General features: G+C 70.8%; 53 protein-coding genes, 1 pseudogene and 1 riboswitch (2 of these 55 cut by a window edge). Of the genes and pseudogenes, 23 read left to right on the forward strand and 31 right to left on the reverse strand.

Annotated elements, in window-relative coordinates:
* Window positions 1-80 carry the end of a carboxymuconolactone decarboxylase family protein gene (locus tag ACTMVF_RS20855; protein WP_441272585.1) on the forward strand. 409 nt of this gene lie to the left of the window's left edge, so the window shows 80 of its 489 coding nt (coding positions 410-489); its start codon lies off the left edge, out of view; the stop codon is at window positions 78-80.
* 87 nt (window positions 81-167) lie between these two features.
* Here the strand turns inward: ACTMVF_RS20855 and ACTMVF_RS20860 are convergent, their stop codons facing one another.
* Genes ACTMVF_RS20860 through ACTMVF_RS20885 form a run of 6 tightly spaced genes read right to left on the reverse strand, consistent with a single transcriptional unit; the run spans window position 168 to window position 8,277 of the window.
* Entirely contained in the window at window positions 168-962 is a 795-nt protein-coding gene (locus ACTMVF_RS20860) for an aminotransferase class IV (protein WP_441272586.1), read from the reverse strand.
* Window positions 963-975: 13 nt separating this feature from the next.
* Window positions 976-2,154 carry an FAD-dependent monooxygenase gene (locus tag ACTMVF_RS20865; RefSeq protein WP_441272587.1) on the reverse strand — a complete coding sequence of 393 codons (1,179 nt, stop codon included), beginning with the start codon at window positions 2,152-2,154 and terminating at the stop codon, window positions 976-978.
* Window positions 2,151-3,740, reverse strand: a complete 1,590-nt coding sequence (locus ACTMVF_RS20870; protein ID WP_441272588.1) for a class I adenylate-forming enzyme family protein — start codon at window positions 3,738-3,740, stop codon at window positions 2,151-2,153. Before ACTMVF_RS20870 ends, ACTMVF_RS20865 begins: the two co-directional genes overlap by 4 nt.
* A 32-nt stretch (window positions 3,741-3,772) precedes the next feature.
* Complete coding sequence (locus ACTMVF_RS20875; protein ID WP_441272589.1) at window positions 3,773-5,374, reverse strand: benzoate-CoA ligase family protein; 1,602 nt, start codon at window positions 5,372-5,374, stop codon at window positions 3,773-3,775.
* A complete protein-coding gene (gene pabB, locus ACTMVF_RS20880; protein WP_441272590.1) occupies window positions 5,371-7,668 on the reverse strand; it encodes an aminodeoxychorismate synthase component I in 2,298 nt (765 codons plus the stop codon). Before pabB ends, ACTMVF_RS20875 begins: the two co-directional genes overlap by 4 nt.
* Before the next feature lie 30 nt (window positions 7,669-7,698).
* Window positions 7,699-8,277 carry a hypothetical protein gene (locus ACTMVF_RS20885; RefSeq protein ID WP_441272591.1) on the reverse strand — a complete coding sequence of 193 codons (579 nt, stop codon included), beginning with the start codon at window positions 8,275-8,277 and terminating at the stop codon, window positions 7,699-7,701.
* 374 nt (window positions 8,278-8,651) lie between these two features.
* Between ACTMVF_RS20885 and ACTMVF_RS20890 the strand changes: the two genes are divergently transcribed.
* The 3 genes from ACTMVF_RS20890 (at window position 8,652) to ACTMVF_RS20900 (ending at window position 11,228) form a co-directional block, all read left to right on the forward strand.
* The gene (locus tag ACTMVF_RS20890) at window positions 8,652-9,005 is read left to right on the forward strand and encodes a hypothetical protein (protein WP_441272592.1); all 354 of its coding nucleotides are present in this window, start codon (window positions 8,652-8,654) and stop codon (window positions 9,003-9,005) included.
* Between the two features lie 15 nt (window positions 9,006-9,020).
* Window positions 9,021-10,205 carry a glutathionylspermidine synthase family protein gene (locus ACTMVF_RS20895; protein WP_441272593.1) on the forward strand — a complete coding sequence of 395 codons (1,185 nt, stop codon included), beginning with the start codon at window positions 9,021-9,023 and terminating at the stop codon, window positions 10,203-10,205.
* A 150-nt stretch (window positions 10,206-10,355) separates the two neighbouring features.
* Window positions 10,356-11,228 (forward strand): alpha/beta fold hydrolase, encoded by an 873-nt coding sequence (locus ACTMVF_RS20900; protein ID WP_441272594.1) that lies wholly within the window; start codon window positions 10,356-10,358, stop codon window positions 11,226-11,228.
* 25 nt (window positions 11,229-11,253) lie between these two features.
* On the opposite strand, the gene rocD is transcribed toward ACTMVF_RS20900, so the two are convergent.
* Window positions 11,254-12,468 carry an ornithine--oxo-acid transaminase gene (gene rocD / locus ACTMVF_RS20905; RefSeq protein ID WP_441272595.1) on the reverse strand — a complete coding sequence of 405 codons (1,215 nt, stop codon included), beginning with the start codon at window positions 12,466-12,468 and terminating at the stop codon, window positions 11,254-11,256.
* Window positions 12,469-12,630: 162 nt separating this feature from the next.
* A riboswitch (ZMP/ZTP riboswitch) is annotated at window positions 12,631-12,727 on the forward strand.
* A 31-nt stretch (window positions 12,728-12,758) separates the two neighbouring features.
* Between rocD and ACTMVF_RS20910 the strand changes: the two genes are divergently transcribed.
* Window positions 12,759-14,207: a glycine hydroxymethyltransferase gene (locus tag ACTMVF_RS20910; protein ID WP_441272596.1), complete on the forward strand. Its 1,449-nt coding sequence runs from the start codon at window positions 12,759-12,761 to the stop codon at window positions 14,205-14,207.
* Window positions 14,208-14,231: 24 nt separating this feature from the next.
* On the opposite strand, the gene ACTMVF_RS20915 is transcribed toward ACTMVF_RS20910, so the two are convergent.
* The 4 genes from ACTMVF_RS20915 to ACTMVF_RS20930 form a co-directional block, all read right to left on the reverse strand.
* The gene (locus tag ACTMVF_RS20915) at window positions 14,232-14,918 is read right to left on the reverse strand and encodes a hypothetical protein (RefSeq protein WP_441272597.1); all 687 of its coding nucleotides are present in this window, start codon (window positions 14,916-14,918) and stop codon (window positions 14,232-14,234) included.
* Between the two features lie 174 nt (window positions 14,919-15,092).
* Window positions 15,093-15,728: a hypothetical protein gene (locus ACTMVF_RS20920; protein ID WP_441272598.1), complete on the reverse strand. Its 636-nt coding sequence runs from the start codon at window positions 15,726-15,728 to the stop codon at window positions 15,093-15,095.
* 490 nt (window positions 15,729-16,218) lie between these two features.
* Window positions 16,219-17,226 carry a hypothetical protein gene (locus tag ACTMVF_RS20925; protein ID WP_441272599.1) on the reverse strand — a complete coding sequence of 336 codons (1,008 nt, stop codon included), beginning with the start codon at window positions 17,224-17,226 and terminating at the stop codon, window positions 16,219-16,221.
* On the reverse strand, window positions 17,219-17,779 hold the full coding sequence (locus ACTMVF_RS20930) for an RNA polymerase sigma factor (RefSeq protein WP_441272600.1): 561 nt from the start codon (window positions 17,777-17,779) through the stop codon (window positions 17,219-17,221). The genes ACTMVF_RS20925 and ACTMVF_RS20930 overlap by 8 nt, the downstream gene beginning before the upstream one ends.
* A gap of 142 nt (window positions 17,780-17,921) precedes the next feature.
* Between ACTMVF_RS20930 and trpS the strand changes: the two genes are divergently transcribed.
* Together trpS and ACTMVF_RS20940 are read left to right on the forward strand one after the other, a co-directional pair.
* Entirely contained in the window at window positions 17,922-18,935 is a 1,014-nt protein-coding gene (trpS, locus tag ACTMVF_RS20935; protein ID WP_441272601.1) for a tryptophan--tRNA ligase, read from the forward strand.
* Between the two features lie 125 nt (window positions 18,936-19,060).
* A complete protein-coding gene (locus ACTMVF_RS20940) occupies window positions 19,061-19,633 on the forward strand; it encodes a 2'-5' RNA ligase family protein (RefSeq protein ID WP_441272602.1) in 573 nt (190 codons plus the stop codon).
* Window positions 19,634-19,744: 111 nt separating this feature from the next.
* Here ACTMVF_RS20940 and ACTMVF_RS20945 read toward each other — a convergent pair whose 3' ends face one another.
* On the reverse strand, window positions 19,745-20,500 hold the full coding sequence (locus tag ACTMVF_RS20945; protein ID WP_441272603.1) for a decaprenylphospho-beta-D-erythro-pentofuranosid-2-ulose 2-reductase: 756 nt from the start codon (window positions 20,498-20,500) through the stop codon (window positions 19,745-19,747).
* A 59-nt stretch (window positions 20,501-20,559) separates the two neighbouring features.
* The gene (locus ACTMVF_RS20950; RefSeq protein ID WP_441272604.1) at window positions 20,560-21,915 is read right to left on the reverse strand and encodes an FAD-binding protein; all 1,356 of its coding nucleotides are present in this window, start codon (window positions 21,913-21,915) and stop codon (window positions 20,560-20,562) included.
* Window positions 21,916-22,048: 133 nt separating this feature from the next.
* Between ACTMVF_RS20950 and ACTMVF_RS20955 the strand changes: the two genes are divergently transcribed.
* Genes ACTMVF_RS20955 through ACTMVF_RS20970 form a run of 4 tightly spaced genes read left to right on the forward strand, consistent with a single transcriptional unit; the run spans window position 22,049 to window position 25,101 of the window.
* Window positions 22,049-22,636, forward strand: coding sequence for a phosphatase PAP2 family protein (locus ACTMVF_RS20955; RefSeq protein WP_441272605.1), 588 nt, complete (start codon window positions 22,049-22,051; stop codon window positions 22,634-22,636).
* The gene (locus tag ACTMVF_RS20960) at window positions 22,629-23,621 is read left to right on the forward strand and encodes a decaprenyl-phosphate phosphoribosyltransferase (RefSeq protein ID WP_441272606.1); all 993 of its coding nucleotides are present in this window, start codon (window positions 22,629-22,631) and stop codon (window positions 23,619-23,621) included. The genes ACTMVF_RS20955 and ACTMVF_RS20960 overlap by 8 nt, the downstream gene beginning before the upstream one ends.
* Window positions 23,615-24,055 carry a GtrA family protein gene (locus tag ACTMVF_RS20965; RefSeq protein ID WP_441272607.1) on the forward strand — a complete coding sequence of 147 codons (441 nt, stop codon included), beginning with the start codon at window positions 23,615-23,617 and terminating at the stop codon, window positions 24,053-24,055. The genes ACTMVF_RS20960 and ACTMVF_RS20965 overlap by 7 nt, the downstream gene beginning before the upstream one ends.
* A complete protein-coding gene (locus ACTMVF_RS20970) occupies window positions 24,043-25,101 on the forward strand; it encodes a YihY/virulence factor BrkB family protein (RefSeq protein ID WP_441272608.1) in 1,059 nt (352 codons plus the stop codon). Before ACTMVF_RS20965 ends, ACTMVF_RS20970 begins: the two co-directional genes overlap by 13 nt.
* Here the strand turns inward: ACTMVF_RS20970 and ACTMVF_RS20975 are convergent.
* Complete coding sequence (locus ACTMVF_RS20975; RefSeq protein WP_441272609.1) at window positions 25,049-26,335, reverse strand: D-alanyl-D-alanine carboxypeptidase family protein; 1,287 nt, start codon at window positions 26,333-26,335, stop codon at window positions 25,049-25,051. The genes ACTMVF_RS20970 and ACTMVF_RS20975 overlap by 53 nt on opposite strands.
* A gap of 91 nt (window positions 26,336-26,426) precedes the next feature.
* Between ACTMVF_RS20975 and ACTMVF_RS20980 the strand changes: the two genes are divergently transcribed.
* The 3 genes from ACTMVF_RS20980 to ACTMVF_RS20990 all read left to right on the forward strand — a co-directional run bounded on the left by ACTMVF_RS20980 (window position 26,427) and on the right by ACTMVF_RS20990 (window position 29,946).
* Window positions 26,427-26,666 carry an SCO4848 family membrane protein gene (locus tag ACTMVF_RS20980; protein WP_403336185.1) on the forward strand — a complete coding sequence of 80 codons (240 nt, stop codon included), beginning with the start codon at window positions 26,427-26,429 and terminating at the stop codon, window positions 26,664-26,666.
* A gap of 57 nt (window positions 26,667-26,723) precedes the next feature.
* The gene (locus ACTMVF_RS20985; RefSeq protein ID WP_441272610.1) at window positions 26,724-28,178 is read left to right on the forward strand and encodes a metallophosphoesterase; all 1,455 of its coding nucleotides are present in this window, start codon (window positions 26,724-26,726) and stop codon (window positions 28,176-28,178) included.
* Between the two features lie 214 nt (window positions 28,179-28,392).
* On the forward strand, window positions 28,393-29,946 hold the full coding sequence (locus tag ACTMVF_RS20990) for an ABC transporter substrate-binding protein (RefSeq protein WP_441272611.1): 1,554 nt from the start codon (window positions 28,393-28,395) through the stop codon (window positions 29,944-29,946).
* 22 nt (window positions 29,947-29,968) lie between these two features.
* Here the strand turns inward: ACTMVF_RS20990 and ACTMVF_RS20995 are convergent, their stop codons facing one another.
* Entirely contained in the window at window positions 29,969-31,459 is a 1,491-nt protein-coding gene (locus ACTMVF_RS20995) for an ATP-binding protein (RefSeq protein ID WP_441272612.1), read from the reverse strand.
* Window positions 31,456-32,145, reverse strand: coding sequence for a response regulator transcription factor (locus ACTMVF_RS21000; RefSeq protein ID WP_441272613.1), 690 nt, complete (start codon window positions 32,143-32,145; stop codon window positions 31,456-31,458). The genes ACTMVF_RS20995 and ACTMVF_RS21000 overlap by 4 nt, the downstream gene beginning before the upstream one ends.
* Before the next feature lie 164 nt (window positions 32,146-32,309).
* On the opposite strand from ACTMVF_RS21000, the gene ACTMVF_RS21005 reads away from it, so the two are divergent.
* Complete coding sequence (locus tag ACTMVF_RS21005) at window positions 32,310-34,721, forward strand: MMPL family transporter (protein WP_441272805.1); 2,412 nt, start codon at window positions 32,310-32,312, stop codon at window positions 34,719-34,721.
* 18 nt (window positions 34,722-34,739) lie between these two features.
* Here the strand turns inward: ACTMVF_RS21005 and ACTMVF_RS21010 are convergent, their stop codons facing one another.
* The 12 genes from ACTMVF_RS21010 to ACTMVF_RS21065 all read right to left on the reverse strand — a co-directional run bounded on the left by ACTMVF_RS21010 (window position 34,740) and on the right by ACTMVF_RS21065 (window position 44,200).
* The gene (locus tag ACTMVF_RS21010; protein ID WP_441272614.1) at window positions 34,740-35,504 is read right to left on the reverse strand and encodes a TetR/AcrR family transcriptional regulator; all 765 of its coding nucleotides are present in this window, start codon (window positions 35,502-35,504) and stop codon (window positions 34,740-34,742) included.
* Window positions 35,505-35,541: 37 nt separating this feature from the next.
* Entirely contained in the window at window positions 35,542-36,567 is a 1,026-nt protein-coding gene (locus tag ACTMVF_RS21015; RefSeq protein ID WP_441272615.1) for a trypsin-like serine peptidase, read from the reverse strand.
* Between the two features lie 190 nt (window positions 36,568-36,757).
* On the reverse strand, window positions 36,758-37,297 hold the full coding sequence (locus ACTMVF_RS21020) for a thiol-disulfide oxidoreductase DCC family protein (protein WP_441272806.1): 540 nt from the start codon (window positions 37,295-37,297) through the stop codon (window positions 36,758-36,760).
* A 23-nt stretch (window positions 37,298-37,320) separates the two neighbouring features.
* Window positions 37,321-37,728 (reverse strand): hypothetical protein, encoded by a 408-nt coding sequence (locus ACTMVF_RS21025; RefSeq protein WP_301997416.1) that lies wholly within the window; start codon window positions 37,726-37,728, stop codon window positions 37,321-37,323.
* A gap of 148 nt (window positions 37,729-37,876) precedes the next feature.
* Window positions 37,877-38,287, reverse strand: coding sequence for a VOC family protein (locus tag ACTMVF_RS21030; RefSeq protein WP_441272616.1), 411 nt, complete (start codon window positions 38,285-38,287; stop codon window positions 37,877-37,879).
* An 82-nt stretch (window positions 38,288-38,369) separates the two neighbouring features.
* Complete coding sequence (locus tag ACTMVF_RS21035) at window positions 38,370-39,143, reverse strand: hypothetical protein (protein WP_441272617.1); 774 nt, start codon at window positions 39,141-39,143, stop codon at window positions 38,370-38,372.
* A 93-nt stretch (window positions 39,144-39,236) separates the two neighbouring features.
* Window positions 39,237-39,845: a Uma2 family endonuclease gene (locus ACTMVF_RS21040; protein WP_441272618.1), complete on the reverse strand. Its 609-nt coding sequence runs from the start codon at window positions 39,843-39,845 to the stop codon at window positions 39,237-39,239.
* A 166-nt stretch (window positions 39,846-40,011) separates the two neighbouring features.
* The gene (locus ACTMVF_RS21045) at window positions 40,012-40,773 is read right to left on the reverse strand and encodes a succinate dehydrogenase iron-sulfur subunit (protein WP_128433296.1); all 762 of its coding nucleotides are present in this window, start codon (window positions 40,771-40,773) and stop codon (window positions 40,012-40,014) included.
* Window positions 40,773-42,527, reverse strand: a complete 1,755-nt coding sequence (gene sdhA, locus ACTMVF_RS21050) for a succinate dehydrogenase flavoprotein subunit (protein WP_441272619.1) — start codon at window positions 42,525-42,527, stop codon at window positions 40,773-40,775. Before sdhA ends, ACTMVF_RS21045 begins: the two co-directional genes overlap by 1 nt.
* 24 nt (window positions 42,528-42,551) lie before the next feature.
* Window positions 42,552-43,046 carry a succinate dehydrogenase hydrophobic membrane anchor subunit gene (locus ACTMVF_RS21055; RefSeq protein ID WP_301997406.1) on the reverse strand — a complete coding sequence of 165 codons (495 nt, stop codon included), beginning with the start codon at window positions 43,044-43,046 and terminating at the stop codon, window positions 42,552-42,554.
* Between the two features lie 9 nt (window positions 43,047-43,055).
* Window positions 43,056-43,436, reverse strand: coding sequence for a succinate dehydrogenase, cytochrome b556 subunit (gene sdhC / locus ACTMVF_RS21060; RefSeq protein ID WP_301997404.1), 381 nt, complete (start codon window positions 43,434-43,436; stop codon window positions 43,056-43,058).
* A gap of 188 nt (window positions 43,437-43,624) precedes the next feature.
* On the reverse strand, window positions 43,625-44,200 hold the full coding sequence (locus tag ACTMVF_RS21065; RefSeq protein WP_441272620.1) for a 2-oxo-4-hydroxy-4-carboxy-5-ureidoimidazoline decarboxylase: 576 nt from the start codon (window positions 44,198-44,200) through the stop codon (window positions 43,625-43,627).
* 215 nt (window positions 44,201-44,415) lie between these two features.
* Between ACTMVF_RS21065 and ACTMVF_RS21070 the strand changes: the two genes are divergently transcribed.
* The 3 genes from ACTMVF_RS21070 to ACTMVF_RS21080 all read left to right on the forward strand — a co-directional run bounded on the left by ACTMVF_RS21070 (window position 44,416) and on the right by ACTMVF_RS21080 (window position 47,356).
* On the forward strand, window positions 44,416-46,029 hold the full coding sequence (locus ACTMVF_RS21070) for a beta-N-acetylhexosaminidase (RefSeq protein ID WP_441272807.1): 1,614 nt from the start codon (window positions 44,416-44,418) through the stop codon (window positions 46,027-46,029).
* Between the two features lie 94 nt (window positions 46,030-46,123).
* Window positions 46,124-46,627 (forward strand): hypothetical protein, encoded by a 504-nt coding sequence (locus tag ACTMVF_RS21075; RefSeq protein WP_441272621.1) that lies wholly within the window; start codon window positions 46,124-46,126, stop codon window positions 46,625-46,627.
* 117 nt (window positions 46,628-46,744) lie between these two features.
* Window positions 46,745-47,356: a hypothetical protein gene (locus ACTMVF_RS21080; protein ID WP_441272622.1), complete on the forward strand. Its 612-nt coding sequence runs from the start codon at window positions 46,745-46,747 to the stop codon at window positions 47,354-47,356.
* 16 nt (window positions 47,357-47,372) lie between these two features.
* On the opposite strand, the gene ACTMVF_RS21085 is transcribed toward ACTMVF_RS21080, so the two are convergent.
* Entirely contained in the window at window positions 47,373-47,861 is a 489-nt protein-coding gene (locus tag ACTMVF_RS21085; RefSeq protein ID WP_441272623.1) for a DUF1877 family protein, read from the reverse strand.
* Window positions 47,862-48,052: 191 nt separating this feature from the next.
* On the opposite strand from ACTMVF_RS21085, the gene ACTMVF_RS21090 reads away from it, so the two are divergent.
* Complete coding sequence (locus ACTMVF_RS21090; protein ID WP_441272624.1) at window positions 48,053-48,448, forward strand: hypothetical protein; 396 nt, start codon at window positions 48,053-48,055, stop codon at window positions 48,446-48,448.
* Between the two features lie 92 nt (window positions 48,449-48,540).
* Here the strand turns inward: ACTMVF_RS21090 and ACTMVF_RS21095 are convergent, their stop codons facing one another.
* Together ACTMVF_RS21095 and ACTMVF_RS21100 are read right to left on the reverse strand one after the other, a co-directional pair.
* Window positions 48,541-51,189, reverse strand: coding sequence for an FG-GAP-like repeat-containing protein (locus ACTMVF_RS21095; RefSeq protein ID WP_441272625.1), 2,649 nt, complete (start codon window positions 51,187-51,189; stop codon window positions 48,541-48,543).
* Between the two features lie 290 nt (window positions 51,190-51,479).
* The gene (locus tag ACTMVF_RS21100) at window positions 51,480-52,367 is read right to left on the reverse strand and encodes a septum formation family protein (protein ID WP_441272626.1); all 888 of its coding nucleotides are present in this window, start codon (window positions 52,365-52,367) and stop codon (window positions 51,480-51,482) included.
* Between the two features lie 261 nt (window positions 52,368-52,628).
* On the opposite strand from ACTMVF_RS21100, the gene ACTMVF_RS21105 reads away from it, so the two are divergent.
* The 4 genes and pseudogenes from ACTMVF_RS21105 to ACTMVF_RS21120 form a co-directional block, all read left to right on the forward strand.
* The gene (locus ACTMVF_RS21105) at window positions 52,629-53,246 is read left to right on the forward strand and encodes an RNA polymerase sigma factor (RefSeq protein WP_441272627.1); all 618 of its coding nucleotides are present in this window, start codon (window positions 52,629-52,631) and stop codon (window positions 53,244-53,246) included.
* 305 nt (window positions 53,247-53,551) lie between these two features.
* Complete coding sequence (locus ACTMVF_RS21110) at window positions 53,552-54,394, forward strand: hypothetical protein (RefSeq protein ID WP_441272628.1); 843 nt, start codon at window positions 53,552-53,554, stop codon at window positions 54,392-54,394.
* Between the two features lie 49 nt (window positions 54,395-54,443).
* Window positions 54,444-54,751: pseudogene (locus ACTMVF_RS21115) on the forward strand (transposase family protein); the annotation flags it as partial.
* A gap of 501 nt (window positions 54,752-55,252) precedes the next feature.
* Window positions 55,253-56,157: the 5' portion of an argininosuccinate synthase gene (locus ACTMVF_RS21120; protein ID WP_441272629.1), read on the forward strand. The gene runs 319 nt beyond the window's last position; only the first 905 of its 1,224 coding nucleotides appear in the window; its start codon is at window positions 55,253-55,255; the stop codon falls past the right edge of the window.

Raw genomic sequence — 56,157 nt, forward strand, 5'->3', positions numbered from 1 at the left:
CCGTCATCAACGCGTACAACCGGATCGCGATCGCGACACGGATGGTGCCGGGCGCCTATCAGCCGGCACCGAGGAATTAGCCGGGTAAAGGCAGCGATAGTACCGCCGGTCCACTCAAGAAATGCGGACCGGCGGTACTGTGTTGCTCTCCTGCTGTTCCGTTGAATTCACTCCGCCGGCAGCGGCTCCATGATGTCGTCGAGCCATTTCCGCCAGTCCGGTGCGCGCACTGCTGTTCCCGCACGCATCGGCAGTCCCGTCCAGGCCGTCACGGGCCGAATTCCGTGCAGGGCGTTGACGAGCCAGACCTCCCGGCCCTCCAGTTCCGGCACGGTCCGCTCGCGAGAGGCGACGGCGATCCCCAGCCGCCGGGCGCGCTCCCGGATGAGACCGACGGTCACTCCGGGCAGCACCGGCAGCCCGGGCGGGGGCAGGCACAGGGTGTCGTCCTCCCACCACAGGACACTGGCCGTGGCCGACTCCAGCGCCACCCCGGAGGGCGCGACCAGCACCGCCTCCTGAGCGCCCTCGCCGAACGCCCGCCGGCGGACCCCGGCCAGCTTCTCCAGGTCCGGTCCCTTCCGGCGCGGGACGGCACGCGGGTCGGGCTGCCCCGTCGCCCAGACCCGCACCTCGGCCGCGAGCGGCGGAGCGTGCCGCAGCAGCAGCCGCAACTCCAGGGAACCGGCGGCGAGTTCCACGCGGGGGAACCACTCACCCGTGCGCGGCAGCGCGGCGGCCACGTCCCGCCAGAACTCCACGAGCCGGTGCAGCGGCGGCCCGCCGCACTCCTCGCAGGCCCGTACGAACCGCTCCCGGTGCCGGTCGAAGCCGCGCACCCGGCCGTCGCGCACCAGCCAGGAGTCCGCGACGAGCAACGGCCCGCCGGCCTCCGCGCCGGTGGTCAGGCCACGGCCGGACGACCACGCCAACACTTCTTCCGCACCCGCCGGTCGTGTCACCAACAGCTCCTCCTCAGTACTTGCGGCCCGCGAGGGCGGGCGCTCCGTGCCGGGGTCCGTACGGCGCGTGCTCCAGCCACGACCCGCACCACGGCAGCACGGGCGCCAGGGCCGCGGCCGCCCGCTGTCCGAACCGGACGACCCGGCGCCGCGGCCGCAGGTGATCGAGCGCCGCCCCGGCGGCGGCGCTGTTGAACAGGGCCGCCGTGCGCCGCACTTCGGCGAACTCTCCGACCGCCTCCGCCGTCCCCGCGGCGATCGCCTCCGCCGCAGCCGCCGCATCCGCGACACCGCTGTTCATGCCGCGCGCCCCGAACGGCGGGAACAGATGCGCCGCCTCACCGACCAGCAGCACACGGCCGTGCGGATCGGTGAACGACGCCGCGACCTTGCGCAGGAAACGGTACGTCGACACCCACAGGATCCGCTCGGCGTACCCGTCGCCCACGACCGCGGGCAGCCAGCGCCGTACGGTCTCCTCGGTCCCGTACGCCTCCTCCCGGTCGTCGTCCCGGCACTGCAGGTCGACCTGGAAGCCCCCGGTGAACGGCACCCGCATCACGCTGCGCCCACCGACCCCGGGGTGCTCGTAGTGGAAGACCCGCTCCAGCGGCAGCTCGGCGCCCGGGATGTCGGCCACGTCGACGACGACGTGGAAGCCCTCACCGCGACCGCCCTCGAGCGGGATGCCCAGTTCTCGCCGGACCGAGGAACGGGCGCCGTCGGCGGCGATCGCGTACGCGCCGGTCCACACCCGGCCGTCCTCACCCGTCAGCCGGACCCCGGTCCCGGTGCTGCGCACGGCCGCGACACGGGCGTTCCAGACGAACTCCACCCCGGCCCGCTCGCAGGCCGCGCGCAGGAAGCGCTCGGTGTCCACCTGGCGCAGGCTGGTGAAGGGCGGCCTGCCGGACGGCGGCGGGAAGGTCCGGGAGTACACCTCGCGGCCCCGGTAGAGAGTGCGTCTGGTGTGCCAGGTACGGCCGTACGACGTGATCTCCTCGGCCAGCCCCGGCCGCATCCCGTCGAGCAGGGCGAGGGTCTCCCGGTGCACGAACAGGGCGCGGCTGCCGGGCCGTTCGCGGTCCTTCGGGTCCGCTTCCAGCAGGACGACGGGCAGGCCGTGCGCGCGCAGTCCGAGCGCCGCCGACAGGCCCACGGGGCCGGCGCCGACGACGAGGACCGGGGTCACGCGGGGGCGCCTTCGGGCTCGGTCTCGGCCAGCATGCGGGTGATCTCCACCCGCTTCACCTTCCACGTGGCGGTCATGGGCAGGTCCTCGAACCGCCACTGCCGCGGCTCGGCCATCGCGGGCAGGTCGGCGGTGGCCTCCCGCCAGCGCTCCGGGTCCAGTGGCTGCTCGCCCCGGACACACACCACCGGCACCGGCTCGCGGTCCGCGCCGGGCACGATGACGACCTCGCGCAGTTCCTCCAGGCGGGACATCAGCATGTCCTCGACCTCCAGATTGCTGTGCACCGAGTCGATCCGGTCGATCTCCCGGTCGATCAGGTACAGGGCGCCCAGGCGGCTCCGGTAGCCCATGTCGCCCATCTCCCACCAGCCGTCGGTGAGCTGGCGGTCGTAGCGGTCCCGCATGCCGAGATAGGTGAGGATGCGGCCCCGGGTGCGGGCCTCGATCCGGCCCGGCGTGCCGGGCGCCACGCGCCTGCCGTCAGGGCCGGTGACGCGGACGCGGGTGAAGCCGGGGATGCCGATCCCGACCCGCCGGCCGTCCGCGCGGGCGGCACTGCGCCGCGTGAACCACTGGAACGCCACGGGGCCCGTCTCGCTCTGCCCGTACAACTGGATCAGCCACGGAGTACGGCGCCGCGACGCGTCCAGCAGCCGCCGTACGGTGCGCGGATGGATCGCGTCGAATGTGGAGCCGTACGACCGGACCCGGGACAGGGGCGCGCCGGGTGCGTCGGCCAACTCCTCCCACAGGACGAACGTGTTGGGGTGGGTCTCGACGATGCCGGGGCGATGGCGGACCAGCAGCGGGGCCACCGCGGCCGGTTCCGGGTCGGTGATCAGCACGAGCGGGCTGCCGAAGTGCAGCAGGACGCCGAGCAGGTGGTAGAAGCGCGAGTGCACGAAGGACATGTGCAGCGCCGCGGTCTCCCCGCGGGTGGGCCGGCCCATCGCCTTCTGCGGTACGAGGCGGTTCCACATGGTGTTGGCGCAATGCACCGCGAGCTTGGGGACGCCGGTGGTGCCCGAGCTGTGGGTGATCAGGGACGGCTCGCGGGGGTGCAGCCGTACGGGCGCGGCGGGCTCGGCGCCGGCGTACTTCTCCAAGGGCTCGGCTCCGGGCGCGTCGTCCACGCCGTCCACGCAGAGCGTCCGCCGGACGAGCCCGGACACCCCGGCGTCCTTCAACGGGCCGTCCAGCTTGGCTCTGTCGGTGATCAGCCAGGGCCGCCGGAGCCGGCCGAGGAGCTGCGCGACCACCGGACCGGCCAGGGCGGGCGACAACAGCACGGGGACGGCGCCGATACGGGAGACGGCACAGGTCAGCAGGACGATGTCGACGTTGTCCGTCTTGTGGACGGCCACCTGCTCCGAGGGCCGTACCCCGGCCTCCCAGAGGCGGCCGGCCAGTTCCTCGACGACATCGGCCAGTACCGGATAGCCGAGGTCGACCCCGAGGCCGGGGCGGATGTCCAGGGGCCGGTCCAGGGTGACGCGGACGGCTCCGTGCCGGTCGGCCGCCCGCCGGAACACCGGTCCCAGATAGAAGCCGCGGTCGGCGAGCAGGGGGTGCTGCTGTGGCATGGGGCGTTCCTTTCCGTGCCTTTCCATGGGGTTCACCAGGCGCCCTGGCGGACCAGGTGGCGGCGGAGCTTTCCGGTCGCGGTGTGGGGCAGGGAAGCCACGAAGCTGACGCTTCGGGGGACCTTGAAGGCCGCGAGCTGCTCATGCGCCAGGCCGAGGAGTTCGTCCTCCAGCCCGGCCCGCACCGGCGGTACGGGCACGACGAAGGCGCGCAGCCGGCTCACCCCGCGCGCGTCGGTGAGGGCGGCGACCGCGACTTCCTTCACCGCCGGATGCCGCCGCAGCACGGCCTCCACCTCCAGCGGGGAGACGGTGATGCCGCCGACCATCTCCATGTCGTCGGCGCGGCCCAGGTGCCGGTAGGTGCCGTCCGGTTCGCGGCGCGCCCGGTCGCGGGTGGCCAGCCAGCCGCCCACCAGGGTGCGGGCCGTCTCCTCGGGACGGTTCAGATAGCCGGGCGTCACCGTCGGCCCGCGCACCCACATCTCGCCCTCCGTGCCGTCCGGCACCGGGTGCCCGGCACGGTCACGCAGTTCCACCTCGAAGCCGGGGACGGGACGGCCGACCGTGCCCGGGTGGTTGTGCTGGAAGCTGTTGGCGCAGAAGGCGTGACCGGCCTCGGTGGAGCCGATCTGCTCCAGCACCGGCGCGCCGAGCAGCTCGGTGACCTGCCGCGCCAGCCCCTCCGGCATGCCCTCCCCGGAGGTCACCGCGGCCCGCACCGAGGCGAAGCAGGCCTCGTGCCCGCTGCCCCGGTCGGCCACCAGGGCGGCGTACGCCGACGGCACGGAGTACAGCACGGTCACCCGGTGCCGGGCGACGAGCTCGTCGACGGCGGCCGGGGTCGGACGCCGGCCCACCAGCACGGCGGACGAACCGGAGAACAGCGGGAAGACGAAGGCGTTGCCGAAGCCGTAGGCGAAGTACAGCTTCGACACCGACAGGGTCACGTCGTCCTGGGTGATCCGCAGCACGCGCCGGCCGATGAGGTCGTGGTACGTCTTCGGGTCGCCGTGGCGGTGCACGACGCCCTTGGGGCGGCCCGTGGTGCCGGAGGTGTACTGGACGTACAGGGGGCTGTGCGCGTGGACCGGTCGTGCGGCGGCGGGCTCGGCGGCGGGGATGCGTGCCATGAGCTGGTCGGCGCCGAGGCGGGCCCGGCCACCGAACCGGTCCCGGTCCCCGTCCCGGTCCTCCGGTCCCGGTCCCGTCACGCACAGCACCGCCCCGGTGTCCTCGGCCATGAACGCGTGGTCGGCGGCGGGGAGTTCCGGGTTGACCAGCACGGCGACGGCCCCGAGGCGGGCGGTGGCGAGGAACGCCGTCACCCAGGCGACGGAGTCGGGCAGCGCGAGCAGCACCCGGTCGCCGGGGCGTACGCCGTGGCCGGCGAGCACGGTCGCCGCGCGGGCCGCGAGGTCGTGCACCTCGCCATGGGTCCAGGTCCGGTGGCCCTGGTGGAGGGCGGCCCGGTCGGTCCACCCGCGCCGCTCGGCGAGCGCGGCGAGATGGGCGGCGAGATTCCCGGAGGCGCGGGCTTCGGCCGGGGGCAGGGGGGACTGCGGGGTCGTGGATCGCGGGGCGGCGGACGGCGGTGTGGTGGAGCGCGGGGTGGTGGACTGTGAGGTCGTCATCGGGCGGGCTCCTCGGCGGAGGGCCGCTGCGGACGCGTGCCCACCGGGAGCGCGGTGGCCGTCCGCACCGCGGCTCGCTCCCGCTGTTCCCGTACCCGGTCAGCGGTGTACTGGTGCAGGGCCCGCATCGGGGCCGCCGTCTTCAGCAGCATCTCGTCGTACTCGGCAACCGGATCGGAGTCGAGGACGATGGCGCCGCCCGCGCCCAACTGCATCAGACCGTCGGCGAGCACGGCCGTACGGATGACGATGCTGAGGTCCGCGCCGCCGCTGCAGCCCAGGTAGCCGAGGGCGCCGGAGTACACGCCGCGGGCCTCGGTCTCCAGGGAGTCGATGATCTCCATGGTGCGCAGCTTCGGCGCGCCGGTCATCGAACCGCCGGGGAAGCAGGCGCGGACGCAGTCCACCGCGTCCGTGCCGGTGCGCAGCCGGCCCTCGACGGTGGAGACGAGCTGGTGCACGGTGGCGTACGTCTCCGTGGCCATGAGCCGGGACACACGCACCGTCCCGGTCCGGCACACCCGGCCCAGGTCGTTGCGGAGCAGGTCGACGATCATCAGGTTCTCGGCACGCGTCTTGGCGTCCGCCGCCAGCGCGTCCCTGAGCCGGGCGTCCTCCTCCGGCCCGGAGCCGCGGGGCGCGGTGCCCTTGATGGGCCGGGCCTCGGCGACACCGTCCCGGCCGACCCGCAGGAAACGCTCGGGGGAGGAGCCGGCCACGTCGAGGTCCCCGAACCTCAGGAACGCCGCGTACGGCGCCGGGTTGACGCGGCGCAGCGTCCGGTAGAAGTCATAGGCGTCGGGCGGGGCGGGTAACCGGGCGGCGTTGGTCAGACAGATCTCGTAACTGGTGCCCGCCCGCAGCTCCCGTCGGCAGGCGTCGATGTCCGCGAGATACGTCGCCCGGTCGCGCACCAGCCAGGGCTCGGCGGCGCCGGGATCGGCCTCGCCCGGCACGGGCAGGGGTGGCTGCCCCGAGGCCACGCAGGTGAGCTGCGCCAACGCGCTCTCCAGCCACTCGGCGGCCTCCCGGGCGGCCTGCGGGGTGTCCTCCGCCAGGCAGACGGCGTAGGTGAAGCCCGCCTCGTGGTCCACCGCGATCAGCCGGTCGGCGAACAGCCAGCAGGCGTCCGGGATTTCGGACCGGTGACGGTTCGGCGAGCCGCAGTCGGCCTTCATCTCGTAGCCGAAGTAGCCGACATATCCGCCGGTGAAGTCGAAGGGCAGCCCGGTGGCGTCGACATGGCGGTTCGTCAGCTGACGCTTGAGATAGTCGAAGACGCTCGCCCTGACCTTGCGCGGGGGCCGCCCCGCCCGCTCGATCTCGCATCGGCCGCTGTCCACGTCGTAGCGCACGAACTCGGCGAGCGGACCGCTGTCGTCACCGAAGAACGAGAAGCGGGACCGGCCCTCCTCGACCAGCGAACTGTCCAGCCAGAACGCGCGCGGAGAGCCGGCGTACATCCGCGTGAAGGCGGCCTCCGTGTCGACCGCGGTGGTGATGCGGCGGGTGTGCAGACGGTAGGCGGGACGGCCGGGGCGGCGGGGGCGGGGGATGGTCCCGGTGGCCGGGGCGGCCTTGGCGGAGGGGGCGGCCGTGTCGGCCGGGGTGTCGGCCCGGCGGGGGGCGCCGGCGTGGGGTGCGGTGGCTGCGGGGCGGGGGACGGCCGCGTCCGGTGCGGGGATCGCGGTGTTCTTCGTACGGAGCTTGCGGGCCCGCTCGGCCGTGAGGTTGCGGAAGTTCACCAGCATGCGGTGGCCGTAGTCGGTGAGGACGGACTCGGGGTGGAACTGCACCCCCCACAGGGGCCGGCTGCGGTGCCGCAGCCCCATCAGGACGCCGTCCTCGGCCCAGGCGGTGGCCTCCAGGGTCTCGGGCAGCGGCTCGCGCACGGCCAGCGAGTGATATCGGACCGCGGTGAAGTTCTGCGGCAGCCCCTGGAACAGGTCCCGTTCGTCATGCCGGATCACGGAGAGATGCCCGTGCCGGGGCTCCGGGGCGGGCGACACGTGGCCCCGCTCCCCGAGAGCGATGCCCTGGTGGCCCAGGCAGACGCCGAGCACGGGAACCGGGGACGCGGCGAGCACCCTGGCGCTGATGCCGAAGTCCCGCACCGCACCCGGATGTCCGGGGCCCGGTGACACCATCACGTTGTCGAACGCGCCAAGATCCGGGACCTCGTCCGCGGGGGCGTCGTTGAGGACCACCACCGGCTCCTCGCCATTGACCTCGGCGATCAGCTGGAACAGGTTGTACGTGTAAGAGTCGTAATTGTCGATGAGCAGGGTTTTCACCCACCCACCCCCCTCTGATGGTTCTCGGGCCTATGCGGTCCGCCGTTTGTGCCGACCGCGCAGCGCCTGGAGCGGTGGATACAGCCATTTACGGAAGAAGCGCTGAAGACGCGGCATCAGAATCCAGGTGACAAGTGCCGTCACGCACAGACACAAGAGCAGCGTCCGGAAAAGCGCATTGAGGCCGCCGAGATATGGCAGTACGATCAGATTGAACAGGAGTACGGGCGGGAAAACCGCACTCATATTCACGAACCACAACTTCCATTTCGACGGCGGCGCCGGCGGTGCGGGCGTCAGGGTCTGGGCATCGAACCACGCCTTGGAGCCCGGTACCCTCCTGCGCCCCGCCTCCCGGCCGAGCGACTCCCCCCGGGCGTCCCACTGCGCCCGTGCGCTCGAGTTCTCCCAGGTCAGGGCCGCGCCCTCGCTGGCGAAGCGATAAACCACATGCCACTCCGCCTCCTTGTCGACGAGTACGCCACCCCCCAGGAACCCCGACTGCTGTGCGCTCGCGCCCAGCAGGGCCCACCCCCAGGAGTGGAACTCGGCCTCACGGCCCGGCACCACGTGATAGGCCACGGTGACGGTGACGGGATTACTGGTCATCGCTCTGGAATACGGAGAACGCGTGGCGGGCGTTCAAAGATTCAACGAAGATTTTCCCGCTGTCCGGAACATAGTTCTTTGGGTGTTTTCGGCGGCCGTGCGAGGTTCCGGAAATTCATTGCCGGACGGCCGGAAAATGTGCGCGATCGATATTTGGCGCGCAACGGCGGTATTCGGTCCGCCCCCGTCCGGGAGTGAGGGCCGTTCCGGCCGAAGCGGGGACGGGCAGGATCGCCGCACCGGCGCACAGAACACCCCGAACCACCCAAAGCGACAGTGGAGAAGCGGGAGAAGGGCGGCCCTCCGGCAGCCGCACTCTCACCGATCTCTAAGCTGTCCGCCGGACAGCAACCGGTTCAACGGGGGAGACACGCATGGCGGAAACACGACGCAGGCTGCGCTCTAGCACGGTCGTGCTCGGCGGCATGGGAGTCGTAGCGGCGGCCCTGACCTCCTGCGGCTCGGAACCCGACCGCCGCTGCGTCGACCGCGACAGCTACACCTACGACGGCTACAAGATCATCGCGGACAAGAACTGCACGTCCGGCACCGGTTCGGGCTCGTCGTACGCCAGGAGCGGCAAGAAGAAGACCACCGGCTCCGACGCCGCCTGGTACTACGACGCCGACACCGACGACGGCCGCGCCGACTTCGGCACCTTCAGCCGCAGCGAGGCCGTCGACCGCGGCGGCTTCGGCTGCTCGGGCTCGGGCAGCAGCGGCGGCTGAGCAGGAGCCGTACAGATGGAGCGCCGCACGATCGAGCCCCGCCCCGGCTGGCAGCAGACCGTCGAGGAACAGGGGCTCATCTACCCCCTCACCCGCTACCCCGACAACTCCCTGCGCCCGTACTGGGACGAGAGCGCCCACTACGTCTTCTCCCTGGAGGAGGTCGAGGCGCTGGAGGAGGTCGTCGAGGAACTCCACCGCATGTGCCTGACGGCGGCCGAACACATCGTCGCCGCCCGCCGCTTCGCCGACCTCGGCATCACCGACCCACGCGTCGCGGACGCCGTCGCCGAGGCCTGGCGCCGGCGCGCCGAACTCCCCTCCGTCTACGGCCGCTTCGACCTCCACTACGACGGCACCGGCCCGGCGAAACTCCTGGAGTACAACGCCGACACCCCCACCTCGCTGGTCGAGGCCGCCTCGCCCCAGTGGTTCTGGATGGAGGAGCGCTTCCCCGGCGCCGACCAGTGGAACTCCCTCCACGAACGCCTCGTCGCCGCCTGGAAGAAGCAGTCCGCCCTGCTCCCGCCCGGCAGTCCCCTCTACTTCGCCTACTCCTCGGCCGACGAACTCGGCGAGGACATGATGACGGTCGCCTATCTGAAGGAGACAGCGGAACAGGCGGGCCTGGACACCAGCTGGATCTCCATGGAGGAGATCGGCTGGGACCGTCTCTCCGGCCGCTTCGTCGACAACCAACTCCGCTTCATCCGCAGCTGCTTCAAGCTCTACCCCTGGGAGTGGCTCACCACCGACCGCTTCGCCGACCACGTCCTCGACACCCTCGACAACGGCGGCGGCACCGGTACGACGCTGTGGATCGAGCCCGCCTGGAAGATGCTCCTCAGCAACAAGGCCCTCCTCGCCATCCTCTGGGAGCTCTACCCGGACCACCCGAACCTCCTCCCCGCCCACCTCGACGGACCGAGGGAGCTGGCGAGCACGACGGGCTACGTCGCCAAGCCCCTGCTGGGCCGGGAGGGCGCGGGCGTGACGATCCACGAACCCGGCACCGAGGCCGTCGTCCGCGACGAACCCTGCTGCTACCAGCAGCTGGCCCCGCTCCCCGCCTTCGACGGCAACCACGTCGTCCTCGGCGCCTGGGTCGTCGAGGACGAGTCGGCCGGCCTCGGCATCCGCGAGTCGTCCGGCCTGATCACCGACGAGTACGCCCGCTTCCTGCCGCACGTGATCCTGTAACGCCCGTACGCCGAAAACTGCGTGGCGCATGCGGCATCGATGCAATACGATACGTCTCGTCTCTCCCGTCTTCCTTCTCCCTTCTCTTCTCCTCTCCTCTCCTCGCATCGACGGAAGCCCGGCACCCCATCGCAGACCAGAGGGAGCTCCATGGAACACTCCATCAACGCGGCACCCGGCATCCGCCTCTGGGCGGAAGACCACGGCGCCCCCGACGCGCCCCCGCTCCTCCTGATCATGGGCGCGCAGGCCTCCGGCCTCGGCTGGCCGGACGAACTGGTCGGCCTCCTCGCCGCCCAGCACCGCGTGATCCGCTACGACCACCGCGACACCGGCCGCTCCACCTGGGCCTACGACGAGCGGCCCTACCCCCTCACCACCCTCGCCGACGACGCCCTCGCGGTCCTGGACGGCCTCGGCGTCGCACGTGCCCATGTCGTCGGCATGTCGCTGGGCGGCATGCTCACGCAGCTCCTGATCGCCGACCATCCGGACCGCCTGCTGAGCGCGACCCTGATCGGCACGGGCGCCCTCAGCGACACCCCGTACCGCCACCCGGACGGCACCCGCACCCCGGCGGAGGAACTCCCCGGCGTGGACCCCCGCATCATGGAACTGTGGTCCCAGCCGTGGACCGACGAGGGCCTGGAGGCGGAACTGGACCGGCGGGTCGCCCACTGGCGGCTCCTGTCCGGCGGCCAAATCCCCTTCGACGCCGACTACTTCCGCACCCTCGACCACAAGGTCATCGCCCACACCGGCCATCACCGGCCCGGCGACGCCCATGGCCGCGCCGACTACTCGGGCATGCTCCGTACCGAACAACTCGCCCGGACCACGGTTCCCACCCTCGTCGTCTCAGCCCCCGCCGAACCGGTCTTCCCCCTCCCGCACGCCCACCACCTCGCCCAGACGATCAACGGCGCCCACGTCGTCGAGATCCCCGGCATGGGCCACGCACTCCCGCCCGAGACCCACAAGCCCCTCGCCACCGCGATCCTCGACCACACCGCACACCGCTGAAGCCGGGCGGCGGACGACGCCCGACTCACACCCCCAGCACTCCCCGCAACTGGGCGAGCCCCCAGTCCAGATCCTCCTTCCCGATCACCAGGGGCGGCGCGATACGGACCGTCGCCCCCTGGGTGTCCTTCACCAGCACACCCCGGTCCATCAGCTTCTCCGACACCTCCCGCCCGGTCCCGAACGCCCGGGCGATGTCGACCCCCGCCCACAGCCCACGCCCCCGCACCGCCGTCACCCGACCCGTCCCGGCCAACAGCCCCAGCTCCCGGTGCAGATGCTCGCCGAGCTCCGCCGCCCGCGCCTGGAACTCGCCCGTCCGCAGCATCGCGATCACCTCCAGTGCCACCGCACAGGCCAGCGGATTCCCGCCGAACGTCGACCCGTGCTCCCCGGGCCGGAACACCCCGAGCACCTCGGCCGACGACACCACCGCCGACACCGGCACGACCCCGCCCCCGAGCGCCTTGCCGAGCACATACACATCCGGCACCACCCCCTCGTGCTCGCACGCGAAGGTGCGCCCCGTGCGCCCCAGCCCCGACTGGATCTCGTCCGCCACGAACAGCACGTTCCGCTCCCGCGTCAGCTCCCGCACCGCCGGCAGATAGCCGGCCGGCGGCACGACAACCCCCGCCTCGCCCTGGATCGGCTCCAGCAGCACGGCCACCGTGTTCTCCGTCAGCGCCTCCCGCATCGCCGTCAGATCCCCGTACGGCACGATCTCGAAGCCCGGCGTGTACGGCCCGAAGTCCGCCCGCGCCTCCGGGTCGGTGGAGAAGCTGATGATCGTCGTCGTACGGCCGTGGAAGTTGTTGCCCGCCACAACGATCTTCGCCATCTCCCCCGGCACGCCCTTGACCCGGTACCCCCACTTCCGGGCGGTCTTCACCGCCGTCTCCACCGCCTCCGCCCCCGTGTTCATCGGCAGCACCATCTCCATCCCGCACAGCTCGGCCAACTGCTCGCAGAACGCCGCGAACCGGTCGTGGTGAAACGCCCGCGATGTCAGCGTCACCCGCTCCAGCTGAGCCTTCGCCGCGTCCAGGATCCGCCGGTTGCCGTGCCCGAAGTTGAGCGCCGAATACCCGGCCAGCAGATCCAGATACCGCCGCCCCTCCACATCCGTCATCCAGGCCCCGTCCGCCGTCGCCACCACGACCGGCAACGGGTGATAGGTGTGCGCGCTGTGCGCCTCGACCGCGGCGATCAGGGATTCGGTGGTGCTCGACGTACCCACGGGGCTCTCCGTTTCCGCCACCACGAGGGCTCGTGCTCCGCCCGTCACGAGGCTCGTGGCCACTGTCCATTTCCGGCCGTACGAGTGCTTTGCGGCCCCTTCCTATCGTTGCTCGCATGGTGGACGCGGGACCATGCGCCGTCGGCGCGCCCGGTAGGCTGATCGACGGGCCGTGACTGGCGCGCTGGGATGGACCAACCATCGGGGAGCGGCCCCTGGACCGAGTCCAGACCGAGTGCCGTGCGCCTGGGCCGTACCGTGATCGCTGCACACGACGTCCGGAGGTCCCCATGTCAGCCGAGCCCCTCTCCACCGAGTCCACCGCCTTCCGTGCCGCCCTCGACGTGATCCGCGCCGTCGAGCCGCGCGTGGCCGATGCCATCGGCCAGGAGGTCGCCGACCAGCGCGAGATGCTCAAGCTGATCGCCTCCGAGAACTACGCCTCCCCGGCCACCCTCCTGGCGATGGGCAACTGGTTCAGCGACAAGTACGCCGAGGGCACCGTCGGCCGCCGCTTCTACGCCGGCTGTCGCAACGTCGACACCGTCGAGTCCCTCGCCGCCGAGCACGCCCGCGAGCTCTTCGGTGCCCGCCACGCCTACGTCCAGCCCCACTCCGGCATCGACGCCAACCTCGTCGCCTTCTGGGCCGTCCTCGCCGCCCGCGTCGAGGCCCCCGCCCTGGAGAAGGCCGGCGTCCGCCAGGTCAACGACCTCGCCGAGGCCGACTGGGCCGAGCTCCGCCACGCCTTCGGCAACCAGCGCATGCTCGGCATGTCCCTGGACGCCGGCGGCCACCTCACCCACGGCTTCCGCCCCAACATCTCCGGCAAGATGTTCGACCAGCGCTCCTACGGCACCGACCCCGCCACGGGCCTGATCGACTACGAGGCGCTGCGCGTATCGGCCCGTGAGTTCAAGCCGCTGATCATCGTCGCCGGCTACTCCGCCTACCCCCGTCTCGTGAACTTCCGGATCATGCGCGAGATCGCCGACGAGGTCGGCGCCACACTCATGGTCGACATGGCCCACTTCGCCGGTCTCGTCGCCGGCAAGGTCCTCACCGGCGACTTCGACCCGGTCCCGCACGCCCAGATCGTCACCACCACCACCCACAAGTCGCTGCGCGGCCCGCGCGGCGGCATGGTCCTGTGCGACGACTCCCTCAAGGACCAGGTCGACCGCGGCTGCCCGATGGTCCTCGGTGGCCCGCTCCCGCACGTCATGGCCGCCAAGGCCGTCGCCCTCGCCGAGGCCCGCCAGGAGTCCTTCCGCGACTACGCCCAGCGCATCGTCGACAACTCCCGGGCGCTGGCGGAAGGCCTGATGCGCCGGGGCGCGACCCTCGTGACCGGCGGCACGGACAACCACCTGAACCTGATCGACGTCGCCTCCTCCTACGGCCTCACCGGCCGCCAGGCCGAGGCCGCGCTCCTCGAGTCCGGCATCGTCACCAACCGCAACGCCATCCCGGCCGACCCCAACGGCGCCTGGTACACCTCCGGTATCCGCATCGGCACCCCCGCCCTGACCACCCGTGGCCTGGGCACCGCCGAGATGGACGAGGTCGCCGCCCTCATCGACCGCGTCCTCACCACCACCGAGCCCGGCACGACCAAGTCGGGCGGCCCGTCCAAGGCCGCTCACGTCCTCGACCCGAAGGTCGCCGACGAGATCTCCCACCGCGCCACCGACCTCGTGGCCGGCTTCCCGCTGTACCCGGAGATCGACCTCGGCTGACGGCCGCACGACGCGCCAAGGGCCTCACAGGTCCAGGTCGATCAACTCCTGTCGTGGTTCCTCCCGCGGCGGTCCGGCTCCCGGCCGGGCCGCCGCGCGGCGTATCAGCAGCGTGCCGCCGACGCCGGTCGCGAACCCGACGGCCAGCCCTGCCACCGCCCACCCGGGATCACCTCTCGCCGGGCCGGGCCGGTCCCCCGCGGCAGCGGCCTCGGCCAGGCCGTCCTCCGTCTCACCGAGCACTGCCGCCAGGTCCAGCCGCTCGAAGACGGAGCGCGGCGCCCGATGCCAGCGGATGTCGTCGTCCTCCACTTCCGGCGCGAGATCCGAGCGCACCCAGGGAGTGCCGTCCGCAGTCACGAACAGCTGGTCCTGCCGCCGGACGGCCACGTCCCCTCCTGGAGGCCGGTTCGTCTGCGGCCAGCCGCCGACCCCTGTCAGCCCCCAGAACACGGTGATCCGCATCGGCGGATGACGTCCCTCGGCCCACTCCTCCGACACCCGCTCCGTCCCGACGTACGTCGGCTGCAACAGCTGCCACAGGCGGGCGAAGGCGGGCTCGCCGGAGCGCAACGCCGTCGTCCGTCCCGTGCCGCCCGCGACGACCATCGCCACATCGGGGACATCCCGGCCCTGCGTCGGCGCGGCTGCCGCGGTCGTCACCGTGCCGCCGCACAGGGCCAGCGCGGCCGAGACCGGGCCGAGCAGCATGAGCCGTACCTTCCTCCCTCCGGTCCACCCGCCGGTCCGCCCACGGGCCAACCCTCCGGCCCACTCTCCGCCTCGTGCTCCCATCGGTCCCCCTCCACGTCTCATCAGCCCCATCGATCCCCACGCCGGCCCTCACCCGTCCCTGTCGGCAGGGGCCGCCCTCCTGGTCCGCCCTCATACGTCGCGCAGCTCCTGCCTCGGTCCCGGCTCACCCCGCAGGCGGTCCAGTGGCAGTCGGGCGGCGAAGGGGCGCAGTACCAGGGCAAGCACCGCACCGGCCGCCGCGCCCGGCAGGGCCCACCACCAGTCGGTGCCGTCCCCTGCCCCCGTCCCCGATCCCGCCCCAGGCGCTTGGGCCGGGGACGCCTCGGTCGCCTTGTCCGCGGCGTCGGCCGAGGCCTTCGCGCCCTCGTCCGTCCCGTACACCTCCCACGCCGGCGGGAAGATCGCTGAGCTTCCCCCGGCTGAGGTCTTTCCCATCAGGCCCAGCTTCTTGAGCAGGGCGCGCAGCTGGGTCGGGTGATCGGCGCGGTGCCAGGTGCCGTTCATCGTCCGGTCCAGGTTCGCCGCCGTGTGAATCCAGACGTCCTGCCCGTCGTGGACCGGGAAGACCCGGTCGAGGCGCCAGGGCGACACGTCGTGGAGCATCCAGGTGACGTTGATCTGGCGGGCCGCCGTCAGACCGGCCTCGGGCGGCTTGTCACGTGTGCCCGTGCCAGGTGCGCCGAGCAACCGCTCCAGCTCTCCGTACTCCTCGTCGGAGTAGTACAGCGAGGCCGTCGCCACGCTCTCCGGCGAGACCAGGAGCACGCTCGTCGGTCCTCCGGCCGACGCGGGCGCCGCACCCCACACCAGGAGGGCCAGAGCCGCCGCCAACGCCCCTGTCAGCGCCGCCAGTTCACGGCACCCACCCCTCCAACCGGCCCAGTGCCCGCGCGACCGGCCTCCCGAGCAGTCGGCCCCCTGCCCCCGCAATCGGTCTCCCCAGCGGCCGACCCCATGTCCGCACATCCGAACCCCCCAAGCCGAGCAATCCCCGTGCGGCCCGTCTCCGAGCCGCAATGTCACTTCTGGTACACCGCCCGACCCGCCTGGGTTCCCACCCCGGCCCGACTATTTCCGGACCGGCTCTCGTCCGGACCGCCCCCCAGCCGGACGGGCGCGTATTCGGACCGCCGCCCATCCGGACCGCCCCCCCCATCCGGACGGGCGCCTATCCGGACCAGCCCGACCGGACCAGCCTGACCGGACCGGCCCCGACCCGGCCCGGCCCCGCACGGGCCCGCCACCTCAGGACCAACTACTTCGAGAACTCCTCGGACGCCCTCTCCACCGACCGCGCGATCTCCAGCGCCCGCTTCTTCGACGCCACCCCTTCCAGCCGCAGCGTCACCGTCTCGCCCTCGGCCCTGTGGGCCCACAGCAGCGTCGCCCCTGCCGTCCGCTCCTCGCGGGTGTAGCGCTCGCCGTCGGTGTCCACCAGCCAGAAGGTCAGCAGGTGCGGTCGGGCGAACCACAGGGCAGGGTCGGGGGTGCCGCTGTCCGAGGGATCGGTGTTCAGCGCGAGCCATTCCGGCGGTTCGCGCACGGTCTTGGCGAAGCCGATGTCCAGGCTCGCCCGCCGCTCGTCCAGCCGTATCGTGCGCCCGTCCTCACGCCAGCACAGGCTCACCACGAACCGTCCTCGCGGCTCACCCGTCACCGCGACCGCGTCCGGCACGCCGAGCTCCGCAGGCACCAGCGGCTCGAACCCGGCCCGGTGCTCGGCCTGCGCGAGCGACACCGAGCGGCCGCAGCCGGGCACCTCGGCGCCGGGGGAGGGCACCGCCGACGGGTCGTACCGCACCTCGACACCGGCGAAGTCGAACCAGTCGAGGACCGCCGCCCGTACCGGGGGCGTGAGCACCAGCACCGTCAGCAGGCCGCACAGCGCCGCCGTCAGCGAGCGCCACCGCAGCCGCGTCCACCGCCGCACCGCCCGCAGCCGCTCGGCGGCGCCCGGCGGCTCGGCCACCGGAACCGGCACGTGCTCGGCGAGCAGCTGCCCCAGCACCCGCTCGACCATCGTCTCGGCGCCGTCCGCCGCACCCGGCGCGTCCAGGGAGCGCCCGAGCGCCCGCAGCTCCTCCGGCAGCCGGGCCGCGTCCGCCCGCCGACCGCGGTCACCGGCGCCACCGCTGCCGGCGCGCCCACCGGTGCGATCGGCGCCTCCGCCTGCCCCGGTGCCATCACGCCCATGCGCACGCCGTCCTTCACCCTCGTACGCTCCCGGCTCTTCACCGTCGTACGACTTCCGTCCGTCACTCATGCTCATCACCCCCTTCCCGAGGTTGAAAATCCGGCAGGAGGCGCCCCAGCTTCCGCAGCGCGCGGTTCAGCCGGGATTTCACCGTGCCTCTGGGCCAGCCCAGCGCCTGGGCGGTCTCGGACTCGTCCATCTCCAGGAGATAGCGGTAGGTGACGACCAGGCGGTGCTCCTCGCTCAGCATTTCCAGGGCGGCCCGCAGCGCGGCACGGCGCTCTATCTCCAGCGCGGCCAGCGCCGGGTCCGCCGATTCCGGTATCAGCGGTTCCGCCTCCACCAAGGCCGCCTCACGCCCGGCGAGCGTGCGCTGGCGGGCTGCCGTGCGCACTGTGTTCCTCGTCTCATTGGCCACGATGGACAGCAGCCATGGCTTGAACGCCGCGCCGTCCTTGAACCGGCCCAGCGAGCAGTACGCCTTGACGAAGGCCTGCTGCACCACGTCCTCCGCGTCCGCACCCGCCCCGAGCGCGGCGGCCGCCCTGAGCGCGATGCCCGTATGGGCCCGCACCAGCTGCGCGTACGCCTCCGGCTCCCCGGCGCGTACGCGTGCGATCACCGCGGCCTCATCGTCGATGCGGCCCCCCTCCCGCGTTTTCACACTCTTGGTACACCGCTCGGACCGGATCGGTTCCCAGCTGTGTCACATCTGTTTCCGAGCGGTTCCGGATCGGCCCCCGACACCTGAGAGAATGGTGAGCATGGCCTCTGATCGACCCCGCGTGCTCTCCGGAATCCAGCCCACCGCAGGCTCGTTCCACCTCGGCAACTACCTCGGCGCCGTCCGCCAGTGGGTGGCGCTGCAGGAGACCCACGACGCGTTCTACATGGTCGTCGACCTGCACGCGATCACGGTCCCGCAGGACCCGAAGGAACTGCGCGCCAACACCCGCCTGGCCGCCGCACAGCTCCTCGCGGCCGGACTCGACCCCGAGCGCTGCACGCTCTTCGTCCAGAGCCACGTCCCCGAGCACGCCCAGCTCGCCTGGGTCATGAACTGCTTCACCGGCTTCGGCGAGGCGTCCCGCATGACCCAGTTCAAGGACAAGTCCGCCAAGCAGGGTGCCGAGCGGGCCTCCGTCGGCCTGTTCACGTACCCGATCCTGCAGGTCGCGGACATCCTGCTGTACCAGGCCAACGAGGTCCCGGTCGGCGAGGACCAGCGCCAGCACATCGAGCTCACGCGCGACCTCGCCGAGCGCTTCAACGGCCGCTTCGGCCCGACCTTCACCGTCCCGAAGCCGTACATCCTCAAGGAGACGGCGAAGATCTACGACCTTCAGGACCCGTCGATCAAGATGAGCAAGTCGGCGTCGACGCCGAAGGGCCTCATCAACCTCCTCGACGAGCCCAAGACCACCGCCAAGAAGGTCAAGAGCGCGGTCACCGACACCGAGACCGTCATCCGCTACGACGTCGAGAACAAGCCGGGCGTCAGCAACCTGCTCACCATCTACTCGACCCTCACGGGGGCGGGAATCGCGGAACTGGAGCAGAAGTACGACGGCAAGGGCTACGGTGCGCTCAAGACGGACCTCGCCGAGGTCATGGTCGAGTTCGTGACGCCCTTCCGGGAGCGCACCCAGCAGTATCTGGACGATCCGGAGACGCTGGACTCGATCCTGGCCAAGGGCGCGGAGAAGGCGCGCGCCGTCGCCGCGGAGACGCTCTCCCAGGCGTACGACAGGGTGGGCTTCCTGCCCGCGAAGCACTGAGCCCTTACCGCGCTGCATATCACTACGGTTGCGCCTGCCCGCAGCCCGGCCGTAGCCGTACAGTCGATAGCCGAGTGGCTGCCACGGCGGCCACTCACGCTCACCAACAGACGACAGGAGACGACGTGGGGACCGTAACGATCGGCGTGTCGATCGCGGTCCCGGAGCCTCACGGCAGCCTGCTCCAGGAGCGGCGCGCGGGCTTCGGCGACGCCGCGGCTCACGGCATCCCCACGCATGTCACCCTGCTGCCGCCGACAGAGGTCGACGCCTCGCTGCTGCCCGCGATCGAGGCCCATCTCGAGGAGGTCGCGGCCGCCGGCCGTGCCTTCCCGATGCGGCTGTCCGGCACCGGTACCTTCCGGCCTCTCTCGCCGGTCGTCTTCGTGCAGGTCGTCGACGGCGCCGAGGCCTGCACCTGGCTGCAGAAGCAGGTCCGCGACGCCTCCGGGCCCGTGGCACGCGAACTGCAGTTCCCCTACCACCCGCACGTCACGGTCGCGCACGGAATCGACGACGCGTCGATGGACCGTGCCTTCGAGGAACTCGCCGACTACCGGGCCGAGTGGCCCTGCACCGGCTTCGCCCTCTACGAACAGGGCGCCGACGGCGTGTGGCGCAGACTGAGGGACTTCACCTTCGGGGGCACGGTGGTGCCGCCGCAGGCGGGGCATGTGGAGCGCGAGACGCTCCGCTAGAGGTGCCGGGAGGGGGGGCGCCGCGATGTGTTGTCGTTCGTCCACGGGCGCGGCGTGGCTGGTCGCGCCGCGCGGCGGAGCCGCATATCGATACAGCCCCGCGTCCCTGCGCTAGACCGGCAACCTTCGGAACAGCGCCCGCGGCGCATGCCGGAGTGCCGACATCACCACCCTGAGTGCGCCCGGGACCCACACCGTCTCCGAGCGTCGGCGCAGGCCCAGTTCGATGGCCGTGGCGACCGCTTCCGGGGTGGTCGCGAGGGGGGCTTCGTCCAGGCCGGCGGTCATTTTCGAGCGTACGAATCCGGGGCGTACGACCATGACGTGCACGCCGGTGCCGTGCAGTGCGTCGCCCAGGCCCTGGGTGAAGGCGTCGAGGCCGGCCTTGCTGGAGCCGTAGATGAAGTTGGCGCGGCGGGCCCGTTCACCGGCGACGGAGGAGAGGACGACGAGCGAGCCGTGTCCCTGGGACTGGAGGGCGCCGGCGCTGACCAGGCTCGCCGACACGGCGCCCGTGTAGTTGGTCTGGGCCACGCGTACCGCGTTCAGTGGCTCACGTTCGTCGCGCGCCTGGTCGCCGAGGACTCCGAAGGCGAGGAGCACCATGTCGACGTCGCCCTCCGCGAACACCTTGCCGAGCACCGCCTCGTGGGACTCGGGGTCGAGCGCGTCGAAGGCCACGGTGTGCACGTCGGCCCCCAGGCCGCGCAGATCGGCCGCGGACTGCTCGAGGGTGGGCGACGGGCGGCCCGCCAGCCAGACCGTGCGGGTGCGGCGCGCGATCAGGCGGCGTGCGGTGGCCAGCGCGATCTCGGACGTACCGCCGAGGACGAGCAGGGACTGGGGGATGCCGAAGGCGTCCTTCACGACAGCTCCTAGAGAGATCTGAGAGTCCGAGAGATTCGATGCGGGGTTCTGGTCGGGTGCTAAAGGCCGAGGCGGCGGGCCAGGTCCGACACGAACACCCCGCGCGGGTCGAGCTCCGCGCGCAGCGCGCGGAAGTCGTCCAGGCGGGGGTACATCGCGGCGAGCAGTTCGGGCCGCAGCCGGGAGTCCTTGGCGAGGTAGACGCGCCCGCCCGCCGCGGCCACCTCCTCGTCCAACTCGTCGAGGAGGGCGGCGAGGCCGGGCAGGCCGGCCGGGATGTCCAGGGCCAGCGTCCAGCCGGGGACGGGGAAGGAGAGCCAGCCGGGGTCGGCGTCCCCGAAGCGCTTGAGGACGGCCAGGAAGGACGGGCAGCGGTGCTCGGAGATGCGCCGCACGATCCGGCGCAGGGTGTCCTCCTGGCCGTGCCCGACGACGAACTGGTACTGCACGAAGCCGCTCGGGCCGTAGATCCGGTTCCAGTGGGGGACGCCGTCCAGGGGGTGGAAGAACGTGGAGAGCTTCTGCAGTTCGCCGGTACGCGCGCGTGGAGCCTTGCGGTACCAGAGCTCGTTGAACCAGCCGACCGTACGGCGGCTCAGCAGCCCCTCCGGGAGGAAGGCGGGCGCGGCGGGCAGGCGGGAGGGGCGGAAGGCGAGCGGCTCTCTACGCGCGCGCGTGCCTTCGCGCAGTGCCTCCAGGGGCGCGTGGTCGCCGCGCGTGAGCACCGCGCGGCCCGTTGCCGCGCCGCGCGCCAGCAGGTCGATCCACGCGACCGAGTAGCGGTAATGGTCGTCGGTGGCGACCAGGCGGGCCATCAGGTCGTCGAGGTCCCGTGCGCGCTCCGTGTCGACCGTCATCAATGAGGTCTGCACCGGCTGGAGTTGGACCGTCGCGGTCAGGATCACGCCGGTCAGGCCCATGCCGCCGGTGGTGGCGTCGAACAGCGGCGTGCCGCGGCGGACGGTGTGGATCTCGCCGTCGGCGGTGAGGAGTTCCAAGGACAGGACGTGGCGGGAGAAGGACCCCGAGACGTGGTGGTTCTTGCCGTGGATGTCGGCGCCGATCGCGCCGCCGACCGTCACATAGCGGGTGCCCGGCGTCACCGGCACGAACCAGCCGAGCGGCAGCAGCACTTCCATCAGCCGGTGCAGGGAGACCCCCGCGTCGCACAGCACGGTGCCGCCGTCGGCGTCGATCGCGTGGACGCGGTCCAGGCCCGTCATGTCGAGCACCGTGCCCCCGGCGTTCTGCGCCGCGTCCCCGTACGCCCGCCCCAGGCCCCTCGGGATGCCTCCGCGGGCCCCACAGCCCCGAACGGCTGCCGCGGCCTCCTCGTACGTCCGTGGGCGGATCAGACGGGCGGTGGTGGGGGCGGTGCGGCCCCATCCCGTGACGGAGACGGTGTCGGCAGGCATGTCGGCGACCGTAGCGCCCCTATATGGGCGAGTAGTTCTGAAACATTCCACCCCTCCCCGAAATGGGTGATTAATGGGATGTCGCCCAATATTTTCGTAGTTCTGACGATGTGGACGTGAACAGTGAGTCCACATGGACCGCCTCGACGACGACATGGACCACCGAAGCCTCGGTGGCACGGACCGACGAAGCCCGCGGGGAGTGGAGCGCCGAAGCCTGTCGGGCACGGAGCGCCGAATCCTTTCGGCGTTCCACGCCCGCGGCCGCGACCCACGCGTCGCCACCGCCGCGCGCGCCCTGTCCTGGGCCGGCGAACACGGCGCGCTGTGGCTGGCGGCGGGCCTCGCGGGGGCCGCCGTGGACGGAGGGCGACGCGGCGCCTGGTTGCGCGGCACGGCGCTCACCGCGGGCGCGCACCTCGTCAGCATGGGGGTGAAAAGGGTGGTGCGCCGCCCGCGTCCGGCGCATGTCACGCCCCTCGTGCGCACCGCCGGCCGGCACTCCTTCCCCAGCTCCCACGCGACCTCCGCCGCGGCCGCCGCCGTCGCCTACGGCACGCTCGGCGCGTATGTGATCCCGCCGCTCGCCGCCGCGGTGTGCGTGTCCCGGCTGGTCGTCGGCGTGCACTACCCCTCGGACGTGGCGGCGGGCGCGGCCCTGGGGGCGCTCACGGCGTGCGTCGGGGCGGGCTGGATGAGGAGGGGGAGCGCCCATGACTGAGGCAGCGCCCCTCACGAGTGCCGCGAGCGACCGGGAAGCGCTGCTCCACGAGCAGCGCACGCTCCCGCGACCATCCGCACCACTACCCCGCGAAGGCGGCCTCCGCGCGCTCCCCCAGGGCCTCCTCAGGACCGCGCGCCCCAAGCAGTGGGTCAAGAACATCCTGGTCATCGCCGCTCCGGCCGCCGCCGGCGAGCTCTTCTCGGCCGGCGCGCTGACCCAACTCGCGCTCGTCTTCGCCCTCTTCACCGCCTGTGCTTCAGCCGTCTATCTGGTCAACGACGCCCGCGACGCCGAAGCGGACCGCGCGCACCCCACCAAACGCCACCGCCCGGTCGCCGCCGGACAGGTCCCCGTGCCCGTCGCGTACGCCGTGGGAGGCGCCCTCGCCGTCCTCGCGCCCGCCACCGCGGCCTGGCTGACCTCGCCCGCCGTCGCGGCCCTGCTCGCGGCGTACCTCGGCATGCAACTGGCGTACTGCGTCAGCCTCAAGCACGTCCTGGTCGTCGACCTCGTGGTCGTCACGACCGGGTTCCTGATGCGGGCGATGGTCGGCGGGCTCGCGCTCGGCATCCCGCTGTCGCGCTGGTTCCTCATCACGACCGGGTTCGGGGCGCTGTTCATGGTGTCGGCCAAGCGCTACTCCGAAGCCGTGCAGATGGCCGGGAAAGCGGGCGCCACGCGCGCGTTGCTCACCGAGTACACCACCGGCTATCTGCGCTTCGTGTGGCAGTTGGCGGCCGGAGTCGCCGTCCTCGGCTACTGCCTGTGGGCCCTGGAGGAAGGCGGCGTCCCGCACACCAGCGTGCTGCCCTGGCGCCAGTTGTCCATGGTCGCCTTCATCCTCGCGATCCTGCGCTACGCCGTCTTCGCCGACCGCGGCACGGCGGGCGAACCGGAGGACGTCGTCCTGCACGACCGCGCGCTCGCCGTCATCGGCCTGGCGTGGCTGGCGATGTACGGGCTGGCGGTGGCCAATTGGTAGGCACGCGTGCGTGGGGCGACAGACGCGAACTCCTCGGCTTCGCCGCCGTCGGCCTCCTCGCCTACGCCGTCGACCTCGCCCTCTTCACCTGCCTGCGCGGCCCCGCCGCCCTGGACCCCCTCACCGCCAAAGCCCTCTCCTTCGTCGCCGGTTGCACGGTCGCCTACGCAGGGAACGCGCTCGGCACCTACCGCCACACCCACCCGAAAGGCCTGCGGCCTTACGCCGTGTTCTTCGCGGTGAACATCGCCGGAGCGCTCGTACAGCTCCTGTGTCTCGCCATCAGTCACTACGGCCTCGGCCTCACCTCACAGCGCGCGGACACCGTCTCCGGGGCAGGAATCGGGATGGTCCTGGCTACAGTCCTGCGGTTCTGGGGCACTCGGACATTGGTCTTCCGTGCGGAGGGCAGAGTCGGATCATGGACTGGCTGAAGAAACTCCCCGGCGTCGGGCCGATGGTGGCCCGGCTCATGACCACGCACGCGTGGCGGTCGTACGAGCGCATGGACCGGGTGAAGTGGACACGGCTGGCCGCCGCGATGACGTTCACCAGTTTCGTCGCGCTGTTTCCGTTGCTCACCGTGGCCGCCGCCATCGCCGCCGCGACGCTCAGCACGAAGCAGCAGGACCGGCTGGAGGACAAGATCACCGACCAGGTCCCCGGCATCTCCGACCAGCTCAACATCGACGCCCTGGTCCAGAACGCCGGCACCGTCGGCCTCATCGCCGGCGCCGTCCTGCTGTTCACCGGCATCGGCTGGGTCGGCTCCATGCGTGAGTGTCTGCGCGCGGTGTGGGAGGTGCCCGAGGACGAGGGAAACCCCGTCCTGCGCAAGGCCAAGGACGCGGGCGTCCTGGTCGGCCTCGGGGGCGCCGTACTGGTGACGCTCGCGGCCTCCGCCGTCGCCTCCGCCATGGTCGGCTGGATCACCCGGCAGCTCGGCATCGACGAGGGCGGCTGGGGCGGGGTCCTGCTGCAGATCGCCGCGTTCCTCGTCGCCGTACTCGCCAACTTCCTGCTTCTGCTCTACGTCCTGACCCTGCTGCCCGGCGTCGAACCGCCACGCCGTCGGCTGATGGTGGCCGCGCTGATCGGCGCGGTCGGGTTCGAACTGCTGAAGCTGCTGCTGAGCGGCTATATGCAGGGCGTGGCCACGAAGAGCATGTACGGCGCGTTCGGCGTGCCGGTCGCCCTGCTGCTGTGGATCAACTTCACCGCGAAGCTGGTGGTGTTCTGCGCCGCCTGGACGGCGACGCAGAGCAAGGAGGTCGAACTCGCCGAGGAGTCCGAAGACTTGGGCGCCTCCGACGACTCGGACGCCTCCGAAGACTCGGGCGAGTCCGCGGGCCCGGGCGAGTCCGAGAAGCCCGGACGCCCTGAGCGGCCCGGGGACCCCCAGCGGCCCGGGACCCAGAACCCCGGGGTCAGGGGCGGCTCCGCCGGCGCACCAGGTCGGGCAGCGGCCACCGGCGGTTGATCAGGAACGCGCCTGCCGCGAGCAGCACCAGCGCCCCGCCGGTGATCCCGAGCGCGACGCCGATGCCGGTCGAGCCGCCCGCGGCCGAGGCACCCACCGCCGGCTTCGCGGACTTCTCGGCGCTCCCGGCGCCGCCGGCCTCCCCGGAGTCGTTCGCACCAGGCTGCGCGCCGGCCTGCGTCGCGCTCTTCGGCGGCACCAGCTCACCCACCGGCTGCACCTTGCCGGCTGCCCGGAAGCCCCAGTCGAAGAGCCTCGCGGTCTCCTTGTAGACCTCGTTGTGCTCGCTCTTCTCGGGGTTCATGACCGTGACGAGCAGCACCTTGCCGTTCCGCTCGGCCACGCCGGTGAAGGTGGCGCCGGCGTTGGTGGTGTTGCCGTTCTTGACGCCGGCGATGCCCTGGTAGACGGAGATGTCGGAGTCGCCGCTCAGCAGCCGGTTGGTGTTCTGGATCTCGAAGGACTCCCGGACGGACTTGCCCTTCTTGTTCTTCTTCGTCTCGCCCGGGAACTTCGCGGTGACGGTCGAGCAGTACTCGCGGAAGTCCTTCTTCTGCAGCCCGGAACGGGCGATCAGGGTGAGGTCGTAGGCCGACGAGACCTGGCGCGGAGCGTCGTAACCGTCGGGCGACACCGCGTACGTGTCGAGGGCCTGGAGCTCCTCGGCGTGCTCGTTCATCTCCTTGACGGTGTTGTCGATCCCGCCGTTCATCTTCGACAGGACGTGCACGGCGTCGTTGCCGGAGCGCAGGAACACGCCGAGCCACAGGTCGTGGACGGAGTACGTCTCGCCTTCCTTTATCCCGACCATGCTGGAACCCGTTCCGATGTCCGTCAGGTCGGACGGGACGACCTTGTGTTTCATCGTCTTCGGGAACTTCGGCAGCACCGTGTCGGCGAACAGCATCTTCATGGTGCTCGCGGGCGGCAGCCGCCAGTGCGCGTTGTGCGCCGCGAGCACATCGCCGGACTCGGCGTCGGCGACGACCCAGGAACGGGCGGTCAGGTCCTTGGGCAGCACGGGGACGCCGCTCGCCAGGTTCACCTGGGTACCGGGCCGTCCCAGCCGCTCGCCGCCCACGGTCGACATGTTCGCCGGGGGAGTGGCCGACGGGCTCGTACTCGGTGACGGCTTGGGGGCCGCGTAGGAGACGGGCGCGGTCAGCGCGAGGGACGACAGGACGGCTGAAGTGACCAGCAGGGAGCGCCTGACGGTCTTCTTGGGTGCGGGCACGACCGAGAACGTACATGCCGTTGCCATGGAAGTCCCGCTTCTGCCCCCACCCCGCTCGGAGGACCGGAGACCGGACGGTGATACTGAACTCATGAAGCTCAGCCGCCCCGTCTCCTGGTTCCTGCTCGCCTTCGGGGTGTGGAGCTGGGTCATCTGGGTCACTTTCGTCAAAAACCTGATCAAGGACAGCAGCGGGCTCGCGTTCGACGACGGTCACCCGACGGCGTACTTCTGGGTGCACCTGCTGCTCGCCGTCGTCTCCTTCGTATTGGGGACGGTCATCGGGGTCATCGGGTTGCGCTCGGTGCGCGCACTGCGCCGGACGTCATAGGAACTCGGCCGGCGCCCCGGGCGTTCACTCGGCACGCAACGGAAAGGGAACGTCGGCGTGGTCATCGTCTTCGTGCTTGTCGCACTGCTCGTGCTGTCCGCCCTGGTGGCGGGCAACTGGCTGGTGTGGCGCCGCCTGTTCCGCGACACGACCCGCGGCCCCGGGTTCGTGCGCCGAGCGGGCGTGGCGGTGATCGCCGGCGGCTGGGTGCTGACGGTCGCTGCCCTCGTCGCCGAGCGCGCGGGCGCGCCCTTCCGGCTCCAGCAGATCCTGGCCTGGCCGGGCTTCATGTGGCTGGCCCTGTCGATATACCTGCTGCTGGGTGTAGTGGCGGGTGAACTCGTACGACCGCTGCTGCGGCGGTGGCTCGAACGGCGGGCGCGCGGGAAGGAAGCCGCACAGGAGCAGCCGGTGCTCGTGCCGGCGGGAGCGACCGCGGTCACGGCGCTCGCCACGGCACCCGCCGCGACGCCTGCCGCCAAGTCGGCCGGGACCCAGACCCTCACGCCCGCGTCCGCCCCCGCGGATACGACCGGCCCGGCTGCGACGCGCGCGACCGACCTGGACTCGGCGCCCACGACCGCCACGACCTCTGCGCTCACGACCGACCCGCCCCCGCCGTCCGCGAGCGACGCGATCCCGCCCTCCGCCCCGGAGTCCACGGACCCCGCCCGCCCCCTGGCCGCCCCCACCCGGCGCCTCTTCGTCTCCCGAGTCGTCGCCGGCGCCGCGGCCGCCGCCGCCGTGGGAACCGTCGGCTACGGCACCTACGGCGTGCTGCGCGGTCCGCAGGTGAAGCGGGTCACCGTCCCGCTGGCCAAGCTCCCGCGCGCGGCGCACGGTTACCGGATCGCGGTGGTCAGCGACATCCACCTGGGCCCGGTCCTGGGCCGGGGCTTCGCCCAGAAGGTCGTCGACACCATCAACGGCACCCAGCCCGACCTCATCGCGGTGGTCGGCGACCTGGTGGACGGCAGCGTGAAGGACCTCGGCCCGGCGGCGGCCCCGCTCGCCCAACTCCGGGCCAGACATGGCTCGTTCTTCGTCACCGGCAACCACGAGTACTTCTCGGGCGCCGAGCAGTGGGTGGACGAGGTGCGCCGCCTGGGCCTGCGCCCGCTGGAGAACGCGCGCACCGAGCTGCCCCACTTCGACCTGGCCGGCGTCAATGACGTCGCGGGCGAGAGCGAGGGCCAGGGCCCTGACTTCGCCAAGGCCCTCGGCGACCGGGACACGGCACGCGCGTGCGTGCTCCTCGCCCACCAGCCGGTCCAGATCCACGACGCCGTCGAGCACGGCGTCGACCTCCAGCTCTCCGGCCACACCCACGGCGGCCAGATGTGGCCCGGCAACCTCATCGCGGGCCTGGCCAACCCGACCCTGGCCGGCCTGGAGCGCTACGGCGACACCCAGCTGTACGTCAGCCGGGGCGCGGGTGCCTGGGGGCCGCCGACGCGCGTGGGTGCCCCGTCGGACATCACGGTGATCGAGCTGGCGTCCCGTCAGGCCTGACGAGGCGCGGACCCATGGCCACCCCGCCAACTCCCTCTGTGGACAGCCTGTGAAACCTGCCGGAAACGCCCGTAGGTAAGTTCTTTCCCATGTCGTCAGAATCCTCTTCCCCCTGATGAAACACGTGTGATTAGGTGTGCGCGCCGCTTGGGGGAGTGGCGCAAATTCACTGCTTCACGTGGGGCCCTCAGAGGGCCGGGGAGAGGGCACACCCATGCGTTCGGTTCGCATGCGGATTCTCGCGACGCTGCTCGTGCTGGCGGCCGTGGGGATAGGCGGCTGGCAGCTGTTGCCGTCGCAGCAGGACGAGGACAGGACCATCACGGTCGGGACGACGGACGCCGTCACCTCGCTCGATCCGGCCGGCGCCTATGACGCCGGCTCCTGGGCGCTGTTCAACAACGTCTTCCAGTCACTGCTGACCTTCGAGCCGGGCGGCGTCACACCCGTGCCGGACGCGGCGCAGAGCTGCGGCTTCGACGGCGGCGACCTGAAGACCTACCGCTGCGAGCTGCGCGAGGGCCTCACCTTCCCGAGCGGGCGCGCCATGACCGCCGAGGACGTCAAGTACTCCTTCGACCGCGTCAAGCAGATCAAGTCGGACGTCGGCCCGTCCTCCCTGCTGTCCACCCTCGGCTCGGTGGGCGCGAGCGGCCGTACGGTCACCTTCCATCTGTCCTCGCCCGACGCCACGTTCCCGCTCAAGGTGGCCACCGGGGTGGGCGCCATCGTGGACCGCGAGAAGTATCCGGCCGATGCGCTGCGCGACGACAACGCTGTCGACGGCACCGGCCCGTACACCCTGACCGCGTACACGAAGGGCAAGAAGGCCGTCCTCGCCCCCAACTCCGACTACAAGGGCGCCCTCAAGGACACCGGCCGTCCCGTCGAACTGCGCTACTTCACCGACGCGGACGCCCTCGACAGCGCCTGGAAGGAGAAGCGGATCGATGTCGCCACCCGCACGCTGCCACCCGAGGTCCTGGCAGGCCTGAACGCCGCCGACCCGGGCCAGCGCGTCTCCGAGGCCGACAGCTCCGAGATCCGCAACCTCTACTTCGACACCGCGGGTTCGCCCCTGCACGACGTCCGGGTCCGGCAGGCCATGGCCTGGCTGATCGACCGCGAGAAGCTGGCCGCCACGGTGTACAAGGGGACCGTCGACCCGCTGTACTCACTGATCCCGACCGGCATCACCGGCCACACGACGTCGTTCTTCGACACCTATCCCAAGATCAGCACCGCCAAGGCGCGCGCCCTGCTCACCGAGGCCGGCGTCAGCCTGCCCGTCCGCTTCACCTACGGCTATGCCACCGGCCGCGGCGCCGGAGCCGAGGAGGCCGCGGAGATCAAGCGGCAACTGGAGACGGGCGGCCTGTTCAAGGTGACGGTCAAGGGCTACCAGTGGACCGACTTCCAGAAGCGCTGGGCGGGCGGCAAGCTCGACGCGTACGCCGTCGGCTGGGTCGCCGACTTCCCCGACCCGGACACCTACGGGGGCCCGCTCGTCGGCACCGACGGCACCATGAACACCGGGTACAGCAACAAGACCGTCGACCGGCTGATCACCTCCAGCCAGCAGTACGCCGACCGCAGCGAGGCCACCCGGGACTTCCGCTCGCTGCAGGAGGCCGTGGCCCACGACGTCCCGGTGATCCCGCTGTGGCAGGCCAAGGAGTACGTCGTCTCCAATGAGGACGTCGGCGGTGGCCAGTATCTGTCGGACGGGACCGGTGTCTTCCGGCTCTGGCGCCTCACCTGGATCTAGCGTTTCACCTGGCTCAAGCGCCTCACCCGAGGCTGACGCGATCTCGGGGAGCACCTCCCCGCGCCCCTGGCGTGGGCAGGGTCACCGTCACCTCGAAGCCCTCACCCGGCGCCGTCCGCACCGCGACCTCCCCGCCGTGCGCCTCCACCACCCCCTGCACGATCGCCATCCCCAGCCCACTGCCCGCGCCCCCGCCGGCCCGGAAGAACCGGTCGAAGACGCGCGCCGCGTCCTCCTCGCACAGCCCCGGCCCCCGGTCCTCGACACACAGCCGTACGACCCCGTCCGCCCGCTCCACCTCCAGCCGCACCGGCACATCGGCCGGCGTGTGCGTGCGCACGTTGCTCAGCAGGTTGCCCAGCACCTGCCGCAGCCCCGACTCGTCCGCGTGCACCAGCAGTGCGCCGTCGGCGGCGACCGTGAGGGGCCGCTCGGGCTGCTGCACCCGCAGGTCCTCGGCGGCGTCGCGCATCAGGCGGCTCAAGTCGACGTTGCGGAAGCGGAGTTCGGGCCGCTGGTCGAGACGGGCGAGGGTGAGCAGCTCGTCGACGAGATGCCCCATGCGGTCGACCTCGCCGTTCATCCGGTCCCAGACACGCCTCCGCTCGGCCGGTTCCGGCAGCATCCCCTTGTCGTACAGCTGGAGGTAGCCGCGTATCGCGGACAGCGGAGTGCGCAGCTCGTGCGAGGCGTCACCGACGAAGCGGCGCAGCTGGGCCGCGCTGCGCTCGCGCGTGCGGTACGCCGACTCCACTTGGTGGAGCATGGAGTTGAGGGCGACCCGGAGCTGTTCGACCTCCAGGGTGGCCTCTCGGCTGGAGGGGACGCGCCGGGTCAGATCGCCCTCGGCGATCGCGGACGAGGTCTCCACCATGTCCTCCAGCGGCTGCATCCGGCGGCGCACGCTGAACATCGTCAGACAGCCGAGCAGCGCCAGCAGCAGGGTCCCGACGGCGAGATCCATCCTGAGCGCCTTGCCCATGCCCTCGTGCAGGCCCTCGGTGGGCATGGCGATCAGCACGACCGTCCCGTCCGACAACCGTGCGCCGACCACCCGGTGACGGTCACCCTCCACCCGTACGTCCCGCGGCTCCTCGTCCGCGGCGAGAGCGACCGGGTCCTTCGCGGCGGCGGCGAGCGCATGCTGGCGGGGCGTCGGCTTCAGCGGGCCCAGGGCCACCGGCTTTCCCGCGGAGTCGACGGCGACGTACACCATCGTCGGGCTCGGCAGCGGGTCCGTGTCCGTGGCTGCGTCGCCGGTGAACCTGTCCAGCGCGATGCCCAGTTCGCTGAGCGACTCGATCTGTCGCAGGCTGAACCCGGCGTTCCCCAGCGTGGTGCGCGCGCTCTTCAGTTCGGTGTCGACCTTGTCGAGCAGGTAGAACCGCGCGGTCATCAGACTGACTGCGGTGGCGACGGCGATGCCGACGGCCAGCAGCGCCACGTTGGCCAGCGTCAGCTTGCCGCGCAGCGAGTGGACGCCGCGCCTCCCACGCAACCCCCGCAGCCTCATGCCAGCCCGTATCCGACGCCCCGCCGTGTGGTGATCACCGGCGGTCCCAGGGCGTCCAGCTTGCGCCGCAGATAGCTGATGTAGGTCTCCACGACGGTCGACTCGGGCGGGGTGTGCTCGTACTGCCAGACATGGCGCAGGAGTTGCTCCTTGGGCACGATCCGGCCGCCGTTGCGCACCAGGAAGCGCAGCAACGCGTACTCGGTGGGGGTGAGTTCGACCGTGCGGTCCGCGCGGCGCACCGAGTACGTCGTCTCGTCCAGCTCCAGGTCGCCGTATCTGAGCGGCGGTCGCTGCGGCAGGACGTCGGCCGGTCGGGTGCGGCGCAGTACCGCCGTGATCCTCGCGACCACCTCGTCGATGTTGAACGGCTTGGTGATGTAGTCGTCGCCGAAGCCGAGCGCGCCCACGATCTCGGCCGGCGAGTCGCGTGCGGTGAGGAAGACGAGCGCCAGGTCCGGGCGCCGCTCACGCAGTTCACGCCCCAGCGCCCGGCCGTCGCCGTCCGGCAGCATGACGTCGAGCAGCGCCACGTCGGGCCGGGTGCGCTCGGCGAGGGTGAGCGCCTCGCGGACCGTGCCCGCGACCATCACCTCGAACCGGTGGTAGCGCAGGGCGATGGCAAGGACGTCGGCGATGCTCTCCTCGTCCTCCACGACCAGCACGGTGCCAGAACCCGTCGTCATGTCCCCAGTATCGGCGGGGCCACTGACAGTCGGGCGGGTTCGCGCTTTGGAGTTCCTTGAGAGTCATGGCCGTCGCCTGCCACACGCGCGTGCCACCGCCAATCCTGTTGCCCAGGACCTGGGGGACCGACCGAACCGAATAAGGAGCGTTGAGCGTGGCGACATTGGCACGGTGGTGCTATCGGCACCGGCTGGTGGTCCTGTTGCTGTGGGTGGGGGCACTGTTCGGCCTGGGCGCGGCGAGTTCCGCCGCGGGCACGAACTACGCGAACGTCTTCTCCCTCCCGGACACGGACTCCGCGACCGCGTACGACCTGATGGAGAAGGCCTTCCCGGAGCGCGCGGGCGACACCGACACGGTGGTGTGGAAGGTGGACGACGGTTCCGTACGGGACGAGTCCGTACGGTCCCGGATCGAGCCCGCGCTCGAGGAGATCGGGCGCATGAAGGGGGTCGGTGAGGTCACCGACCCGTACGCGGCCGAGGGAGCCGCGCAGATCGGCCGGGACGGGCGGATCGCCTACGCCCAGATCACCTTCACCGAGCAGGCGAACGGCATCCCCAAGGAGCTGATCGAGGACGTCGTCGACACGGCGCGGGCCGCCGAACGCGACGGACTCCAGGTCGAGCTGGGCGGCCAGGCGATCGCGCTCACCCAGGAGCCGCCGCAGGGCCTGGCGGAGGCGGTCGGCATCCTCGCGGCGGCGGTCGTGCTGTTCCTCGCCTTCGGCTCGCTCTTCGCGATGCTGCTGCCGATCGTCGTGGCGGTCGCGGGCGTCGGCACCGGCATGATCGCGACGATGCTGATGAGCCATGTCGCGGACGTGCCCGAAGTGGCCCCGCTGCTCGGCTCGTTGATCGGCCTCGGCGTCGGCATCGACTACGCCCTGTTCATCGTCACCCGGCACCGGCGCGGCATCCTGCGCGGGATGAAGCCGGAGGAGGCGGCCGTGACCGCCCTCAACACCTCCGGCCGCGCGGTGCTGTTCGCGGGCGGCACGGTGTGCATCGCGCTCGCCGGCATGCTGGTGATGAACATGCGGTTCCTGGACGGCGTGGTCATCGCGACCTCGCTCACCGTCGTCCTGAGCGTGCTGGCCGCGATCACCCTGCTGCCCGCCCTCCTCGGCCTGCTCGGCATGCGGGTGCTCAGCCGCAGGCAGCGGCGCCGGCTCGCCGCGGCGGGACCGGAGCCGGCGGAGGCGAGCGGACTGGCGGCGCGCTGGTCGTCGTACGTCCAAAGGCGCCCGCGTCCGATCGCCGCGATGGCCCTCGTCGTCATGGCGGTCCTCGCGATCCCCGTCCTGTCGATCCGCCTCGGCGCCACCGACCAGGGCAACCACCAGGAGTCGACCACCACCCGGCAGGCCTACGACCTGCTCGCCGAGGGCTTCGGGCCCGGCGTCAACGGCCCGCTCCAGGTGGTGGTCGACGGCGACGCACCGGAGAGCCTGGTCACCGCGATCCGCTCGACCGAGGGCGTCGCCCAGGTGGCCGCCTTCCCGCCCGCGAACGGCGTCACGGTGATCCAGGTGGTCCCGACCACATCACCCCAGTCCGAGCAGACGGACCAGCTGATCGACCGCCTGCGCGACGACGTGATCCCGCAGTCCGGGGCCGAGGCTCATGTCGGCGGAGTGACGGCGGTCTTCAAGGACTTCGCGTCGGTGACCGGCGACCGGCTGCCGTACTTCGTCGCGACGATCATCGCGCTCGGCTTCCTGCTCCTGCTGGTGGCCTTCCGCTCGCTGGTGGTGCCGCTGACGGCCGCCCTGATGAACCTCATCGCGGCCGCCGCGTCCTTCGGCGTCCTGGTGGCGATCTTCCAGTGGGGCTGGGGCACCGAGCTCATCGGAGTCGGCAAGGAAGGACCGATCACGTCCTTCCTGCCGGTGATCATGCTGTCCCTGCTCTTCGGCCTCTCCATGGACTACCAGGTGTTCCTGGTGAGCCGGATGCACGAGGAGTGGGTGCACACGAAGGACAACGCGCGCGCGGTGCGCGTCGGCCTCGCGGAGACCAGCCGGGTCATCAACTCCGCCGCGCTGATCATGATCTGTGTGTTCAGCGCGTTCGTGCTGAGCGGTGACATGGAGGGCGCGATGGCGGGCATCGGCCTCGCGGCCGCCGTCGCCCTGGACGCCTTCATCCTGCGTACGGCCCTGGTGCCGGCCGCGATGCACATGCTCGGCAAGTCGAACTGGTGGCTGCCGGACTGGCTGGAGACGCGGCTGCCGCATCTGGCGGTCGAGCCGAAGGAGGAGCCGCCGGTGGCCGAGGAGGAGCCGCTTGCGGAGGGCCGGGCCTCGGTCGTCCACGGGTTCATCCGCACCGCCGACGGCGGGCCGGTCGAGGGCGCGGCGGTGACGCTGCTGACGAAGGGCGGGCGTCAGCTGGACCGGGTGACGTCCCTGGCCGACGGCTCGTACATCGTCTCGGTGCCCGCGCCGGGGACGTATCTACTGGCGACGACAGCTGCTTCGTACGGCTCCCGGGCGGGGCAGGTGGACGTGACGGACGGGCCGCTGGTGTACGACGTCGAGCTGGCCGAGGGTGAGGTGGACGCCGTCAACTGACCGCCACTGACCGAGGTTTCAGGGGCGCTCGTCCTCGGCGGGCGCCCCCTTCTTGTTCTTCGCCGGATCCAGCACCGCGTTCGTCATCCCCGGCAGGAAGTCCGTGAACAGGTCGTGCACCTCGCGCACCAACGGCCGCAGCACCCGGAACCGCGCCAGCGAGACGCCCCGCGCGGTCAGCCGGGCGCTTCGCTCGGCGAGCCGGTAGCTGTTCCGGCGCCCCTCGGTCCGGTCGTAGACCCAGTACAGGACGAGCCCCATCTGGCCGAGCCACATCATCTCGGGCAGGACGTCCCGGAGCTCCTCGGGCACCTTGGTCTTCGTCGCGCCCGCCAGCACCTGGCGATGGATGCCGATGGCCTCCACGCGCGCGTGCTCCGACTCGGCGGAGAAGGGGCTGAGCGGACTGGCGGGATCGGCGGCGTTCTTGAAGAACTGCACCGCGAACTCGTGGTACGGCGTGGCGATGTCCAGCCACGCCCGCAGGACGCCGGCGAGCCGCGCCTCCAGGTCGGTCTCCCGGGCCAGGACCTCCCGGATCGCCACCTTGTGCTCGGTGGCGATCCGGTCGTAGAAGCCCTGGATCAGGTGTTCCTTGCCCTCGAAGTAGTAGTACGCGTTGCCGACGGAGACCCCGGCCTCCTGGGCGATCGCCCGCATCGTCGTCTTGTCGTAGCCGCGCTCCTGGAACAGCCGCATGGCGGTCTCCAGGATCAGCGCACGGGTCTGCTCGGACTTGCTGGGCGCGTCGCCCTGTTCAGGGCTGTCGTTCATCGAGGGCACGGAACGAGAGCCTAACCAGTGGTGTTTCGGTCGGCGGTCAGGAGGTCTGTGCGGTCTGGTAGAGGTTCTGGGCGTCGGTGCCGAAGTACGGGCCGTACATCCGGTTCGGCAGGAAGTTGTACTTGAAGCTGTTCACCGAGGACAGCAGGCCGGTGCCCGTGGACTCGTTGAACTGCGTGAACCAGGGGCCGCCGCTGGAGCCGCCGGTCATGTTGCAGTTCATGCCGTGGTCGTCGGAGAGCAGGAAGTCCCGGTTGGTGGTACCGCTGCAGTAGATGAACTTCTCGCCGTCGTACGGAGCGGCGGCCGGGAAGCCGAAGGAGTACATGCGCAGGTTGTAGCCGGTGTTGAAGGCCAGCCCCTGCCCGCCTACGACATCCGTGAGCAGCTTGCCGTCCAGCGGGGCGACGACGGCCGCGCCGACGTCGTAGTTGATGTCCTCGCTCGCCGTCCACTGCGGTGTGGAGAGGGTCTTGGACGCGGTCCAGCGGCCGTAGGGGGCCTGTCCGTCGTGGTAGCCGGGCACGAAGACCCAGTTGGTGTGCCAGGCGCCCTCCAGCTTCACGCAGTGGCCGGCCGTGATCACGGTGCTCTTGTTGGCGCTGGTGACGGCGTTGCCGGAACAGGACGCCGTACGCCCCTGGTAGCTGAAGAACACGCGGCCCGCCGTGGAGACGACCGCACCGCCGCCGGACCACTGGCTGCCGGTGTTCGGGAAGGCCAGCAGGCCGATGTCGGATACGGCCTTGCCGACCGCCGTGACCGGGCTGCTGGGCGCGACGGTGGTCGCCGCACCCTTGAGGGGCACCGAGCCGCCGTCGAGGTTGCCGTCGACGGAGACCAGGTCGAGCGGGGTCGCCTCGCGCATCCGCTCCGACGTCCAGAAGTCGCGGGCCTGTTGCTGCGCGCCGGCCGAGACCGTGCTGACCGCGGTCGAGGTGCCGGGCCTCGGTGCGGCGCTCGCGGGGGTGGCCAGGGCACCGGCGGTGAGCAGCGCGGTGACGCCGGCCAGGGCGCCGAGGAGGGGGCGGGATATGCGGGTGACGCCGGGTATGCCTCTCACACGTACTCCTTCTGCGATGGGGGGACCGGGCGACCGGTGGGTCGTCCGGCTGACAGACAGTCGATGCGAGTGCGGAGTGGAGAACCGGGAGGCAGCGTGCCAACCCGCGCGGCGTTTTGGAAGGGCGCATGCCAAAACCGGGTCCGAAATCGGGCTGTTCAGGATGAGTTGATCCCTCTTGGCCCCGGCCTCACCCAGTGGCGCAGGTGCCGCTGTCGCAGCCGGGCGGGGTGTACGTCCAGCCCTGATGCGGGTCGTACGACCACCCGTCCGCGTGCCGGTAGACACGCCCGCCCCCTCGCGCGCCGTCCTGCTGTGCCCCGCCCCACTGCGCCCCGCGCCACTTGGCGGCGGCGAGTACGGCCCCCTTGGCGAAGCGTGCCCCCGACGGGGTGCTGAGGCGGTGTGCGAGCGGACGGTGTTCCCGCAGGGCCCACAGGGTGACGATCCAGGCGGCGGTGCCCCGGTAGACCTGCCCGGCGTCACCGACGACGGTGATCTCCTCGAGAGTGGCGCCGTGGTCGAGGCCGGGGTAGCGCCTGCGTGCCTCGTCCGATCCGGCCGGCACCAGATCCAGCGGCACCAACTGGGGCTGCCGTACGAGCCAGTCGCGCAGGAAGGTGCACAGGGAGCACCGCGCGTCGTAGAGGACGGTCAGTCGGCGGACCGGGGCGGCGGGCCCGGGGCGCGAGGCGCGGGGCCCGCCGACCGCGGCGGCGTGGTCCGTCACGCCGGCCACGTCGTTCACGTCCGTCACGCCCCGGCCGACGGAGCGACCCAGTCCTGCGGCGTGACCGGCGGCATCTGCTCCCGCTCCATCACCCCGCGGCGCCGGATCTTGTTGAGCACGTAGACGTTGCCCAGGTGCATCACGCCGAGCACCAGCAGCACCACACCGAGCTTGGTCGACAGGGCCTCGAAGATGCCGCGGGTGTCGAGGACGGTTCCGTCGTCGCTCAGGTACAGCGCGACGAAGCCGAGGTTGACGAGGTAGAAGCCGACCACCAGAAGGTGGTTCACGGCGTCGGCGAGCTTCTCGTTCCCGCGCAGTACGTCGGCGAGGAAGATCCGTCCGTTGCGGCTGAGAGTGCGGGCCACCCAGACGGTCAGCGCGATGCTGACGACCAGGTAGATGACGTAGGCGATGACCGTGCGGTCCATTGCCTCCCCCTTCTGAACACGTTCAAAATGCTGACGGGAAAGACTCTAGTCCCCGGCTTTGAACATGTTCAACTCGATGGGATGAGGCCTGCGTCACGCCTCGGTCACGCCTCCGGGCCTGTATCGCACTGCCTGCACCACGCCCGCTTCATGGCCGGCGCCCGAGCTCCGGCCGCTTGGAGTAGTCCGTGAACCCGATGACGTTCCCCCAGGGGTCGGCCATCTCGACGGTCCAGCCGGTGGCCACCGAGAACGGCTCGTCGAGCGGCACGACGCCCGCGCCGGTCAACGCCCGCGCCGCCGCCCGCGCGTCCGGCACCTCCAGCCATACGCGCGGGGAGGGCCACGGCGGCGTCCGATGCCTCAACTCCTCCTCCTGTCGCAGCAGGATGCCCGGCGTCTCGCCCCCGACCTTCAGCAGCGCGATCCCGGCCTCGTCGAGCCGGAACCCGACCGCGAACCCGGCCCGCTCGTAGAACCGGACGGCCTCGCCGAGGTCGCCGACCGGCAGCAGCACGTTGTCGAACCCGAGCAGTTCGTACGACTCGTCATCTGACATGCCGTCAGAATAAGGGGATGATGGGCCGAAGCCCGTGATTGTCACCCCGGGCCAGGTCCGACAGTCGGCGCCGGCGCCCGCCTCAGCAGCCGGCCACCCTGCGCGTGCTCACCGCGATGTCGTCCATTCGGATGTCGTACGACGACGGCGTCGGATCGGCCTGGTAGAGCTGCCAGCCCAGCTTCAGCCTGTCGAAGGCCGGGAAGGTGAAGGGCGCCGACGTGCCGCCGTGCTGGTTCGTGGAGACGGTGAGGTCGGGCTGCTCGACGCCGTCGAAGTAGACCGTGACGCGGTTGTCGGCGGCGTCCAGGTGGAACTCCACGCACTGCCATGTGCCGGCGGTGGCCGGTGCGGAGGTCTTCCAGGACGTCCAGTCACCCGTGGGGCCGAGGTCGGAGCCGACGCCCCAGAAGTTGCCGTGGTCGGTGGGGGCGTACTGGCCGCCCAGGGGCCGGACCAGCGTGGGGGAGTCCGAGCCGGATGCCTCGGCGATGGTCCAGTGGGCCCAGTCGGGGGCGGTGGGGAAGGCGTCGACGCGCAGGCGCAGGCGGGCCCAGTAGCTGTTGCCGGGGGCGGTCAGGTCGGGGAAGACGAGGAAGGCGCGGCCGTTGCCCTCGGTGTGGAGGCGGAGTTCGCGGCCGGGGCCGGTGCTGCTGGGGGCGACGGTCAGGGTGCCGTTGGACGTGTCGGCGGTCCAGTCGCGTCCCTCGGAGACGGGGCCGAGGGGGAGGCGGTCGAAGCTTTCCCGGGCCAGCGTTCCGTAGGAGGTGGGGGCTGCGGAGGCAGTGGGGGACGTCGAGAGCAGTACGGCCGCTGCGGCCGAGAGTGCGGCTGCGGCTTTCCTCAGGAGGGCCATGGGGGCAGTGTGCAACTGGAGTCACACAAGTAACAGACGCCGCGGGGGAGTTGGCTGGGGGAGGTGCGTTGCGTGTCTCGATCCCTTGACCTCTCAACTACTTTTCGGCTGGCCCGCCTTCAGGATCTCCGCGACATCGAGCTTGACCTGTGCGCCAATGCAATCGGGCAGGATGACCATCTCACCAGGGGAGTACAAGCGGTGGGTCGTGTACTCGTCGTCCGCAGGGTCGGTGAGGACGTGCAGACGCTGGTGCTTGCGGTCGACGATCACGTAGACGGGAACGTCGGCGTCGGCGTAGGCGCCGACCTTGGTGTGCAGGTCGGTCTTCCAATTGCTGGAGGTGACTTCCAGGACCATTCGGAAGGCGATGGAGTCGTAGCAGTTGCGCTCGATGTGGTGGTCGTCGATGTCCGCGTCGACGATGCAGAGGTCGGGGGTAGCGAAGTCCTCGGGAGCGTCGGGCAGCCAGATGCTGACATTCTGGAGGACTGCTGTATCGCCTCCGTGGAGCCCGGCCATGGCGAAGGGCAGTACAAGGGTGGTCAGAGCCCAGGCGTGGGCAGCGTCCGGGGACGGGGTCACGAGGATCTGGCCTCCGATGATCTCGACGCGATACCCCGGATGGCGTTCCATGATCTCTTCGGCCAGGGCCGTCAGCGAGATGTCATCGTGCGGCTGCTCGACGGCTGCTGTGGACATCGGTGCCTCCTGTGGGTGGTGCCGAGAGCATCATCGTAGGTCGGGCAGCGCCGGTATGTCCTTAACGATCACGTCCACTCAAACGGGTGTCCGCACGCCAGAGGGCCCCGCTCCCACCGGAAACGGGGCCCTCACAGCCGTACGGAAAGCCGTACCGGACACGACCTCAGAAGCGGCGCGTGATCAGTGCCTTCTTCACTTCGGCGATCGCCTTCGTGACCTCGATACCGCGCGGGCAGGCGTCCGTGCAGTTGAAGGTCGTGCGGCAGCGCCAGACGCCGTCCTTGTCGTTCAGGATCTCCAGGCGCTGCTCGCCTGCCTCGTCGCGCGAGTCGAAGATGAAGCGGTGCGCGTTGACGATGGCGGCCGGGCCGAAGTACTGGCCGTCGTTCCAGAACACCGGGCACGAGGACGTGCAGGCCGCGCAGAGGATGCACTTCGTCGTGTCGTCGAAGCGCTCGCGGTCCTCGGCCGTCTGCAGGCGCTCACGCGTGGGCTCGTTCGTGTCCTTCGTGATGAGGAAGGGCATGACGTCCCGGTACGCCTGGAAGAACGGCTCCATGTCCACGACCAGGTCCTTCAGGACCGTCAGGCCCTTGATGGGCTCGACCGTGATCGGCTTCTCGGGGTTGATGTCCTTGATGAGGGTCTTGCAGGCAAGACGGTTCTTGCCGTTGATCCTCATCGCGTCCGAGCCGCAGATGCCGTGGGCGCAGGAGCGGCGGAAGGTCAGCGTGCCGTCGACGTCCCACTTGATCTTGTGCAGACCGTCGAGGACACGCTCCTTCGGGTCGATCTCCAGCTGGAAGTCTTCCCAGGTCGCCTCGGCCGAGACCTCCGGGTTGAAGCGGCGGACCCGGAAGGTGACCGTGATGTAGGGGGACGCGGCGGACTCTGCCTCCACCTTGTCCATAACGGGGGTAGCCATCAGTACTTACGCTCCATCGGCTGGTAGCGGGTCTGGACGACCGGCTTGTAGTCCAGGCGGACGGTCTCGCTGCCGTCGTCGCCCACCTCGCGGTACGCCATGGTGTGACGCATGAAGTTGACGTCGTCGCGGTTCGGGTAGTCCTCGCGGTAGTGACCGCCGCGGGACTCCTTGCGGGCCAGCGCCGACACGGCCATGACCTCGGCGAGGTCGAGCAGGTTGCCCAGCTCGATGGCCTCCAGCAGGTCGGTGTTGAACCGCTTGCCCTTGTCCTGGATCGAGACGTTCCGGTAGCGCTCGCGCAGCTCCGCGATCTTCTCCACCGCCGTCTTGATCGTCTGCTCCGTGCGGAACACCATGACGTTGGCGTCCATGGTCTCCTGCAGCTCCTTGCGGAGCGTCGCCACCCGCTCGGTGCCGGTGGAGGAGCGCAGCCGCTCCACCTGCTCGATCACGAGCTCCGCCGGGTCCTCCGGCAGCTCGACGAAGTCCGCCTTCTGGCTGTACTCCGCCGCCGCGATGCCGGCCCGCTTGCCGAAGACGTTGATGTCCAGGAGCGAGTTCGTGCCGAGGCGGTTGGCGCCGTGCACGGACACGCAGGCGACCTCGCCGGCCGCGTACAGGCCCGGGACGACCGTGGTGTTGTCGGCCAGGACCTCACCCTCGACGTTCGTCGGGATGCCGCCCATCGCGTAGTGCGCGGTGGGCTGGATCGGGATCGGGTCCGTGTACGGCTCGATGCCCAGGTACGTACGCGCGAACTCGGTGATGTCGGGCAGCTTGGCGTCCAGCTGCTCCGGCGGGAGGTGCGTGAGGTCCAGGAAGACGTGGTCGCCCTCGGGACCGCAGCCGCGGCCCTCGCGGATCTCCGTGTAGATGGAGCGGGAGACGACGTCACGGGACGCGAGGTCCTTCATGACCGGCGCGTACTTCTCCATGAAGCGCTCGCCGTCCTTGTTGCGGAGGATGCCGCCCTCACCGCGGGCGCCCTCCGTCAGCAGGATGCCCATGCGCCAGATGCCGGTCGGGTGGAACTGGAAGAACTCCATGTCCTCCAGCGGCAGTCCGCGACGGTAGACGGCGGCCTGGCCGTCGCCGGTCAGCGTGTGCGCGTTCGACGTCACCTTGAAGAACTTGCCGCAGCCGCCGGACGCGTAGATCACGGCCTTCGCCTGGAAGACGTGGATCTCTCCGGTGGCGAGTTCGTACGCCACGACGCCCGCCGACTTCTTGACGCCGTCGACCTCGGTGATCAGCTGGTCCAGGACGTAGAACTCGTTGAAGAACTCCACGCCCTCCTTGACGCAGTTCTGGTAGAGCGTCTGGAGGATCATGTGGCCGGTGCGGTCCGCCGCGTAGCAGGACCGGCGGACCGGGGCCTCGCCGTGGTTACGGCTGTGGCCGCCGAAGCGGCGCTGGTCGATGGTGCCGTTCGGGGTGCGGTTGAACGGCAGGCCCATCTTCTCCAGGTCGAGGACGGAGTCGATGGCCTCCTTCGCCAGGATCTCGGCGGCGTCCTGGTCGACCAGGTAGTCACCGCCCTTGACCGTGTCGAAGGTGTGCCACTCCCAGTTGTCCTCCTCCACGTTGGCCAGCGCGGCGGCCATACCGCCCTGCGCGGCGCCCGTGTGGGAGCGGGTGGGGTAGAGCTTGGTCAGCACGGCGGTGCGGCTGCGCTTCGTCGACTCGATGGCGGCGCGCATGCCCGCGCCGCCGGCGCCGACGATGACGGTGTCGTACTTGTGGATCTTCATGAGTGGATTACCTCAGCCCCGTGCCTAGCGGATGTTCGGGTCGAAGGTGAAGATCACCAGCGTGCCCAGCAGGATGGTGAACACCGTGGCGGTGTAGAGCAGGCCCTTGAGCCACAGGCGGGTGTTCGCGCGCTCCGCGTAGTCGTTGATGACCGTGCGCAGGCCGTTGGCGCCGTGCAGCATCGCGAGCCAGAGCATCAACAGGTCCCAGACCTGCCAGAAGGGGCTCGCCCAGCGGCCCGCCACGAAGGCGAAGCCGATCTTCGACACGCCGCCGTCCAGCACGAGCTGGATCAGCAGGTGGCCGATGACCAAGACCACCAGCACGATGCCGGACAGGCGCATGAAGAGCCAGGCGGCCATCTCGAAGTTGCCCCGCGTGGACTTCGGGGTCTTCTTGGTGCGCTTGCGCGGGGCCTCGATGAGGGGGGCCGGGTTGTCGACGTTGTAGAGGGACTCGCCCTCGACGGGGCCGACCCCGGTCGCGGTCTTCTCAGTGGTGACTGTGTTGTCAGACATGCTTACGCGTCAGCTCCCGAAGAGTTCACGAGCGGCGTGGCCGAGGACGGGGTAGATCGCCCCGACCATCAGCACGACCCACAGGCCGACGACGGACCAGAGCATCTGCTTCTGGTAGCGCGGGCCCTTCGACCAGAAGTCGACGGCGATGACGCGCAGGCCGTTGAGCGCGTGGAAGAGGATGGCGGCGACGAGGCCGTACTCCAGCAGCGCGACGATCGGCGTCTTGTACGTGGCTACGACCTTGTCGTAGTCCTCGGGCGACACTCGGACGAGTGCGGTGTCCAGCACGTGAACGAACAGGAAGAAGAAAATGAGGACGCCGGTGACTCGATGAGCCACCCAGGACCACATTCCTTCCCGGCCGCGGTACAGCGTTCCAGCCGGCACGGAAGTTCCTCCGGGAGCGGGGATTGGGGCCGCGCCGGCTTGTGCTGTCGGTCGGGCCCGGCCGGGTACGGTCCACCGGCCCTCAGCATCGTATCCACGGTTGCCTGCGGCGCTTACTGGGGGCCTGGGTATGTGATCAAACTGGCACGCGGATGGGTTATTGGCGGCTAACAGGGTGGTTCGACCTGTTATTTGCCGGGTGCGGCGCCGTCCTGGCTGGTCGCGCAGTTCCCCGCGCCCCTGAGGTGCGTCAGCAGCCTGCCCCTTGCGAGGCGCCGGAGCTCCTCTGCCGCCACCACCCGTTCCTCCTCAGGATCGTTCGCCAAACGTGACCGGATGCCTGCCAGTACGTGGTCAAGTGCCTCGTTCGGCGCCAAGTGGTCCAGGTAGATGACGAATGCGTGTCCGAACTTGGCCTCGTATGCGGCATTTGCGGCATCGAGTGCCGTATATGCCGCCCCGTACGCACCCTCCGGCAGTACTGGCAACGTTTCTCCTGCCAGGGCCTCCGCCAGATCGTTCGGCATCAGGTCGTACGCCGCCTCGTCGGACGCGGCGAGCAGGGAGTCGACGTCGGGGTACGGGCGGTGGTCCGCGATGCGGGCGGCCCAGCGGGGGCTGCGGAGGCAGGTCAGGAGGGTGCGCAGGAGGCCGTCGGTGGGGGCAGAGTTGAAGGACTCCAGCGCGGTGGGGGACGGTGGAGTGCGAGTCTGCTCGGGCAGCGACGGTATGGCGACTGGGCCAGGAAAGTGTGTGGGCGTCACGTGGGTTTCGGCAGGGGATTCTGGGGCAGGAGTGGCGCCACGTTACCGAGTGTGGACGTGTCGTGTCCGACGAATGCCCGAATTTCAGCCGAACGGGAGAGTTTCGGAACGTGTGGTGGACGTCTCAGGGTGATCACAGGGCCTAGGTTGGCGCCGTGAGCCAGCACAAGCACAGGCGCCGGGCACCGGCGAAGAGGGCCCTGAAGCAGACGTGGGTGCTGATCGTCGCGGTGGTCGTCGTGACGGTCGCGGCCGGGGTGAGCCTCGGGCTCCTGGCCACCGGCGACGACGGAGGGCCGGCCGGGTCGCAGCAGGGGCGGTCGGCAGCGGGCACCTCCGAGGCCGCTTCGCCCTCCGCGCCGAGGGAGAAGACGAGTCCGACTCCGACGCCCACCCGGTCGTACCCGCTCTCGAAGGCCCCCCGCACCATCCCGGCCGTGACCTCCCACACCGCCGCCCGCGGGCCCGGCTGGCGTCCGGCGCGTGGGGAGCGTGTCGTCGTGAGCGACGCGGAGCTCGCCGACGAAGGGCGGCTCGTCGCCGGTGAGCTGGGGCTGACGTACGCCGGTGAGAAGGAGGACGTGCGGGCCGGGGATCTGCGGCTGGCGCTGAACGACGACGAGGGCGCGGACCCGGAGTCGTACACCATGACCGTGCGCGGTGGGCGGGTGACCATCAGCGGGCCGGGGGAGGCGGGGGTCTTCTACGGGACCCGGACGCTCAAGCAGGAGGTCCAGGGTGGGGGTACGGCGCCGGAGGGGGTCGTGCGGGACGAGCCCGCCAAGCCGGTGCGCGGGTTCATGCTCGACATCGCGCGCAAGCACTTCACCGCGGACTGGATCGAGGACCGGGTGCGGGAGCTGGGGGACCTGAAGTTCAACCAGCTGGGGCTGCACTTCTCCGACGACCAGGGGTTTCGGATCGCGTCCGATTCGCATCCCGAGGTCGTGTCACAGCAGCATCTGACCAAGGCGCAGGTCAGGAAGATCGTCGACCTGGCGGCCAGTCGGCACATCACCGTCGTGCCCGAGATCGACTCGCCCGGGCATCTGGGGGCGGTCATCGCCGCGCATCCGGAGCTGCAGCTGCGGAACGTGTCGGGCATCGCCACGCGCGGGGCGATCGACATCTCCAACCCCGACTCCGCGGCGATCGTCGACGACCTGCTCAACGAGTACGTCGATCTCTTTCCCGGCGGTCAGTGGCATCTCGGCGGGGACGAGTACCAGGCGCTGACCGTGTCCAACCCCGAGGTCACCTACCCGCAGCTCGCCGCCGCCGCGCGGGAGGCCTACGGCTCCGGCGGCACCGTCGCCGACCTGACCACCGGCTGGCTCAACGACCGCGCCGACACGGTTCGCGCCCACGACCGGACTCCGCGCGCCTGGAACGACGGGTTCTTCCGGAACACGTCCGTCCAGCCGGACAAGGAGATCCAGGTCGCGTACTGGACCGGCAAGGAGATCGGTGCGCGGCTGCCCGTGGAGTATCTGAAGGCCGGGCGCGAGCTGATCAACTACAACGACGAGTTCCTGTACTACGTGCTCGGGCAGCCGCAGACCTTCGTCTATCCCACGGGCGAGCGGATCTACGAGCAGTGGACGCCGCGAGTGGTGCGGGGGACGGCGGCCGTGCCGGCCGGCTACGACGACCAGATCCTGGGCGGGTCCTTCGCGGTGTGGTGCGATCTGTCGAACGCGCAGACCCAGGCGCAGGTCGCGGCCGGGATCCGGATGCCGCTGCGGGCGACGGCGCAGAAGCTGTGGGACGCGGGGAAGCCGGAGCTGTCCTGGGCGCAGTTCAGGGCGCTCGCGGACCGGTTGAGCTGAGCTGAGCTGTGGATTTGGCCCATACGGCTGCGAACCCCCGTACGACTGTGGTGTATTCGGCCGGAGCCGAACCGAGCAGCCAGGGGGAACCGGGATGGGCTACTGGGGGTACTTCGTCGTCGGCCGCGGGGAGCGGTCGCTGGCGGAGCTGGACGCGCTGGCCGGCGCCGAGGGCATGACCCTGCGCGAGCGGGCGCCGGGCGGATGGCAGGTGTGGGAGTACCCGAGCGGGGACGGGGAGGTCGGGAACATGAACGCCCTGGCCCGCGAGACCGGGGCGCCCGCGCTCTTCGGGTACGTCATGGACAGTGACTGCGTGGTCGTGGAGGCGGCGGCTCCGGAGAGCGGGGCGTGGACGACCTGTCTGGGGCGGGCCGCCATGGCCGGGTACCTCGGCGCCGGGGACGAGGGGCTCACGGTCGAGGACTACTTCCTCGAACCCGCTGACGCCGCCGAGCGGGCCGTCGCCTGGGCCGCCGAGGCCGGGCACGAGGTGAACGCCGAGTCACTGATCGACGTACTCACCGCTGAAGCGGACCCTTTGGCCGAAAACCTCTTCTTCCGACTGCTCGACCGGCTCGGCGTCGTGCTCCTGTGACACTCACGGGCCGTTGCACGCAGTAAGGGGAAGTGCGGGCTCCGTTAGGGAAGGAGCCTTCCAGGGGCCTGTGCGGGGACCCCGACCCTCATGACTGACCCGCTTAGGGAGGCGTGGATGAGCCTGGTGGAACTGATCGCTCAGGCCGACGAACGCGGACTGGCCGCCAGCGGGTTGGCTTGTTTGGATCGGTGTGTGCCCCTGCTGGGCGGTGACGACGAGGTGTTGCGGCCGCTGTGGGCGAACCTCGCGAACGGCGGGGACCCTGCGGCGTGGGGAGAACTGCTGGACCAGGTGCGCGCCAAGCTGGGCGTCGCGGAGGTCGTGGACGACGAGGACGTAGAGGACGAGGCCGCGCTGCTCGCCCGGCGGATGCTGGCCGCCGCCCCGGCCGTACGGTCCGCTCCCGAGGCGCGGATATGGGCCGACGCCTGCTCGGTCGCCTCGCTGCAGATCCACCGGCTGCTCGACCCGGCGGCGGACGACGCGTCCTCGGCCGCTGCCGTGCCTCAGGCGCTCCACTCCGTTCGCGCGGGCGGGGCTCCCGTCGAGGGCCGTGCGCAGGGCATGTCGCCGCTCGTCGCCGCCGAACTGCGCTGCCAGGTGAACGTCCTGGAGCTCCTCGCCCAGCACGGTGCGGGCGGGCTGCGCCGGGCGCTGGAGGTGTCCACTCAGGGGCGGCGCGTGCTGCGGGCGGTCGTGTCGCGGAGGGCCCGGGGGAGGGGCTGACCTCCTGGGGCGGCCGTCAGCTCATCAGCCACTTCACCACCGCGTCGCCGTAGTCGGCCGTCCGCGCGTAGAAGTCGGTCAGGTCGCGGTGGGTCGCCGCGAAGAGGCCGCGCATCTCGGGTTCCGCGTCCGGCGCGCCGTACGGCCGCAGCAGCCGCATGCGCGCCTGCCGCCACAGGTCGTCGAAGTCGGCCGCCCTGAGGTACTCGGCGACCCCGGTCACCTGGGACGCGGTGAGCAGGAGGAACGGGGGCAGCGGGGAGTCGGTGTGGAACACCGGGCGGCCGCCCAGCACCACATGGGTGCGAGGGCCTTCCGGTGCGTGGTTCGGGGGGATGCCGCAGTAGAGGAGCTCGACCTCGCCGTACTGCTTGTCGAGCACCTCCTCGCGATGCCGGCCGATCCGGTCCCGCACGGTGTCCCAGTCGTCCTCGAACAGGCGCTGGAACCAGGTCGCGCTGTTGCGCAGCGCCGAGGGCGGTACCGCGCGGAGGTGGAAGTACATGCTCATCACTGAGTGGAGCGCACGGAGGCGGCGAGGCGTCACTCTCGCGTCAACTCGGACTGCCACGTAAACCTGGTTCCCTGGGGGAGTCCTGTGTCCGTGCTGGGGTGGAGGTGCGGTGGTCCTGCACCGGTCCCGGGCAGCCCTCGGATCCGGGTGACGAAACGCTGTTCGGACACGCTCTCCAGAATGTGACGACTCAGCAGGAAACCAGGCCCTCAGCCGCGACGAAGCCCGTGCGGTGGGCGGCGGACGCGGTGGCGACCATGCGCGAGGGGGCGCGGCTGCGGCTCGACTACTCGGCGCAGAGCCTGTGGCGGGTCGACCGGATGATCGAGGGGCTGCGCGGTGAACGGACGCCGTATGCCGCCGTGGAGAACGTGCTGCGCGGTCTCGGTGCGTACGCCGGTGAGGTGATCGCCCGCCAGACGGGCGCCGAGTGGTGGACGTCGGGCGGCGACTTCTGGGTCCGCACGCCCGACGGACGGCTGTGGGACCCGATCGACGAGGCACGGCGGTGCTTCGCGGGCGACGGGTCGCTTCGGTTGCTGTGCCGGGACGCGACGCGTGGGGAGTCGCGGCCGTAACCCTGTGACATGACTCGGCCGGGACCCCGTGAATGGGGCGGGGTCCCGGCCGGGTCAGGTGGTCCTCGACGGCTTACGAGGCTCTCGACGGGTTACGGCGTCAGCGTCTGGCCCAGGTGGGCGTCCGTCGGGGTGCCCAGGGTGGTCCTGCTGTAGATGACCGCCTGCGAGTAGCCGAGGCCCGTGCTGTTGCTCGGGAGGTACAGCAGGATGCCGTCCGTGCCGTCCTCGCCCTCGGCGCCGAACGTCAGATCCGCGCGGCCGTAGCCCGACAGGTCCGTCAGCGACACCGACGAGCCGAACAGGTCGCCGGACTCCGCCGCGCCGACGACGCCGGACGTGTCCTGCGAGACCAGGACCGAGCCCGTGCCGGTCAGGCCGGAGGCCGTGCCCTTGACCAGGATCGCGTCGCCCGCGTTGGACTGGTTCACACCGCTGCGGGGGAAGTCCTCGCCGGGGGCGCCGGCGAGGGCGTCCGCGTAGCCGTCGGCGTTGTAGTCGCCGACCGAGACGGAGGCGCCGAAGTTGTCGCCGGACTCGTTGCCGCCGGGGACGTTCGTCGTGTCCTGGTGGATCGTCGTCATGCCGGTGGTGGTGAAGCCGGTGGACGTGCCGGGGACCATGGTGATCTGGCCGCCGGACCTGCCGCCCGACTCGGACGCCACCGGCTGGCCGATGACGATGTCGTCGTAGCCGTTGCCGTTGACGTCGCCCGCGGCGAGGGAGCGGCCGCCCTTCACGGAGATCACGCCGGCCTTGGTGAGGCCGGTCGCCGAACCCGCGAAGCGGACCACGCGTCCGATGCCGCCGGTGTCGCGGTAGTTGAGGGCGACGTCCACGTAGCCGTCCCGGTTGAAGTCGCCGGTCGCGGCGTCCAGGTAGGCCACCGCACCCGTGGCGGAGGTCAGCGTGCCGGTCGCGGTCGCGCCGCCGGTCAGCCGGGCGTTCCAGTTGCCGCCCTTGCCGGTGCCGGCCGCGAACACGTCCGCCTTGCCGTCGCCGTTGAAGTCGCCGACCGCCACCGTGGAGCCGAGCTTGGCGCCGGTCGCCGTGACGCTGCCCGAGGTGGTGTACGTGAAGCCGGAGTTGAGGCCGGGGCCGTACAGCACGGTGACCGAACCCCGGTCCGCGTGGCCGCTGGTGTCGTCCTCGCCGGGCGCGCCGATCGCGAGGTCGGCGTAGCCGTCGCCGTTGACGTCGCCCCAGGCCGTCGAGGCGCCGAAGTTGTCGCCGGACTCGTGGGAGCCGGGGACGCCGGTGCTGTTCTGCGTGATCGTCCGCTTCGAGGCGGTGACCGGGCCGTCGATGCCGCCCGGGACGACGGTGAGGGTGCCGCCGTTGCTCAGCGCGCGGGGCGTGCCGGTGACCAGGTCGGTGATGCCGTCACGGTTGAAGTCCGAGGTCGCCAGGGCGTGCGAGATGCCCGGGGTCTTGGCGACCTGGGCGATCCGGCTGAGCTTGGGATAGAGACCGGCGCCGGGGCAGGCAGTGGCGTTGGTGTCCTTGTGGCCGAAGACCCGCGGCAGCGTGACCGACGTGCCCTTCGGGATCCTGTTGCCGCTGTAGCCCTGCTCCACGCCGGATGTCAGCGTCACCTTGCCGGTCGGGTCGATGCCGTACATCCCGAACTTCCACGCGATGATCCGCGAGATCGCGTCCAGGCCGGCGCGGCTGGGCGTGGCCTTCTCGAAGTTGCCGATGAACGAGATGCCGACCGTGTCGGTGTTGAACCCGGCGTCGTGCGCGCCGATCACCGGCAGGTCCATGCCGCCGCTGCGGCCTTCGAATATCTGGCCGCACTTGTCGACGACGAAGTTGTAGCCCAGGTCGAAGTAGCCCTGGCTGATGTGCGCCTGCTGGATGGTGCGCAGCCGGGCCGCGGACTCGGCGCAGGACAGGCCGTTGTCGCTGTCGATGCCGGTGTGGTGGATGACGGCGGCCTTGATCTCGGTGCCGTACTCCGGCGTGCCGTCGTAGTCCGTCGACGCGCCCCACCCGGCCTGCGTGATGATCGGCGGCTTGACGACCGTCGACGGCCGGGGCGCGGGGATGGTGGAGGTCGGGGTGGGGGAGGCGGTCGGGGACGCGGATCCGGTGGGCGTCCCGGTGACCGTCGGGGAGTCCGTGGGCGTGGGGGCGTTCGTGGGGTCCGGGGTGCCGGTGGGCGTGGCCGAGTCGGTCGGCGTGACCGTTTCGGTGGGCGTGGCCGGATCCGTCGGCGCCGGGGTCTCGGTCGCCGGCGCCGTGGTCCCCTCCGCCGCGAAGGCGGCCGGCTGCATCGTGCTCTTCGGGTCCGTGCCGGGGTCGAGCAGCTTGACGTCCATGCCGCTCGGCTGGCCGCTCGCCTCGGTGCCGTCCGCGTTCACGAGGCGCACCTCGATGCCGTCGGAGTCACCGGTCCACACCGACTCCGTACCGCCGCGAAGGGCGGCCCGCGCGCCTTCGGCGCCGTCTGCCTGGCTCGGTTCGAGTGCGACCTTCTGCCAGCCCGACCACTTGCCGCTCTCGAGGTCCCGGGTGCGCACCTCGGGCGTGCCCTTGGCCTCCGCCTCATGGTCGTTCCAGGTCAGCACGACCGCGCTGAAGCGGTCGGTGTCCTGCTTGGCCAGGCCCCGGCGGCCCGAGCCGCGGTCCTCGAGCTTGAGCGTGTGGACGGACGGCTTGCGGCCGTCCCGCTTGGCGTCGGCCGGCGCGGACGGATCCGCCATCGCGTATGTCACGACGCCGGCACCGCTCAGCACGACGGCTCCCACCGTCAGCCACGCACGTCTCTTCAGACTGAGCGGTTTGTACGCATGGGTCCTGCGAGGACTCAACTGCCCCACCCCTAGGAAATGGTCACGGTCGCCTCACCTGTCACACAGGTGGCACCTACAGACAGCGCACACGCCGTTCGAACTGTCACTCCCTGACACGGGCGCCCTGAGACGGGGTCGACTGTCGCGCCGCCGCCGTTGACCTGCGGGGTGTCCTGGCCACGAGCAGCGGGGCCGGGTCCTCGGCGGACACGGCCCCGCTGGTCCGACGGGCGTCAGGCCGCCCAGACCTCGGCCTCGTCGGCCGGGACGGTGGTGGCCAGGCCCAGCTCCTTACGGGCGGCGACCGCCTTGTTCGGGTCGATGCCGGTGAAGGCCGGGTCGTAGGCGATGTAGAAGGCGTCGGCGTCGGCGGCGTTCGCGGCCGCCTTCCAGTGCCCGGCCGTCTTCGTCAGCTGCGCGCGCAGCTTGCCGACCTCCGTGCCTTCGATGCCCTTCAGACCCTCGAGGTGGGCGTCGAGGGCGGTCGCGACGGCCTTGGCCTGCGCCTTGTAGGCGGCCAGGTCCTCCTCGACGTCCTTCTCGGACTGGTGGGCCCACAGGGCGTCGTAGACCGCGTTCGAACCCTTCAGATACGTGCTCTGCTCGGACTTGTAGGACTTCGCGTCGGCGTCCAACGAGCCGGTGAACTTGCCCGATTCCTTGGTGTAGCTGCAGCTCACGGCGCGGTCACCCGTCGCCCAACTGTCCTTGGTCGGGGTGTAGTAGAAGAGGGCGACCCCCTTGGGAAGCGCCCAGGTGTCCGGGGCGAACTTCCCCGCCTCGACCGGGCACCGCTCGTCGGCGATGGCCGAGACCGCGTCGTCGCCGGGGTACGAGGAGCCTTCGTCGATCTTGAAATCGCCGACGGCCTGACCCGTGTGCGCCTCGGTGCAGGGCACGATCTCGACGAGGATCTCCGTGCCCTCGCCCTTGGTGTTGGGGTTGTAGCAGTCCCCGGTCTCCAGCGAGAACACCGACCGCTGGCGGGCCACCTTCTTGGCGCCGTCCTTGGCGCTGTCGACGGCGTCCGATACGTCCGAACACCCCGCCGCGCCGATCGCGAGCAGGGCGACGGCGGCAGCTATGCCACGAAGGGGGCGATGGGACCTAAAGGTCGACATGGCGTGTACATCCTCTTATGTGATCTTTATGGGGCGGGCGCATCGTATGCCATTTCTGTGGCACGGCTGTGCGAAGGCCGTCGCCTCCCTCATGGCGTCTCTGACTCCCGATGGGCCGCGAGGGTTGTATCCCGGCCGCGTCGGACGCGCCCTGTGACACTTCTGGGAGGCGGGGCGCTGATCACCGTGGAGGGACGTGGGCAAGGTGGCCATGCCGCGAGGTGCGGATTCGCCGCGAACCGGTACGGACGAGGACAGTTCTTGCGCCAAGGAGGGGAACCCCGCCGCGTGCACGCGCACGACGGGGAGTTGGGCGCGGCCGTCGCGCGGGCTCAGGAAGGTGACGAGGCCGCCTTCGCGGTCGTGTACCGGCTGGTGCAGCCAGGGCTGCTCGGGTACCTGCGTGGCCTGGTCGGGGACGACGCCGAGGACGTGGCGTCCGACGCCTGGCTGGAGATCGCCCGGGACCTCGGGCGGTTCAAGGGCGACGGCGCCGGGTTCCGGGGTTGGAGCGCGACCATCGCCCGGCACCGGGCGCTGGATCATCTGCGCCGGCTGAAGGTACGGCCCCGGTCGTCGGCCCTGGAACAGGACGTACTGGAACTGCCCGGCGCGCACAGCACGTACGACCAGGCGCTGGAGTCGATCTCCACGGAGCGCGCCCTGGAGCTGGTCCGCGGGCTGCCGCGGGATCAGGCCGAGGCCGTGCTGCTGCGGGTGGTCGTCGGCCTCGACGCCCCCGCCGCGGCACGCGTCCTCGGCAAGCGCCCGGGCGCGGTCCGCACGGCCGCGTACCGGGGGCTGAAGCGTCTGGCCAAGCAGCTGGGCGCCGAAGGTGTGACGGATGACGGCCCCCGGACGCTGGGGGAATCGAAATGAACAGTGCGTGTGAGGGCGACAGCCGGGGCGGAACATCGGCGCCTCGATGAGGCGAAGCGGTGTGGGCGGTGAGTCGTACGGGCGTGGGAGACGTACAGGCTCTACGAGCTCGTGAGTCACAGCTGTCACAGAGGCTGCGTAGATCGGGTACGTCATGTACGTCACGTGCGTCACGGGCGTCATGTGCGTCACGCAGGCCGCATACGGATCAGGTCGGACAGGTCGGACAGGAACAGGACATGGACATGGGTGAACGGCAGAGCGGCGGTGGGTCCACCGGCCGTCGGCGTGTGCACCCTGACGGCATGGCTTCCGGGCATGCGTCCGGTCACGCGCCCGCTCACACGTCCGGCCCGACCATGATGCTCGACGACGCCGCGTTGGAGGCGCTGCTCTCCGCCGCCGTACTGCGCGGACACCGTGTGGACGACGAGGGTGAGCAGCGGGCCGTTGCCGCGTTCCGCGCGGCCAGGGACGCGGGGGTCCACCGGGCGGCGCGCAGCCGGCGCCGGGACGACTGGCGGCCCCGTGAGCAACGGCGCTTCGCGCGCTCGGTGAAGACGATGCTCTCCCTGTTCGTCGCGAGCCTCGCCCTGGGCGGCGTGGCGTTCGCTGCGATCGGCTCGTCCGGTCCCTCGGACGCCCCCGCAGAGGACAAGGGCAGGCCCACCCCGTCGAACAGTGCTCCCGGTCTGCCGGCCACCGAGCCGTCCTCCGCCGCGCCCGGCGCCGCCTCCGCTAAGCCCGGCCATCCGGCCACCGCCCAGGACACCGAGGCCAAGTGCCGCGCCTACGTGCAGCTCGAGGAGCACGGCAAGGCCCTGGACTCGACGGCCTGGCAGCGGCTCGTCACGGCAGCGGGCGGCGAGGACAAGGTGGCCGCGTACTGCGCCGAGCGACTGGCGGCGGCGAAGAGCGAGCCGACCAAGAAGGCCGACGGAGCCGGCGTCGGCTCCGACGCCACTGGCAACGGCCGGGCTCCGAGCGCTCAGGCTCCGAGCGCTCAGGCACCGAGCGACCAGGTCCCCAGCGACAAGAGCACGTCCGGGAACGGCGCCGGGAAGGCTGAGGACGGGGAGAACGGCGAGAAGGCCGAAAGCGCCGAGAACGCCGAGAACGCCGAGAACGCCGAGAAGCGAGCAGGCTGAGCAGGTCTGGAAACAGGACTGAAGTCCTCAGACCGACCGCCGCGTCACGGACGGCACACCGCTCTGGTTCTCGAGGGCGACGCCGGGGACGGACCCACGACCTGACCGCAGCTCGCGCCCACGGCATCGTCCAAGCCTGCCTGGCCCGGCAGATCCTCATCCTGGCCGACCGCGCCTACCCAGGCGCCGGCGCCACCATCCGCACCCACTGCTACGGACACCGCGAACTGCCCGAGCACTACCGGCAGTACAACCGCGACCACGCCCGTCCACGCGCACCCGGCGAACGCGCCTTCGCACAGCTCAAGTTCCCTCCGTGCCGTCTACACCCTCCTGATCTGCACAAACGCAGGATGAAAGAAGCTCATTGAGAAACCGTGCGCTGGTGTCAGATCGAAGCGGTTCGCCCATGCCCTCAACTGATGGACCATTCCGCCTACTTGCGCGCAATCGACTCGAATTTCTCACATGATGAGATGATTTTCTGGGAGCCTTGCTGCCTCAAGATCATTCATCCATCCTGTTGCTGCGGTGAGTTCATCCGAGGCTCAACAGACCGGCCGTGGCGTGGAGTTCGACCAGTCCTCGTCACGGGGGGCGACATCCGGCTTCGGGAAGGTGACCACTGCCTGTTGGCCTGGGCTGACTGGCGGGTCTGTGCAACGGGGGCGGCGGGGGAAATCGAAGACCACGACAGTTTCTTGCTTTTCGTTCCACGCAACGGCTGCAGCCCGACGGGTTTCTCAGCGAGATACCGATAGAGCGCCATGACGGCCGAAACGCTGCCCGCAACCATACCGGCGTGACCGACACCGCCGACGCCCCGCTATCAAATGCGCTGAGGGAGATTTTTCAGGTATGAGCAAGCCACGCAAGATTGTCCTGGCGTTCTCAGGGGGACTCGACACCTCGGTCATTCTCAAATGGCTGCAGATCGAGTACGGGGCCGAAATTGTCACGTTCACCGCTGACCTCGGCCAGGGCGAGGAGCTGGAAATCGCCAGGGAAAGGGCCCTGGCGCTTGGCGTCAAGCCTGAGAACATTTACATCGAGGACCTTCGGCACGAACTGGTTCGGGACTACGCCTTCCCGATGTACCGCGGAAACGCCGCGTACGAGTGGAACTACCTGATGGGAACGCCCATCGCCCGGCCGCTCGTCGCGAAGCGGCAGATAGAGATCGCGCGTGAGGTGGGCGCCGACGCGGTGGCGCATGGCGCGACCGGCAAGGGCAATGACCAACTGCGCTTCGAGCTGGCCTACTACGCCCTGGCCCCGGACATCCAGGTGATCGCGCCATGGCGGGAATGGGACATGGCCGGGCGTGCCCAGCTGATCGAGTTCGCCGACCGGCACGACATCCCCGTCGCCAAGGACAAGCGCGGTGAGGCGCCGTACTCGGCGGACTCCAACATGCTGCACATCTCGTGCGAAGGAAAGTCGCTCGAGGACCCCTGGCTCACGCCCGAGGACGACGCCTGGGTCCGCACCAAGTCCCCGGAGGAGGCCCCCGACCGGCCCACCACGATCGAGGTGGAGTTCGCGAAAGGCGACCCCGTCGCGATCGACGGCGAGGCGCTGGACCCGGTGTCCCTGCTCACCCGCCTGAACGAGCTCGGTGCGGAGAACGGGATCGGCAGGATCGACATCGTCGACACCCGGTACGTCGGTATGAAGTGCCGTGGGCTGTTCGAAACCCCTGGCGGAACCATCTGGCTGCACGCGCACCGCGCCATCGAGTCGATCACGCTCGACCGAGGAGA

This window comes from Streptomyces sp. SD31 (genome assembly GCF_052068475.1).
Classification (GTDB): Bacteria; Actinomycetota; Actinomycetes; order Streptomycetales; family Streptomycetaceae; genus Streptomyces.

Coding starts and splice junctions, on each gene's coding strand:
- ACTMVF_RS21110 (WP_441272628.1), top strand. CDS start 53,552: ATGGCTTCCGGGCATGCGTCCGGTCACGCGCCCGCTCACACGTCCGGC.
- sdhA (WP_441272619.1), bottom strand. CDS start 42,527: ATGAAGATCCACAAGTACGACACCGTCATCGTCGGCGCCGGCGGCGCG.
- ACTMVF_RS21085 (WP_441272623.1), bottom strand. CDS start 47,861: ATGTACTTCCACCTCCGCGCGGTACCGCCCTCGGCGCTGCGCAACAGC.
- ACTMVF_RS21000 (WP_441272613.1), bottom strand. CDS start 32,145: ATGACGACGGGTTCTGGCACCGTGCTGGTCGTGGAGGACGAGGAGAGC.
- ACTMVF_RS21080 (WP_441272622.1), top strand. CDS start 46,745: ATGAGCCTGGTGGAACTGATCGCTCAGGCCGACGAACGCGGACTGGCC.
- ACTMVF_RS20875 (WP_441272589.1), bottom strand. CDS start 5,374: ATGACGACCTCACAGTCCACCACCCCGCGCTCCACCACACCGCCGTCC.
- ACTMVF_RS21055 (WP_301997406.1), bottom strand. CDS start 43,046: ATGTCTGACAACACAGTCACCACTGAGAAGACCGCGACCGGGGTCGGC.
- ACTMVF_RS20990 (WP_441272611.1), top strand. CDS start 28,393: ATGCGTTCGGTTCGCATGCGGATTCTCGCGACGCTGCTCGTGCTGGCG.
- ACTMVF_RS21030 (WP_441272616.1), bottom strand. CDS start 38,287: ATGTCAGATGACGAGTCGTACGAACTGCTCGGGTTCGACAACGTGCTG.
- ACTMVF_RS20885 (WP_441272591.1), bottom strand. CDS start 8,277: ATGACCAGTAATCCCGTCACCGTCACCGTGGCCTATCACGTGGTGCCG.
- ACTMVF_RS20870 (WP_441272588.1), bottom strand. CDS start 3,740: ATGCCACAGCAGCACCCCCTGCTCGCCGACCGCGGCTTCTATCTGGGA.
- ACTMVF_RS21100 (WP_441272626.1), bottom strand. CDS start 52,367: ATGTCGACCTTTAGGTCCCATCGCCCCCTTCGTGGCATAGCTGCCGCC.
- ACTMVF_RS21075 (WP_441272621.1), top strand. CDS start 46,124: ATGGGCTACTGGGGGTACTTCGTCGTCGGCCGCGGGGAGCGGTCGCTG.
- ACTMVF_RS20890 (WP_441272592.1), top strand. CDS start 8,652: ATGGCGGAAACACGACGCAGGCTGCGCTCTAGCACGGTCGTGCTCGGC.
- ACTMVF_RS20925 (WP_441272599.1), bottom strand. CDS start 17,226: ATGAGTGACGGACGGAAGTCGTACGACGGTGAAGAGCCGGGAGCGTAC.
- trpS (WP_441272601.1), top strand. CDS start 17,922: ATGGCCTCTGATCGACCCCGCGTGCTCTCCGGAATCCAGCCCACCGCA.
- ACTMVF_RS20950 (WP_441272604.1), bottom strand. CDS start 21,915: ATGCCTGCCGACACCGTCTCCGTCACGGGATGGGGCCGCACCGCCCCC.
- ACTMVF_RS20970 (WP_441272608.1), top strand. CDS start 24,043: ATGGACTGGCTGAAGAAACTCCCCGGCGTCGGGCCGATGGTGGCCCGG.
- ACTMVF_RS20960 (WP_441272606.1), top strand. CDS start 22,629: ATGACTGAGGCAGCGCCCCTCACGAGTGCCGCGAGCGACCGGGAAGCG.
- ACTMVF_RS20910 (WP_441272596.1), top strand. CDS start 12,759: ATGTCAGCCGAGCCCCTCTCCACCGAGTCCACCGCCTTCCGTGCCGCC.
- ACTMVF_RS20995 (WP_441272612.1), bottom strand. CDS start 31,459: ATGAGGCTGCGGGGGTTGCGTGGGAGGCGCGGCGTCCACTCGCTGCGC.
- ACTMVF_RS21040 (WP_441272618.1), bottom strand. CDS start 39,845: ATGTCCACAGCAGCCGTCGAGCAGCCGCACGATGACATCTCGCTGACG.
- ACTMVF_RS20900 (WP_441272594.1), top strand. CDS start 10,356: ATGGAACACTCCATCAACGCGGCACCCGGCATCCGCCTCTGGGCGGAA.
- ACTMVF_RS20980 (WP_403336185.1), top strand. CDS start 26,427: ATGAAGCTCAGCCGCCCCGTCTCCTGGTTCCTGCTCGCCTTCGGGGTG.
- ACTMVF_RS21035 (WP_441272617.1), bottom strand. CDS start 39,143: ATGGCCCTCCTGAGGAAAGCCGCAGCCGCACTCTCGGCCGCAGCGGCC.
- ACTMVF_RS21045 (WP_128433296.1), bottom strand. CDS start 40,773: ATGGCTACCCCCGTTATGGACAAGGTGGAGGCAGAGTCCGCCGCGTCC.
- ACTMVF_RS20915 (WP_441272597.1), bottom strand. CDS start 14,918: ATGCTGCTCGGCCCGGTCTCGGCCGCGCTGGCCCTGTGCGGCGGCACG.
- ACTMVF_RS20895 (WP_441272593.1), top strand. CDS start 9,021: ATGGAGCGCCGCACGATCGAGCCCCGCCCCGGCTGGCAGCAGACCGTC.
- ACTMVF_RS21025 (WP_301997416.1), bottom strand. CDS start 37,728: ATGGACCGCACGGTCATCGCCTACGTCATCTACCTGGTCGTCAGCATC.
- ACTMVF_RS20955 (WP_441272605.1), top strand. CDS start 22,049: ATGGACCGCCTCGACGACGACATGGACCACCGAAGCCTCGGTGGCACG.